Raw genomic sequence first — 57,671 nt, 5'->3', positions numbered from 1 at the left:
CATGAGAATAATACTAGGAAAAATTGGTATTGTTTTTACCTCGCCCTCAGCTATTTTCTTGCTGAGATTGGTGAGCTCGTTAACGACCTCAATCTTTGCACGCATCCAAATGTCGTAATAATATTTGTTGGGGAAAAAATAGAGTCCTGCAAAAATAACTACCATTGCCATCAATGTTTGCAATGCGTGATTGCATGCAATATAAAAATTGCTATCGGCATCAGTACCATAAATCAAAGAATACGAAGCCAAACTTAACATTAAAGGCACAATGGCCAGCATGCTTTTAATCGAATTAAGCACCAGAAAATAAAGAAACAAGGCGTAAAAGAAGGTAAAAAATAGAAATAATAGTTTGTAGACCGAAAGCACACCAAAAAGAAAAATGGACAGGGTGACTCCCAATAAAGCATAGAGCAAGAATAAGTACTTCTCTTGTAACGTTTTACCAGCAGACTCAACGGTAAAGCAGGTTAAAGGGACATAAAAAAAGTAAAAATAGGGGTTCACTAAATTGGAAAAGAGATTCAATAAAATCATTAAATACAAAATGTACACCGCTTTCAAACCATTGATTCGATGTATCTTGTATTTGTCGTAAGTCTCTAGCTTATTTCTTAGTTGAGATATAAACATACGCACTAGAACCAGGATTTAAGGGATACTTTGGGTCGGGATCCAAAATCTTAATTTGAATCGGAAATCGCTGCGGCAATAATAGCCATTCGTTTTGATTTGAAACTACTTGAATTTGACTTTTCGGAGCAGTAACTTGTCGTTCAGCTGCCCACAAGGAGTTAACCACTATCCCGTGAAATACTTTATCGAAATAGTACATACGTAAAATAATATAGGCCTTGTCTCCTGGTCGAACATAGCGCAAATCAGTCTCATTGAAGTTGGCCTGAATATAATAATTTGAGGTATCAATAAAGGAAAAAACGGGTTTATGTCTTTCTATGGGGGTATTGGGAGAAACATACATATTATCAATGACACCATCACCAGGCGCCCTTACAATGGTCAGATCAAGATTAACCTTGGCATTGTCTTGTTTCGCTTTTAAACTTGCAACGGTATGTTGTTGTTGATCGATTTGAGCTTGCAATACTTCTACTTCTCGCAACAACGAAGCTTTTCTATTGCTCAGAGCGGCAACGTCATAAGAAAGATTTTTTATTTCCAACACAGACACAGCTTCTGCAACACTTTTATTCCTTTTAAGCCTAAGTGCGTATTCTGCTTTTTCCAACTCAGCCTCAGTTGCCTTAATTAAGGCTCTAGTTCTATCTATTTGTTTCTCAAAGACGATGATTTTCTTTAGACCTTCTTGATACTCGGCTTTAGCTTGATCATAGGCGAGTTGATACGGCGCTTTGTAAACCTCAAAAATAGGGGAGTCCTTTTTAACCTGCTGCCCATTTTTTACGTAAATCTTGGTAATAAATCCAGAGACGTCAGCCGCTACTGGGGTTATATTGGTTACAACAAAGGCATTGTCTGTAAAAGGGATTAAATACGAGAAAAAATGAAAAAGACCAATTAGTAAAGCCAAGGAAACAACGATAATTGGCAAATTCAAATGACCTTTCCACTGTTTAAAAAAATGGGGGAGCGTTTTGGTAAAAAATGCGTTTAGTGTATTACCTAACAAATGGAGAGTCTTTTTATAATCCTCATTCACAATGACATGCCTTATTCTGTATCTACTGATTTATTTGAAACGGTCTAATTTCATTTTTCGAAATAATTTTGTTTGGTTATTTGGGGACTCGTACAAGCGGCTTTTTCCATCTGAAGGCAAAAAGCCCCATTTTGATTCCTCTGCCAGGATAGCCTGAGCATCCTTGTAACCATCTTTAATTCTTTTATTGATTATCACTTGACCAAAATTAAAATCCTTCGAAGCCGCTTTAACAATTCGCGAGCTGTAGACTAAATGGACTAAGGTACAATGGTGAGGACTGCCAATTTCTAAGTGCTCTGCATAAGCTTTTTGTTGCTTATCGGTCAACAGCTCTCGGATTTCCATGAATGCATTGCGCAGCTGTTGTCTCTGTAAATAATTGAAAATGGTTCTCTGCGCATGCGTACTGTATGTAATATCCTTCACTCTCTCTTCAATTTCATTCAAGGTTTTCGGAATGAAGGAGGAACCACCAAAACAATCGATCAAAAAGCACAATGTATTTTCAGGTGGGATTGCCTCCAAAATGACCTCGAGAGGAGTGTTGGAATGTACGCCACCATCCCAATAATACTCATCCTCTATTTGGATTGCTGGGAATCCAGGGGGTAATGCAGCACTTGCAAGCACGTGATCGACTTCAATGCGATAATTAATGTTATTAAAATAAATAAGATGTCCACTACTGATTTGCACCGACCCCAAGCTTAGCCTAATCGGACAAGAGTTGAGCAAATCAAAGTCGATGAGATCCAACAAGGTTTTTCTTAACGGGGCCGTATCATAAAAACTAAGGCTGTCTGGGTCACCAACTAAGGGGAGCACTCCTGAGTACCAACGAGGAGTGAAGAACTCTGGCTGACCATAAGTTAATGCCATTGCTGCACATATTTTGTTGTATAAGTCCAGCGTCATGTCCGACTCACCGAGATAATCAAACAAATTACTTGGTGCAACGAGTTCCCAAAACTGCTCTAGTTTTTCAATGCGTTTTTCTGGTAAATTTCCAACGATAATTGCAGCCTGAATTGCTCCAATGGAAGTTGCAGCAATCCAATCTGGTTCATAACCCGCCTCTAATAATCCTTTTACTACACCGAACTGATAGGCCCCAAGGGAGCCACCGCCTTGCATCACATAAGCCACTCTTGGAAATTTACCTTTTTGCTTGGAAGGTGGATTATTAAATCGATCTGCGAAAGGATTGTTTCCTCTAGGTTTGAGCTTTTTATCTGTAGTCATAAAAATCCCTTTTAACGTATTAAACGGACTTGCAGCTCTCCCATCCCCCTGCGACAAGCCCTAACTATAAATTTCCACTACGAAAATCACTCATGGCTTGCATGATTTCTTCTTGGGTATTCATTACAAATGGACCGTATCGGGCAATTGGTTCGTGAATTTTTTTCGCAGCAATTAAAAAGCACTGGCTATCCTCTATGCTTTGCCAAAGAACTTTTTCACCGTCAGTGAACGCTGCCAGATAGCCCTCCCTGATCGACTGTCCACCTAGATGAATTTGCCCCTTAACGACAAACAGGATTGCCTGGTAATCTTTTGGAATTGTTTGCTGGAAGGTTGTTGTTGCTGGTGCAATAACGTCCAAAAACAACGGTTTTGTTGCTATGCCCACAATCGGTGAGCTAACACCAGCATCCGAAGTACCTGCTATTACTTTAACCACAATACCTGACTCAAGAATGGTAACAGGCAGCTCTGCAGAAGTTTTCTCTTGGTAGCGTGGGTTAGTCATTTTATCGGCAGCCGGCAAATTAAGCCATAATTGAATTCCTTGGAGTGCATCTGCGTGAGCAGGCATTTCAGAATGCATTATTCCTTTTCCAGCAGTCATCCATTGCACGTCCCCGGCATGTATCACACCCTTATGTCCTTTATTGTCCTCATGGGTAATACTGCCTTGCAATAAATAGGTAATGGTTTCAAATCCGCGGTGTGGATGCGTAGGAAATCCTGCTATGAAATCGAGCTTCTCTTTGCTATTAAAATAGTCAAACAATAGAAAAGGCTCGAAGTCATTGGATCTATCGGCACCAATGTAACGATGGAGCTTAACACCAGCCCCCTCACGCACCAAGCTACCGTGCATTAATTGTTTGATCTCAACGAAACTCATTCTGATAACCTTTTATCCCGCACTCATTAGAGTATACCCAAGATACTTTAAAATGCCATTTTTTGTTTATTAAGAATGGATTAAATAGGCTAACCAATCCTATTGGAAGTCTGCAATAACAGCGCTATTATTAATATTGACTCTATGGACGGAGTAATTTATGGAAACGACTGAGCACACAGAACTTGGAAATGCACTGCCAATTGCTAACTTGAGCAACAATCCCTATCTTCGCATGGATGAATTAGGGATTATGCACATTCGCCTGCAAAGATTTGATGAAAACAAGCTTCCTATTCCGATGGGTCTTGAGTTATCTGTAGGAGAAATAATCGCCATGGCTGGTGATTTTTTTACAGATGCAAATTGGACGGTTGACTTAGAGCTGCCCAAATGTGGATTATTTCAAAATCCGACTAAGCTGGGCAAGCATCTAATTAATACGCCTATTCGCCCAAAGGAAGAGGATGCATTAATTAAAGCGTATAACAATCTAGCAGCTCCAGATGTGACAAGGAAAGAAATTGACCGTATTTATACCATTACCAATGCGGAGTATCTTCCATTTTCAGAAACCTTGAATTTTTATGCAAAGCAATTGATGTTTTACTTTCGTGTAAAAAACTACGGAGAAATGATAACCCGTAACCAAACTCATTTTACGCCCTGGTCAATTCGAGTCTATGTCCTTGGTCATACAATTGCTTTACGTTACGCTCACTTAGCTTACGAACTAAGACAAACAGCCGATAGTGCATTCTATCAATCAAAAAATCCCGATTTTCTTTCCATAAAGCAACTGCATAACGATAAAAACGAAGCGCTTACTTCAAGCAAATTAAGAGACTTAGCGGACCGTTATGAAGCACTGGCTTTCTGTATGGAGTTTTTCACCTTTCATTATTATTCTGATCACTTCGCTACTGGACATATGTCCATGATTGGCGACTTACGAGTTGTGTTGAAAGAGCGTTTTGGTATGTGGGGAAATATTTTAGCAAACAATCTTCATGATGAAGTCAATCGCGTTGGCGTATACACTATAAACCCCTATTCTGAGAATCAAAAGCCAACTCAGCCGCCTACTCGCTCAAGAGGCGATGGCAAAGTCGATTCTTGCCTCAACAAATTTAACCGCCTGGGCTGCTTAACTGGCATGACGGCTTCCCTTAATGATGTCCAATCTGTTTTAAAAGGCGGGGAGCTCCCACAACAAAAACACTATGCTGGTCTCAGTCACCTGCCAGATGTTGATTACAATTCAAGACAGCACCAACCTCTATTAGTGTTTAGCAAAGGGAAGGTCTATTACCGAAAAGAGTTAAGCAACATAAAGATAGTGTCTCCGGTGGAGTATGAGGCACTAAGAGATAATCCAAAGAGTCATGGTTATTCAGAATTAAAAAACTCTTGGGATGCCTTTGTTCTGGTCTGCAAGCTACGCCTACTCCCTTGTGTTTACACCGGGGCTATTAAACCCATTGATGATACAAGACTTAAAGAAATTTTAGCGGATGAGAAAACCAGAAATCCTGAGCGCGAACCAATTCAACCACCAGGATGTCCATTTGAAAATGAGGCAACTGTGTTTAGCTGGAAAAGCCCCCGTGCAGTCCGTCCTAATAAAGACCTGCTTGACTCAATGGATGGATTAAAAAAATTCAGTTTGTTAAAATCAAAAACTCACGCTGCATCTGGCGAAAACATGGAGAATGAAAACACAGTGAAGTTGGGTATTTAATTTTTTGCTGTTAAACTAGGGAATATTGACAATTAATGACTTAAAGAGCTCAGTATGAAAACAGTGAAACAACTTATTCTTTGTACAATGCTGTTGTTAATCACAACTCTTTGCCAGGCAGATGTTTTACTTAAAGACATTGAGGGTCAGGTTACCCCATTTTCAACACTGAAAGGAAAATGGGTACTCATTAACTATTGGGCCAGCTGGTGTGAAACATGTGTTCAAGAAATTCCTGAGCTCAATCGCTTTTATCATGCTCATAAAAAAGATCCTGTCGCATTGTTTGCTGTGAATTACGACGCGTTGTCTTCAGTTGAACAAAGAGCTCTTGCTGAGCAATTGAACATAGCCTACCCTAATTTATTAGAGAATCCAGCCAAAGCACTAAATCTTGGCGACATCACTGGAGTTCCAGTGACGTTTATCTTTAACCCCGATGGTCAATTGGTTAAAAAGCTCTATGGTGGCCAAACGGTCAAATCCTTAGACAAAATTGTTTCAAGAAAATAAGCATTATTTGCTAAGCCATGTAATGGTTTAGGTACCCATTCACCGTAATTAGCAAGAGCGTATCCGAGCCGCGACCGTCAGGGAGCGGAGCAGTTAGCAGGGTACACCAATACTACATAGATTATCAAAAGTTCCGCTCCCTGACCGCGTAGGAATCGACTCCTATTATAGTGCCCCAACTAATCTCATCTGTGATGGTCAGTAAGCGTAGGTCCGGCGCTTCTCTTAATGGCCCTGCCTTAAGCGGTTTCATTAGGTTCATCATCCGGCCAATATCGGTCCGCTTGCTGACGCGCGCGGCTCGGTTCACCCCCTGCTGTGACTAGGATTTGATTCAGACAGCAAAGAAGGAACCGAGCCGCGCGCGTCAGCAAGCGGATACGGAACTATCTGCTTTCACGAATGAAACCGCTTAAGGCGGCGCCATTAGGCGAAGCACCCGACCTGGGGTATAAAATACCCCATTTTAAAAATGAATCGATCCCTCAGCCATCACGGTTGCGGCTCGGACTGATATTGAGCAGTTTTATTATGGTTTTGTTTGGCGTGCAATTTCTTGATAAGCATTTTCAGTACTTTGGTCTCTTTTTCTTTGGTCTTTAAAAAATGTGGTCTTATAAGCAATCGCTTCTGTAGCAATCTTATTGATATCTTCCATTGCAGATACAGCTCGCGCAGGATCGTCCAAGCCCTCTTTTGCTTTCATGTATATCTTATGAATATGATTGGGAACCTCTTTCCCGTTAATTTTTGATTTACTTCCCCAGACTCCAGTTTTCCATTCTGTATTTTCAATTAATCGAGAGATGTCTTCTAGTGCATTCTTAGCAGACTCTTTTTTAACAGAATTCAAATTGGCTTTAATATACCGTTCTTTAAATCCCTCAAACTTCAACTGATAATCACTTGATTGATTAGAAAGTGCCATTGAAAATTGGGTAATTTCATCTTGTCGAGTGATTGCTTTTTGTTTAATTCTAGGATCCATACCCGTGTAATCCCGCATTTCACTCGCATTCACTGTATAATCCGGTTTTGGAACTTTGTTTTGCTGATTCCAAATCGATGTAAAATTAACAAATGATTCGGCTCTGCCCTCATACATAGTACTTACCTCGTGTTCTACGAACAGTTTATGCCACTCAAAATCAGTATATTTTTCAAGTTCTTTTTCTGCCTTTTTTATTTTTTTTTCATAGTTGACATAAATAGCGTTAATCTTTTGTTCAACAGTTTGTAGTGGATCCGTGGGCATCTTTAGACTATGTTTGGGAAGTGATGATTGAAAGTCAAAGAGATTCGAAGGTGTAAATTCATTTTGAACTAAATCAGCTGCAGTCCGAATACTCCCATAATTTATGTTTTCTAAATCGGAAATCGATTCAATGATAGATTTTACTTGGCTGAAAGCAGTAACAGGATTGGGCTTTTTAAGGATTTTATTGAGTAGCGTTAGTTGTGTCTGCAGTTCTTGGTTTTCTTGATTTAAACGAGCAAGCTCATTAATCCACTGTTTAAGATCTTCATATTTCATTTTATGACCTAAATTGAACAATCCACTTCTTAATATTGTAGCATAATTGATCTTAATGAGCATTTATTTGTGATTCGGTCCAAAAAAACCACTTTCAAGAAGAGTTATTTTTGTGAGCCAAGGGGAAATAAGCGTTGCTTTTGTTGCGCAGTGATTCGGATGCGCAAGTGCCAGTCGCCTGTATCTGTTATGGTTTCACTCAGTACAGCCCCTAATTGATAAAGTTGGGCTCTTAATTTGGCCTCTGTGGATTGAACCACGATGTCTTCAATCAGAATTTGACCATGCAGTTGAGCGGCTATTGCTTCTTTTAAAAGATCAAGCCCAAGTCCCTTAGAGGCAGATATCCAAACCTTACAAGAGTCCTCGGTATAATCCACTTTAGGCAGCCATCCTTCATGCCTATCAATTTTATTAAACACCTGAATGATAGGAATGTCATTAACCCCTAACTCATCAAGAACCTTCTGAACAGAAAATACGTTTTCACGCCAATTTGGATCAGACACATCGATCACATGCAGTAATAAATCCGCTTGTTGGGTTTCTTCTAAAGTAGCTCTAAATGCCTCTACTAAATGGTGAGGTAAATCGCGTATAAATCCTACAGTATCTGCTAGTATTACAGCAGCAGAGCCTGGTAACTCCAATTTTCTCATTGTTGGGTCAAGGGTTGCAAACAGTTGATCGGCTACAAAGGAATCATCACCGGTCAACACATTAAACAAGGTGGATTTTCCTGCGTTGGTATACCCTACCAATGAAACAGTCGCTAAAGCAGCCTTTTTTCTAGCCTGCCGGTTTTGATCACGACTACAGCGAACTTTTTCCAAGCGTTTATTGATGTAACGAATTCTGTCTCGAAGAAGTCTACGATCCGTTTCTAATTGCGTTTCCCCTGGACCTCTTAATCCAATACCCCCCTTTTGTCGCTCTAAGTGCGTCCATCCGCGAACTAATCGAGTGGATAAATGTTGTAACTGAGCCAGTTCAACCTGTAGCTTTCCTTCAAACGTGCGTGCCCTTTGTGCAAAAATATCCAATATGAGTCCGCTTCGATCAACGACACGGCATTCAAACAGCTTCTCTAAATTTCTTTCTTGTGAGGGAGATAATTCATGATTAACTAACACTAATTCTGCATTGAGTGACTTTACTAGAAGGGAAATATCCTCTGCCTTGCCTTTACCCACATAGTACTTTGCATCAGGGGTCGCTCGAGAACCTGTTACACAATCCAATACTTCTGCATTGGCTGATAATGCAAGCTCTTTAAACTCATCTAACGCTTTTCCAGCATCAACTCCAGGCAGAGCCAGCTGCACTAAAACAGCTCGCTCGCCGCCTTGTGGCCTTTCAAACACTCAACTACACCTCTAGTTAGAATACTGTCTAGTCTGCCACAGATCCTGCATCCTCACCAGCCTCATTTTCCAAAGGCACTTTAACCATCCGTGAAGGAACCACGGTAGATATTGCATGTTTATACACCATTTGGGTAATCGAGTTCTTTAGCATGACAACGTATTGATCAAATGAATCCACCACCCCGTGCAATTTTATTCCGTTGACCAGAAACACTGAAACCGGTACCTTTTCCTTGCGTAATTCATTTAGGAAAGGGTCTTGTAATAAATGATTTTTAGACATTGCCTACTCCTTGTTGTTATTGTAGTTTTCAAAGGCAAAAAGAGCGTTTCAATTACTTTTTCGACATCCTTTAAGAAAACTTTAGTATATTTTCATGACAACATGATTTGAATTCGCTAAGATACAGTTCTTCATTGTTTTTTGTGCTGTTCCATCCTCAGTAAAGCTGAGCTTATAAGGAGATTTTAATGACATACACCTGCGAAGAAATTCAAAAATTAGAACATCCATATCAAGAGTTAGGTAGTTCTGATTCGTTGGCTGAGCACCATACAGAACTGAATAAGCTAAACGAAGAGCAAAAAATTGCTGTGGCATCCAGAATGGTATTGGACTGCCCTAATGAAGAGATGAAAGGATTCCGTCATGTCATTGAGGCTGCAAACACAACCCATCGCAATGATCAAGATACATTCTACCCTTATTTATCTCAAGCTTACGAAGTTAAACAAAGGCTAGTCGCTTTAACAGACCTTAGAAATAAAGCCCCCCATTTATTGCTTCTGGATAAAGAATTTGACGATGAGCTCTTTACCAAATTCAATACATTAGCATTAAACGTGGTCAATAAGTGCGAACTCTCGATTGCTGTCCGCCTAGCTCAAAGCACTCCAGAAAAAAATCGCTCCCAAATAGCACGAAATCTAAACAATGTATTTCGTGAAACTGTTTTTGCAGGCAAAGTCTCTCAAGCTTTTGCAATTTCTCGAGATATCGAGCGATTACTATTAGGTGATAAGCCCTATGACTTTTTCAACAGCAGGGAATATAACCATGATGCTTGCGTTGAATTTTCTGAGCTGTTTAACTGCACCAAGGGCAAAGAATCATCCATTGCAGCAAAGTTAGCACTAAGTACTCCGACTGAAAAAAGAAGCGCCATTGCAGGATTAATAAAAACATTAAGCCCCGAGGGAGAGCTTACTTCACGTACCTCTGCAGCCTTTGAATTACAACGGAATATCGAGTTAACTCTGTTAGGTGATAACCCAGAACAATTTTTCACTAGCCCAGCCTTCGATGCGGATTTGTGTCTTGAATTTGCTGAACTATTTCCACCTCTGTTGAAGGGAAAAGAACAACTCATTGGTGAAAAATTATCTTGCCAGGAACAGCAAGTTATTGCCGAAATTGGCCGCAAACTGGAATGGATCAATCCAAATGCTGCAAATCAAGACAGTACTTTTAGACTAATCGCTAGTGCAATGACGAATAAAAAGGAATCGGCTTTAAAAGCCCCTTCCGTTAGGCTTCAGGAGCCAACCCCAACGCGTACTGATCAGACAACGAAGTCACCATCATCAAGGGTTGATACAGAAAAACCTGCGATGCAATTCCAACATTCATTGTTTGATAGGAAATCAAGTACGCCCTTATTAGCAACCATCAGAGAAGAAGATTCTGATGAGGAAGAAAACGAGGAGTCAAGCTGTAGTCATTTATGTGGATTTTGGTAGTTTAGTAACCAACATGCCCTTACTCACGTAAGGGCAACTTTACAGCATTTTTACCTCATCTTTACACAAAAGTAGATTACATTTCATGCTAAAATTTATCAAAATAACACTAGCAATATAAGTATATTTTTTGATAAAATAGACAACTTTTTGATCTCCAATAAGCCGTGGATAAGGAAAAGATAGGAGCTAAAACTCATTTAAAATCGATTGAGCTTTTTTGCTACATTAAAATACATCACTTTTAATCAGGAAAACGAATGAAAGAAAACAAACTTAAAGTCGCGCTTGTTCAAGAAAAATGGCACAAAAACAACCAAGAGCATCTTGATAAGCTTGCATCAGGAATCTATTCAGCGGCCAAACAAGGCGCTAGCTTAGTTTGTTTACAGGAACTGACTTTAAGTCCCTATTTTTGTACGCGTTCAGATGTTGATCCAACTCCTTATATGGAAGACATCCACACTGGCCCTACTGCACAGTTTGTTGGCCAAATGGCAAAAGCCAATCAAGTGAGCATTACTGCATCACTGTTTGAAAAGGCTGGTTACAATACCGCTGTCGCATTTAACCCACAAGGTGAACTCATTGCCATAACCCGCAAGCAACATATTCCCAGTGGTGAAAAATACCATGAAGACTATTATTTCAAACCCGGAGATTCCGATTACCCAGTTCACACCATTGCGGGACATCAATTCGGATTGCCTACATGCTACGATCAATGGTTTCCAGAGCTGTCTAGAATTTATGGCCTAAAAGGAGCTGAAATTCTTGTTTACCCAACTGCGATAGGTGGGGAGCCAACTGCACCTGGTTTTGATAGCCAACCGATGTGGCAAAAAGTGATGGTCGCTCAAGGAATTATGAGCAATACCTTCATCATAGCGGTTAATCGTATTGGCTGCGAAGATGATTTACAATTTTATGGAAGTAGTTTTATCAGTACACCTACCGGTGAAATAATTGCCCAAGCACCTCGAAATGAACCTGCTGTGTTGGTTGCAGAACTCGATTTTAATCATCGCGATTTATGGGGAAGGTTATTCCCATTCCCCAAACAAAGGGAGCCTGAGACGTACAAAGAGCTCATTAAGCCTCGTTAACCCTTTTGGAAAACTACAACAATGAATACTATAAAAGTCGATGAGAACCTCTACAACATTGAAAATTGGGGAGAGGGTTATTTCAGTATTAACACGAAGGGCAATATCGAAATCAGCAAAACGCCTGGTCAAAAGGGAGTTGAGCTGCAAGCAATAGTCGATGCTGCACATAGAGCGGGTCTACATCTCCCCTTGTTAATACGTTGCAGTGATATTCTTCAAGATCGTGTCCGTCAACTTTATGAGGCTTTCGTTCAAGCGAAGGAAGATACTGATTATGCTGGCACCTACCAGCTTGTCTATCCAATAAAAGTGAACCAAGAACAAAGTGTGGTTCGTGAACTATTGCGCTCACCCAATAACAAGATTGGGTTGGAAGCAGGAAGTAAACCGGAGTTGATGGCCGTTATTGGTATGTTAGGTGATGAGCAAAGCACTATCGTTTGCAACGGCTATAAGGACAGCAGCTATATCCGAACCGCTTTAATTGCCCAACAAATGGGTCATAAAGTATTTATAGTTATCGAGAAAATATCTGAACTTGATATCATCCTTCGAGAGTCAGCTCGGTTACAAATTAAACCAGCCCTAGGGGTACGTATTCGCTTAGTGAGTAAAAGCGCTGGCAAATGGGAAAATACGGGTGGTGTTAAATCGAAGTTTGGATTGAATGCTAAGCAAGTTCTAGAGCTTATACACCAACTAAAAGATCATGATATGTTGGATTGCTTGCAATTAATGCATTGCCATTTAGGATCCCAAATTGCCAATATTCATGACATTCGTCATTGCATGCAGGAAGTAGCCCGCTATTACATTGAGCTTAGAAACCTCAACGCTCCAATTACTACCATTGACGTTGGCGGTGGATTAAGCGTGGATTATGAGGGAACGCACTCCAATAAAGGTTGCTCAATGAATTACAGCCTTGTTGAATATGCTACACACGTCATGCTGGCATTAAAGCACTTGTGCCAAGACTCTGAAACGCCAGAACCCAATATCATTTCTGAGTCAGGAAGAGCACTCACTGCTCATCATGCGGTATTGATTTCCAACATTACGGACATAGAGAGCATCAAAGAAGCGCCTGTTCTACCTGATATTTCAGAGGATGACTCTCATGTGATTCGTGATATTTACGATACGTATCAAGCCATTACTGATAGCTCTCCTACCGAAATTTATAACTATGCTGCTCACTCATTGAATGAGGCACATTCCCTGTTTAAGCATGGTGTTATTAGCCTACAAGAGAAGGCAAAAGTGGAGGCATTCTATACAAACATTTGTATGGAAATAAAAGACAAATTGGATATTGATAATCCTAGCGAAGAGGCTCTACTCGTTCGAATTAATGAATGCATGGCGGCCAAAATCTTTTGCAATGTGTCGTTCTTCCAATCAATTCCTGATGCTTGGGCGATAGGTCAAATTTTTCCTGTCGCACCAATATCCCAACTTAATCAAGATGCAACTATGCATAGTATTTTACAGGATTTAACCTGTGATTCTGATGGAACGATTAAGCTTTATCCTGGTAAATATTCAGTGACTTCTACGTTAATTTTGCCTCCCTATGATATTCAAAATCCCTATAATATTGGATTTTTCCTAGTTGGAGCCTATCAAGAAATACTGGGTAACTTGCATAATCTTTTCGGTGATACAAACTCCCTTGATGTAAAACTTTCTGATACTGGAGAGTTTGAATTGCACGATCTAGTCAGTGGAGATACAGTAACAAATGTATTAAACTTTGCGCATTTTGACACCAAAAAACTGATTCAATCCTATGAAAAGCAGTTGATTCAATCGGAGTTACCAAAGGAAAAGAGTCTGTTGTATCTCAATGAATTACGTAGTATTTTTTCGCAGTTAACTTACCTTGATGGGAATATTGCACAGTGAATAATGATCTAACTCCTAAACAATGTGGTTTTTCTATGCCTGCTGAATGGCATCCTCACGAGAGATGTTGGATGGCCTGGCCTTGTCATCTTCAAACCTGGGCTAAGATAGGCTTAGATAAAGCAAGAATTGCTTATGCTAAAGTAGCCAATGCGATCGCTCAATATGAGCCAGTCATTATGCTCGTTAATCCTGGAGATGAACTATCAGCAAAAGCGCTTTGCGCGGAGAATATTACCCTGCGTACATTCCCATTGAATGATTCATGGACGAGAGATACAGGATCCACTTTTTTATTAAATGACAATAATCAGTTGGCTGGTGTTGACTGGATTCATAACGCATGGGGTGGAAACTATTCGGACTGTTCTTTGGATAATAAAATAGCTTCAGAACTCATTGCTTACACCCAGGCCAGGTATTTTAAAGCGCCTTTAGTCATGGAAGGAGGTTCCTTTCATGTTGATGGCGAGGGTACTGCATTGACTAGTAAAGAGTGTTTACTCAACAAAAATCGTAATCCTCATCTAACTCAGAAAGACATTGAGAACTACCTCTGTGATTATTTAGGCGTAACAAAGGTACTTTGGTTAAACAAAGGTATCATCGGTGATGAAACAGATGGGCATATTGATGAAATAGCCACTTTTATTGCCCCTGGTAAAGTACTCTGTCTGATTACCAGCGACAAGTCAGACCCTAATTACCACAATATGCAAGAAAACTTAGAAATCCTAAAGAATGCTACTGATGCTCGTGGCAGGAATCTTCAGGTATTCACTGTTGAACAACCACCTGCTACCTATATGGATCAAGAACGTTTGACCTTGTCTTATATTAATTTCTATTTAGCGAATAATGGAATTGTAATGCCTGCATTTGGTCATGAGGCTCATGATCGAGCAGCTTTAAGTCTATTTACCGATTTATTTCCAAATCATCGTATCAGCCAAATTGATGCAATTGATGTCTTTGCGGGTGGTGGAGGCATTCATTGTATTACCCAGCAACAGCCCATTTCCTCCAAATAGCTCTCCTACTTGTCTTTGGATAGCACTGTCCAGTATGGGAAAGGATTAGACATGGTATCCAAAGACTGCGCTAGCGAAGAGTTAGCCTACTCTTAATTGAGAAATCTCTTACATTATCATGAGCTTATAACGCCATGACAGCCTTATTGAAAGGGTTATACTGAGATCTAACAGGGATGACATGGATTAGTCTGACAGGAAGTCAAATTAAGGGACCAGCACAACGGATGTGCTTCGCTGCAAGGATGCAGCACTTTTCTGGCCCCTAATACCATGATTTATATATCAATATTTTCTGCATCTAAAGCGTGGGTTTCTATAAACTCTCTTCTAGGCTCTACATTATCCCCCATTAATGTTGTGAATATCTCATCTGCAGCCACAGCATCTTCTATACTTACTTGAAGCATACGTCGAATATCTGGATCCATAGTCGTTTCCCACAGTTGTTCAGGGTTCATCTCGCCTAAACCTTTATATCGCTGTATGGTTTGACCCTTTTTAGCTTCATCCATCAACCAGTTTAATGCTTGTTCAAAATGTTCGACAGACAGGGTTTTGTCTCCGCGCTTAATACATGCTCCTTCCTCGACCAAACTCGATAATTTCTGCCCTAATTCAACCATTTCCCGGTAATCTTTGGATAAGAAGAACTCAACTTGAAGAGGTATTTCTGTTTGAATCCCATGTTGAGAGATTATTATTTTTGGAATATGCTGATTTGTTTCATGAATGGTTTTAGTTTCAACCTTATAGGACTCCGTCTTGCTGTCAACCTGCTGAAGACTTAAATCGAGTTGCTTGCACCAGTTTTCAATTTTTGCTTGATTTGTCAGATCATCGTTATGGAGCACAGGCATATAAGAAATTCGTTTTAAAATAGCTACTGGATACCGACGCTTATATCGTTTAATGATTCGTTCAACTCTTCTAAAATGCTGTACAAGCTCTTCAAGTGCTTTAGCTGAAATGGCAGGAACCTCTTTAGCAGGATAGAACTCCGCGCCATCAAGAGCACATTGTGTAAGATAGTCAAACAATGCTTCATCGTCCTTGACGTATTGTTCTTGTTTTCCTCTTTTAACTTTATAAAGAGGAGGTTGTGCGATATAGATATAACCTCGTTCTAATAGCTCTGGAGTTTGTCTGTAAAAGAAAGTCAAAAGAAGGGTTCTAATGTGAGATCCATCAACGTCCGCATCAGTCATGATGATGATTCGATGATACCGAACTTTATCTGGATCGTACTCATCTGGTCCAATACCACAGCCTAGTGCGGTGATTAATGTTGCAACTTCCTGAGAAGAAAGCATTTTATCAAAACGTGCTTTTTCCACATTAAGAATTTTACCTTTAAGTGGCAATATAGCTTGGAACTTTCTATCTCTAGCCTGTTTAGCAGATCCACCTGCAGAGTCTCCCTCTACTAGATATAATTCGGATAATGCTGGATCCTTTTCTTGGCAATCAGCTAGTTTTCCAGGAAGTCCAGCGATATCCAAAGCGCCTTTTCTTCTTGTCATTTCTCGTGCACGACGTGCGGCTTCTCTTGCTCTAGCAGCATCAATTATTTTACCAACAATGGATTTAGCAGCTGCTGGATTCTCTAACAAAAAGTCGTTGAGTTTTTCTGCAACACACGATTCAACAGCTGGCTTTACTTCAGAAGAAACAAGTTTGTCTTTGGTTTGCGAAGAAAACTTAGGATCAGGAACTTTAACGGACAATACTGCAGTTAATCCCTCTCGAGAATCATCCCCAGTTGGTGATACCTTGGCCTTTTTAGCGTAGCCTTCATGTTCGATGTAGTTGTTTAAGGTACGAGTTAATGCAGCTCGAAATCCTGCCATGTGCGTACCACCATCCTTTTGTGGGATGTTGTTTGTGAAACAAAAAATTGTTTCCTGATAGGTATCATTCCATTGTAGAGCTAGCTCAATAACAATCCCATCCTTTTCGGCCGTCATCGCAAACACATTGGGATGAACTGCTGTTTTGTTTTTGTTTAGGTGTTCTACAAAGGCTTTGATACCTCCTTCATAGTGAAAAGTATCTTTTCTTTGAGAGCGTTCATCAAACAAGTGAATACAAACGCCGGAATTTAAATAGGATAATTCTCTCAGGCGCTTTGCAAGAATATCGTAGTGAAATTCAATGTTCGTAAAGGTTGAAGCACTTGGTTTAAACCAAACTTGCGTACCAGTGGAGTTCGCTGTTCCGGTCTCTGCTATAGGTGCGTCGGGGACTCCATGTCGATAATGCTGTTCGTGTACTTTTCCATGCCGACGAATCAACAAATGCAACTCTTCTGATAAAGCATTCACAACAGAAACACCCACTCCATGAAGCCCACCAGATACTTTGTAGGAGTTATCATCAAATTTACCGCCAGCATGGAGTACAGTCATAATGACTTCAGCAGCCGATTTCCCTTCCTCTTTATGAATATCAACAGGAATTCCACGTCCATCATCCTTAACGGTAATCGACTCATCGGCATGGATGGTAACGAATATTTCTTTGCAATGACCAGCTAATGCCTCATCGATTGAATTGTCTACAACTTCAAAAACCATGTGGTGAAGACCAGTTCCATCATCGGTATCGCCAATGTACATTCCTGGTCTTTTTCGAACTGCATCCAACCCTTTTAAGACTTTTATATTATTTGAATCATAACTGGCATCTACGCTCATCAGCTATCCTCATAGTACTACATTAGTAAATAGTAAATTATACCATTATTTCTACGTAGTTAATATGTCATGACGTTTTATAGATGTCTATTTGATTGACTTGTAAATCCGCCATTCACTTTTGAATGCAAAGAAGCGTTTTTAGATGAGTTAGGGTTACTTTACTTATACACCGATAAATCCACATCGTGTTCTTTGGTAATTTGCCCATGCTCTATATTGAACACACTGCAATCATTTATTCCAGTGAACTTTTTATCCACTAAACCCTGATCTACGCCTGTAATTACAAATTGACCGTCTTGTTTCAATAAATAGGTAATAATTCGTTTATAGTTCGTTTCATCAAGTTCGGAACTCAAATCATCAAACAAGTATAAGCAATTTTTATCCAACATTACCCCTTGGGCTAGCCTTAATGCAATTAAGATTAGTTTTTGCTGCCCACGAGAAAGAACTCCTTTGACCTTTCCTTGTTCGTTGCTAATTAGTACATCTGCTTGTTGCGCACCATATTGAGTGTATTGTTTATGCATATCACTTTCAAAACTTTCTTCTAGTATTTGCAGTAAACTTTTTCCCAGAGCTTTTTTATCCCACCCCTTGTAATAATTAATGTCACAATTAATGGTATTTGTTAGCTCATTCAACACTTTCTTAAACTGTTCCTTCCAAGTAATAAAGTATTCACTTCGTAATAAATCCAACTCGTGACCTAGCTCACCTAATTGCTTATCCCAGGGAATAAACTGCGCATAACTTTCTCGCAATCTCAATAATGCATTTCTTTGCTTTAAAACTCGTCTATATTCTTTCCATAACTTATGGTATTCATGTTTCACGTGAAACAATCCCCAATCCAAAACACTACGACGAACAGAAGGCCCCGCATCAATGATTTGAAAAAGATCGGAAAAAACAACCTGACAAGGAAGAAGAGTCGCTAGCTGACTTGTAGTAGTAATAGGCTGATTATTAAAACGAATAGTCGTCAATTCTGAAAGCGATTTTTGAATACTTAATGTGGACTCATCCGTAGTTTTAGCAAAAACAGTTAACTGATCTTTATTCTGTGAAACAAGAGAAATACTCTCACGAGTTCTAAAAGAGTGGCCACAGCTAATTAAGTAAAGTGATTCAAGAATGGAAGATTTTCCACTTCCATTAGGACCATAAATGAAATTAAATCGAGGGTGTAAATCAATGACTGAATAATGGATATTACGAACATAACTAATTTTAACTTGAGATAAAATCATATCTTCATGGGCATAATGATGTATTGATAGTCATTAATGTTTAATGATTCAATTAAAATACTACTGTCAGTATCAGACATGGAAATGCGAATTTGGCCTTCAGCAAAATGAGAAAGCACGTCCAAAAGATAAGTAGCATTCAAACCAATTTTTAACTCATCCCCTTGGGTATCCACAGATAAAGTTTCGATGGCTTCTTCAGATTCATTATTATTGGCTATCAACGTTAACTGACTCTGTTGCATATGCAATAGTACCGCTTTGGACTTTTCATGAGCTAAGATAACTATTCTAGAGAGAGCTCGCTTTAAGACGGCACAATCAACCATCAACTGTTTATCTTGATTCATTGGAATAGCTTTTGCATAGGGTGGAAAACGCGCTTCGATAAGTTTTGATAAAAAATTGTATTGCTTAGTCACCAACTTGAAATGAGATTTACTGGCAGATAAGAGTACGGTTTCATCCTCGATACTGGTTAGAATACGTAAAAGTTCTTGTACTCCCTTTTTAGGCAACAGCAATCGTGTCTGTGCTGCATTAGAGCAACTGTATCTACAGACTGCCATACGATGACCATCTGTAGCAACAGCAATGATTTTTCCTTGATCAAACTCAAGTAAAAGACCATTCAAAAATATCCTCACATCCTGCTGAGCCATAGCAAAATGAGTAGATTGAAGCAATTTCAATAAATCCAATCTAGGTAAATTCAGTTCTACTTCGTTACATTCATCGTCGCTTAACGGGTAACTTTCTGCCGGTAAGGTAGCCAATTTAAACAAACTTCGTTCGTGTTTTATGCTCACATAGCCGTTTTCAAAAGAGATAATAGGCATAGCAGTATCATTCAATGCACGAAGAATATCGATAAACTTTTTGGCTGGGACTGTAAATGATCCTGAAAGAGCATTCGATGCACATGCAACTTGTGCAGAGATCTCTATTTCTAAATCGGTTGCAGTAATGGTTAAGAGGCCATCAGCGTACTTAAGCAGAAAATTGGATAAAATCGCCAATGTCTGTTTTTTATCTACTGCACCAGCTACTGCTAGTAAAGGACTAATAAGATCTTCTTTTTTTATAGTTAAATCAAACAAAATAACTTCCTTATTAAGAAGAGAGAATTCTCATTAAATTTTTGTAATCCTCAGCAAAATCACTATCGTCCTGAATTAACTCTTTTACCTTGCGACAAGCATGTATTACTGTAGTGTGATCCTTACCACCAAAATGATCTCCAATTTCAGGTAAACTATGATTAGTTAATTCCTTACTTAAAGCCATCGCCATCTGTCTTGGTCGAGCTATAGAACGGCTTCGGCGTTTAGAAAGCAAATCTGCGACCTTCACTTTATAGTATTCAGCTACAGTCTTCTGAATATTTTCTATAGTGACTAATTTGTCTTGTAAAGCAATAAGATCACGTAAGGCTTCATGCACAAATTCAATCGTGATGAGTTTTCCAGTGAAATGTGCATTCGCTATGACTCTCCTTAATGCACCTTCTAATTCACGTACGTTAGAACGGATTCGCTTAGCAATGAAAAAAGCCACTTCATAAGGTAATTCAATATTCGATTGCTCTGCTTTACTGATTAGAATAGCAACTCGTGTTTCCAATTCAGGCGGCTCGACTGCCACCGTTAAACCCCAGCCAAAACGAGATTTGAGTCGTTCTTCCATGCCTTCTATTTCTTTAGGGTAGCGATCACTGGTTAAAATGATCTGTTGTTGCCCCTCAAGTAAGGCATTAAACGTATGAAAGAACTCCTCTTGAGATCTATCTTTTCCTGCAAAAAATTGAATATCATCAATGAGTAAGGCATTGAGAGAACGATAGAATCTCTTAAACTCATTGATAGAGTTTGTTTGTAAAGCTTTAACCATATCCGCTACAAAACGCTCTGAATGTAAATAAAGAACTTTAGCTTCTGGGTTGTTCTTAAGAATGGTATTACCAATAGCATGCATTAAATGCGTTTTACCAAGACCTACGCCACCATATATAAACAATGGATTATAAGCATCTCCTGGGCGCTCAGCGACCTGCATCGAAGCCGCTCTAGCTAACTGGTTAGAATTACCCTCTACAAAGCTGTCAAAAACAAACTTTTTATTCAGGTGACTGCTTTTATAGTCAACGGATTTTTTACTGACTGGTTTGGTGGAAACAGAGGTTGGAATTATTGATTCAGTTTTATTCAGTACTACTGTGGATGCTTCATCATTAGGTTTGCTACCCACTTCAATAGAAACTGCCTTAATATCATCACCACAAAATTGCTGAACCAATTCTTCAATACGAGAGAAAAAATTTTTTTTAACCCAATCCACAACAAATCGATTTGGAGCTAATAATATAAATCGTTGTTCTTCTGTATAAGCTTGCAGAGGTCTTAACCAAGTATTGAATTGTTGTACAGAAAACTCATCTTGTAATAGACCTAGACATTTTTGCCAAACAGTAGTTGACACGAAATAACTCCTCAAATGATGCGGGTGCTGGACTAAATGATAAACATAAACCCGCAGTTTTATATTGCCATTGAATAGGTTCTGACATCAAGAGAATCAATATAAAGATTAACCGAAGATATAAAACTATAAATAAACTGATATAAAACAGGATACACTCATTTTAGTATCTAGTTCAATAAATATAGTTCTATAGAGAACAAAAATACTATGTATAAATGGATACAAAACGTATGAATAAGTAGTCTATAAATTCGATAAAAACGCAATAAAGGAAAGAATCAACAAACTAATAACACGCTTAAACAAGGGTTATCTACAAGATAAAATCAATATTAACTAATTGTTTTTAAATATAAAAAAAGAGTTATCAACATAAAGTGTGTTTCTATATAATAAACAAAAATTTAGAAAATAAATAAATTATGTTATTAGTAACGTGTTAATAATTCGCTGCTTACAAAAAAGATAATGATGGAAAATGGTAGTCAATTGTCTTCTTCGATATTCCGGTGAAAAAAATAGCTCAGTAAAATTGACAGTTAAAAAAAAGTTCACTATCATAATCAACCTTATAAATTTAGAAACAGGTTTATCATGAAACGCACTTTTCAACCCAGTAATTTAAAGCGCAAACGCGATCATGGTTTTCGTCTTCGCATGTCTACACGTGGTGGTAGACTAGTCATAAACAGACGTCGTGCCAAAGGTCGTAAGCGTTTATCTGCCTAAGTGTTTTCTTTTACAAAAAAACATAGATTATTGAAAAAGAAAGAATATGATGAGGTGTTTAAACGATCACAAAAAATATCAACAAACCTCTTCATCGTTCTTTATAAAGAAAATAATTTGAGTTATCCTCGTTTAGGGTTAGCTTTGTCAAAAAAAATGATTTCAAAGGCGCATGATAGAAATCGAGTCAAGCGTCTTATAAGAGAAAGTTTTAGAATGGCGAAATTACCTCCAATGGATTTAGTGGTTTTAGCAAAGCCAGGGCTAGCTGTACAAAACAACCTTGGCATTAATGTAAAATTAAACACTACGTGGGAAAAGATAACTTCATGCTACAGCAAATAGTTTGCTTACCGATTAAAATGTATCAATATTTTATAAGCCCCATGATATCACCATGTTGTCGCTTCCATCCTAGTTGCTCCGACTATATGCAAGGAGCTATAAACCATTACGGTGTTTGTAAAGGATTATGGATGGGGAGCAAACGATTATTAAAATGTCACCCATGGGCTGAAGGTGGCTTCGATCCAATTATCCCTAAAGAAGAGAAATTTTAATGGATATTAAACGACTAGTTTTGTATATAGCTTTGGCTCTTATCAGTGTTTCACTTTGGAATGCATGGCAAATTGACTACCCTGCAAAACAACCTTTAGAAATCAAAGTACCTGAGCAAACAGTCAGTAATGGTCATATTCTGCCACAAGTAACTCCTACTGAATCAGATTCTTCAGAAATGACTATCAGCAATCCAATCAGTGAGACAAAAGCTAACAACACCAATCAATTAATTCAAGTTAAAACAGACGTTCTGGATGTCGCTATTGATTTGAGTCAAGGGGATGTGGTTTCAGGCTTATTGCTGGATTACCCTTTGAATGTTGAAGAAAAGAACAAGCCATTTCCATTGTTGCAAAATCAAGCAAAGGAAAAATACGTAGCAAACAGCAGTCTTTTTATTTCTGATGGACAATCCGTAAAAACCATGGATTTTAATTTTAAGTCAGATAAAAATGCCTATGTACTAGAATCTAACCAAAATGAATTAACTGTTGTCCTCGTAGGCAATGATGATGGTTTAGAGGTTAAAAAAGAGTTTGTATTTACTAAGGGTAGCTATGTAATTGAGGTTAAATACAGCATTGTAAACACTGGTCATGATCCCTGGAAAGGGTATCTAAATACCCAACTACTAAGAAGCTCACCCAAAGAAGATAAATCAAGCGTTTTCCATATAGGTTCGTACACTGGAGCATCCTTCTCCAATCCAGGAAAAGTTCGTTTTCAGAAAGTCAGCTTTACGGATATGGGCAAAACCAACTTAGATGTTGATGCAAAAGGCGGTTGGATTGCTATGCAACAACACTATTTCTTAAGTGCCTGGATTCCAAATTCAGAGAGTGAAAATAAATTTTATACTCGTGCAGTAAATGGTGATTACACGATTGGAGCAGTAAGTCAGGCCATTACTATTAATCCTAAAGACCAAAAAGTGATTCAAAGTAATCTGTATATTGGGCCTGAAATCACTAGTGTTTTAAAATCCATTTCACCTTCTTTAGATCTAACAGTAGACTATGGAATTTTGTGGTTCGTTTCGTCTTTATTATTCTCACTGATGAAAATAATATACAACTTTGTTGGTAACTGGGGATGGTCCATTGTTTTAGTAACAGTTCTCATCAAGTTAGCTTTCTATCGATTATCAGCAACAAGCTATAAATCCATGGCTGGTATGAGAAAATTACAACCTAAACTACAAGCATTGCGTGAAAGGTATGGCGATGATAAAGCGAAGATAAGCCAAGCAACTATGGAATTGTACAAGCAAGAAAAGGTAAATCCTTTAGGTGGTTGCTTACCTATTCTGATACAAATACCAGTCTTTATCGCTTTATACTGGGTGCTTCTTGAAAGCGTTGAGTTAAGACAAGCTCCGTTTATCCTTTGGATTAATGATTTAGCTGCAGCAGATCCTTTGCATATATTGCCCCTGATTATGGGTGGAACTATGTTGATACAACAAAAGTTAAATCCGGCTCCAGCTGATCCAACTCAAGCAAAAGTCATGATGTTTCTCCCTATTTTGTTTACAGGTTTATTCTGGAACTTCCCTTCAGGATTAGTTTTGTACTGGATCGTGAATAATACATTATCCATCCTGCAACAATGGTATATTACTCGTAAATATTCCGATGACAAACCTGTGAAAAAGCTTGTTGCAACAACGAAATAAATGACAACAGATACCATTGTAGCGATAGCTACCCCACCTGGTCGTGGTGGGGTAGGAATTGTACGAATTTCTGGCCCAAAAGCCTATTCCATAGCTTTAAATTTGAATGGAAATATTCCTTTAAAACCAAGGCTTGCGCATTTTTGTTCACTGTATAAATCCACAAACGAGTTAATAGATCAAGGATTAATGATCTATTTTAAAGCCCCAAACTCCTTCACCGGTGAAGAGGTGGTCGAGATTCATGCTCATGGTTCACCAATTGTTCTAGATATACTGATTCGTGAAAGTACAAAACTAGGAGCACGAATAGCCAGACCTGGAGAATACTCAGAAAGAGCCTTCTTAAACGATAAAATTGATTTGACTCAAGCAGAGGCAATAGCAGACTTAATACAAGCCAGTTCAGAAACAGCAGCTGCTATGGCTCTGAGATCACTAAAAGGAGAGTTTTCTCAAAAAATTAATGATCTCAACGCAGACATTATCTACTTAAGAATGTTTGTGGAAGCCGCCATTGATTTTCCAGAGGAAGAAATTGATTTCCTGAATGATGGAAAAGTTTCAAATTTGCTCCTATCCATCATGAGCAAATTGGAACATATACTCTCACAAGCCAATCAAGGCGTACTGATGCGAGAGGGGATGTCTATTGTAATCGCAGGCAGACCTAATGCAGGTAAATCCACTTTAATTAATCGTTTAGCAGGCAGAGAAGTAGCCATAGTCACCGATATTGCTGGCACTACACGCGATGTAATGCGAGAGCACATACTATTGGATGAAATTCCTCTACACATTATTGATACTGCAGGACTGCGAGATAGTCACGATTTCGTTGAAAAGGAAGGGATCAAAAGAGCCTGGAAAGAAATAAAAACAGCAGATTGTATTCTGCTACTGTTTGATGCTAACTATCCAGAACATCAAATAGAGCTCCTGCAAGAATTTAAACAACATTTAGATAAGAACATACCAATTATTTCAGTAGCCAATAAAATCGATTTAACTCACTCTTCACCTAAACAGGAAAAGCAGACAGTCTATATTTCGGCTAAAACAGGATCAGGAATAACTGAACTGAAGTCGTTACTAAAAAAAACAGTTGGATTCCAACCAGCAGAAGGTCATTTTATAGCCCGTAGGCGCCATCTAGAAGCATTGAATTTAGCGATGAAATTCTTAAAGGCAGGAGAAAATCAACTAACAAGTCAAAAAGCCGGGGAATTATTGGCCGAAGATTTAAGGCTAGCACATCAGTCACTATGCGAGATAACGGGAGAGTTTACGTCCGACGATTTACTAGGAAGTATCTTTTCAAGCTTTTGCATAGGCAAATAATCGTAAACTTTAGACATAGAATGTAAAAAAATAATACAAAAAAGCTTGTCAAAGTACACGCCAAATGGTAATTTATTAGTAAAAAAACAGTCTGTATCTTTTTTGAGAGTATATATTATGGCGTACACTAAGCAAAATGCTGCGTTTCAAAGAGACAAACAACAATTTTTTCAACAACTTCCTGAAAATAAGAAAATTGATGATCAATTTGATTGGGTAGATGCACGTTCTGAAACGATAGGGTATTCATTTTTGCTTAGGAATCACACTGCACTTATCGAAGAGTTCACGCAGATGTGGAATGTATTACAAGGTGAGTCGATTGAAGATAGAGAAGCATTTTGGTTTTACAGCTACTATTGTGCCTCATTACTAGAGTCTTTTTACCTAGCCTATGGCCAACAGGGGAATGCAACTCGATATGCCAAAATCAAACAAGATATAAAAAATAAATTGAATGGCTTAGAACCAGAAGATGTCCCAGAGCCACAATTTATCGAATCCATGTACAATGCGTTTATAGAGGGTTTCAGCAGTTTAGTCAAAGCCCCATTTCATATTTCACAGATACGAGATTACGTAGCCTATTCGAATTTATGCCGTATTTACTGGGCTTTTTGTCGATTAACGCTAACGAGCGGCTTACGATTAGCCAACAGTATTGGTCTTATCAGTAAACTGGATGCTGTCTTAGGTACACATACGGATGTGGAAAAAATTATCGGTGTATTTGAAGCACCTATTGGCGTGATCAACTATTTTAGTGTTGGATTTTTCCTCATACGTTTTGCAATTGATGCTGGATTGTTGATAAAACATACGTTTTTCCCAAATGAGTTGGAGAAAGGAGCCGCTAGCGGATGTGATATTTCAAAATTAGAAAATCTTCCAGGAGCCGCCACAATAGAACAGTATAGAAACAACTATATATTGGTTCAGAGTGAACATGATGACGATCCTGTGCTCTTTTATATTCCAAAGGTTGGACAAGCTCAGCGATTAACTCTAAAAGATGCTGCGAAATTTAAACGAGCAATGAATGAAAAGATGCAGAACGATCTTTCCATTAGGCTAACTGCAAAGGAAGTTAAAGATCTTATAACCCAAGAAACTGATGAGAATCACAGTCCAGAAGTAACCACTCGCTGGGAGCGCTTTAAGCATGAACTCTATAAACGTCATTGCAATTTTGCAAATGATTTGGTTTGGGCTACGGTTAATTTTTTAACGAATTTCAATACACTAGTAGGAATTTCAGGGCCAGCGGCTATTGCTATTACTTCCGTGTTTCTGTGTTTTGACGTGGCTATGGCTTTCTACAAATGCCATTTAGCCAAGAAAGAGTATTTAACAAAACGATCGCAGTATGAGCAGGAAATTGCAGATTATATGAAACCTGATAACTACAATCATTTATCAGAAAAGCAGCGATTAATACATATTGATATGTTACGTAAACAGTTGGTTGAACTCGAGATAAGTTATAAAATTAAAGAATCAACCAGCTATTATTCAGCAGCAGCTGCGGCTTTGTTAATGATCGGATTTACTGCCGCAATGATATTTAATCCTGGGTTAATTGCTGTAGCTGCCTTTTTTGTATGTACTATAGCTGTGGGAATGTATTTATCCACAGGGGCTTACTCTAAATATGCAGAAATGGGTTTACGTTTAGAGCAAGCTGAAATGACAGGAAAAAATCTTGCATTGACTCGTAAAGAGTACGAAACAGCACGCAATGAATTTATCTTTGCCATGGTGAAAAACACGGTTGTTCCAATGGTGCTAATTGCTACTTTTGCAATTTGCTGGCCTGCTGCCGTCGTACTAACGGCATTGTATGTAGGCTATGAAGTTTACCGTGCGTTCAGTAAACACCCTGGACAACAAGAAGCTGAACAAATAGCCCTTGCTGCTCCAGAGGAAGAAGTTGATTTGCAGAATCACGAAAAAGCGCCAGATTGGTGCTTCGTGTAAGCTTGTGGGTACATGGCTTTAATGGCAGCGATGTCTTTCTCACTGAGGTGATTTCGCTGTCCTATTTCAACACCATCAACCAAAGGAATTAGGGTAGCCTGACCATTTTTGGAGAAGGCAAATTGCCCATAATGCATGATTGAACCATAATCATACTCTCCAAAATCTTTCCCATCAGTAAGCTGTTGCTCAAAGTTATGGCGATGTTCTTCTTCAATGTTTTCCCAGACAATTCGAATATAAGAGCTTCTATCAGCTCGAGATTGTTCATGCCATAATCCCATTGCATGACCTATTTCATGAACAGTATTCATGGTATTACATCGAGGTGCTAGATTAATTTCCTGCTTTCCACCTTGTCTTCCAACGTATGAAGAGCAAGTAGTGCCTCCCGCTGGTATGAAAGAAATATAATCTTTGTAGTCATAACGGTTTTTACTGGTCAGCTCAACAAATTCAAGATTTGTATTCTTCTTCCAATGATCAATCGCTTGATAGACAGCCAATTTATTCATGAAGGGTAAATCCTCGGAGATTTCAAAAGGTACAATCCCATTTGGCCATCTAAACCCACCAACTTTATTGGTAATCACCGCGCCTTGGTGCTGTAATTGATCTACTTTGCCGATGAGAATATCTCCTTCAACGACAGCAAAATCATTGATTTGCTCATACACGATGCTTCTTGATCCCATCAGTGGATCAGCAACAGTCACCTGGCCAAAGGGTGCGGCATAAGAGCTGGAAAAAAGTAACGTAGAAATGACAAGTTGAGCAGTCAATGTTCTGATTTTCATAATTATCCTTAAATCTAAAAAAACCACAGACAGTGTATTTAAAGAATATAAAAATAGCTACAGGACTTACAAAAAACTGCAAGTACGAGCCAAAAAGTGTTTCTAATGAAGAGTTTGGGGGTTTTTCGTAATTTCTGTATACGAAAAAATCACAATAGTGCTGATTGGGTTTGAAACTTATACCTCTGATGCGGGATTTGTAAAATCAATTGAACAAACTTCCTTAGCAATTCGTTCTGCACGGTAGTTTAATACACGTTTATCCATGACATAACGCCAAAGAGGCGGAATAAAAGCAAGAATAATCATACCAAGATATCCAGATGGTAATTGAGGGCTATCTTCCATGTGTCTCAAGATTTGATAGGGTCTACCGCCATAAGTATGGTGATCAGAATGTCTTTGAAGATGAAGCAAAATGATGTTTGAGAACCAATGATTAGCATTCCAAGAATGATATGGACTTACTTTTTCATAATACTGGTTATTCAATTTACGACGCTCAAGACCATAATGCTCAATGTAATTAACGGTTTCTAGTAATAAAATGGCAACCATTGATTGCAGAATATAGAATGCCAAAATGGAAAACCCGCCGTAAATAAAGAAGAGGGTGGCAATCATTATTGGGCAAAGAATAATCCACCAAAAATGATTATGAAGGCTATAAACAGAGTGGTTTTTTCTATGTAAGCGTTGAGATTCCAATTGCAGTGCAGACTTAAAGGATCCAACGATTGATTTTGGTAAAAACTGATAAAGACTTTGACCTAGTCGTGCTGTAGCTGGGTCTTCAGGAGTGGCTACCCTAACATGATGCCCTTTCACATGCTCTATGAAAAAATGGCCATAACAAACACAAACGAGTATTACTTTACTAAAAAAATGTTGGAGCTTGCTGTTCTTATGCATGAGTTCATGAGCAAACGTTAAGCCAATTCCACCTGTAAGCAACCCTATTGATAAAGTGAAACCAATCCACTCAATCCAAGTGAAACTATAGTAAGACAATAAGTAAGCTGAGAGAATAAGAATTCCTACGTGTACTGGCACATAAAGATAAGTGAGATACTTAAAAAAAGGGTCCTTGCTTAACCACTTTTCTTCGTCTTTATTAGGGTTTGAGGAATCACGAATGAAATAATCAACCCCAGGAACTAAAGCAAAAAGCACTAGATAAGACAAAAAGCTTAACCACCCACCTAAATACAGTGAAATAAATGGCAGTAAGATGAGTAGGAATATCAATAAAAAACTGTATTTTTTGAATGCGTTCATGATGCAACTCTTAGTTACAATGTTGTCAGGATTTATGCAATACCCCAGGGCTACGTTCTAGTCCCTCCACCAATGTTGGAGAAGGCTAAGGGGGTGGACAGATAATTGGATACCCAACACCCAGGTAGGTCGAGAGAGCAAAAGCGAAGCCCAAGCGTATTGCATAAATGCTGACCTTATCTATAGATTAGTTCAAGTCAGGCGGTTATGCATGGTGATAGAGGACAGTTTGTAGTTAACAAAGGACAAAATGAGGCAGGACTTACGCAAATCCTGCGAGAGTTTATCGATCTTTTAAGGCAAGAGCGGTTTGATAAATTTCATTTTTATTTCCATTAGAGATTTTACAAGCGATTGATACAGCTTGCTTTAGGGGTAGTTCGTTTAACAAAATAGTTAACAAGTTTGTCATTGATTGATCTTCTTTCTGTTCAATTCTAGGAGGAATAATCAAAACAAACTCACCTTTGACACGATCTGGGTCGTTTATAAGCCAATCTTTTACCTGTTCAACTGTTCCTGATTGAAACTGCTCAAACGTTTTTGTAAGTTCTTTTACTAACACTAAAGGACAATTGACGCCAAAAATAGAGCCGATGTCTTCTATTGATTCTAAAATTCGGTGGGTTGACTCATAAAATATAAGCGTGTGGTAAACGGGGAGCAATGAGCTCAGCTTTTCTCTTCTAGCGTGTTGTTTAGCTGGTAAAAATCCACAAAAGGTAAACACATCACTTGGCACTCCTGCGCCACTTAGCGCTGCTATCAATGCGCACGGACCAGGGATGGGCGAAACGGGTATGGCATGTTGGTGGGCTAATTTAACAAGGGGATATCCAGGGTCACTGATTAAGGGGGTTCCTGCGTCGCTGATTAAGGCTATTCTTTTACCGTTTAATAGGTTCTGAATTATTTCATCGCTTTTATTGTTTTCATTATGGGCGTGCAAAGAACTCAACTTATTTTTTATTCCTAAAGCATTGAGTAATTGGAGAGAATGTCTAGTGTCTTCAGCAATAATCAGATCCACGGTTTTTAAAACATGAATTGCTCTCAGAGAGATATCCTCCCGATTTCCAATGGGAGTAGCGACTATATAGAGATGACCTATATCTGTTGCTAGTGCGTTTCTCATGGTTTATCCTTTTCAAAATCCCGTCATTGGCAAATAAATATGGTAATAAAAAAAGTCAACGTTCGTGTGCTTGTGGCATTAATAACCCTCATGTTTCTATGCCAGTGTACAAAGGTTGTCAATTCAACCGAACCCACTTTAGACGTGCAGAGTCCAAAACATCAAGTCCCCTACCCTCTGCCCGTGGCAACCTATCTATCAAGGGCTATGGGCCAAGAAGGCACTGAGAAACAAAATTCATTAATCGCAGCCGCAGGGCGTTTAATCTTTGAAGGTCAACTCCACAAAGGCGCTACAATATTATCACAACTGAGTGATTTAACGGATGTTCAACAGAATGAAAAAAACCTGCTTTTGGCAAAAGTGGACTTAATTCGGGATAAACCCAAAGAAGCCTTAGCTAAATTATCGAAAATTACAAATAAAGATCAGTTATCCCCCGTTCATTTAATTGAATATCACGAATTATTGGCTAAGGCTTTCCGAACGGTTGGAAATTATAGAGAATCCATTGATCAACGAATTCAATTAGAAACATTAATTCCAGATCAAGAGGGGCAAATAAATAATCGCGGAATTTTATGGCTGACTCTAGCTAATTTACCACAGGCGGATTTAGAGACGATGTCTTCAGAATCAGTTGGCCAAACAGAGTTTAAAGGATGGGTGCAGTTGGCTTTAATATCGCGCAAATACAGGCAAAATTCAAAATCACTATTAGCTGCGCTTGACCAATGGCAATCTCAGAATAGTAATCATCCAGGAAATCATATTTTACCAAATCCTCTAGATAGTATCTCTGATAAATTGGTCACTACACCAAAGCAAATCGCTTTAATTTTACCCTTAAGTGGACCACTAGCTGGACCCGGTCAAGCAATAAAAGATGGGTTTATGGCTTCATACAAAGCAAACAAAGGGGAAGAGCTAACGCTTATAAAATTATATGATTCCAATAAGGGGAATGTAGAGGATATCTATCAAAAAGCTGTTGCAGAAGGGGCAGAGTATGTAGTAGGACCATTAACAAAAGATCATGTGAATAAAATTGCAGCCATAAACCATCCTGTTCCAACTTTATTATTAAATGAGACGGCAGTAGGGGAACAGCAGAATTCCTATTCATTAAGTCTCTCACCCATTGACGAAGCAACTCAAGTTGCAATCAAAGCCGGAGCAAAGGGATTGAAGAGAGCATTGATTATTGCGCCCAATAATTCATGGGGGGATGAAATTGTTTCTGCATTTTCAAAGCAATGGAAAGAGCATGGAGGCTTAATTATTGATTCATTTCGATACACTGGGAAAGATGACTTAAATAAAGGCATCCGCAACGTATTACAAATTCCAGACAGTGAGGGTAGAGAGAAAAAAATAAAACAATTGCTTGGATACAATCTGCAAACCAACAATACTCGCAGACAAGATGTGGATATGATCTTTTTACTGGCGTATCCCTCTAAAGCAAGACAAATTATGCCATTACTCAAATATTATTTTGCGGGAAATCTTCCCATTTATGCAACCTCTAGTGCCTATAGTGGAACTGCCAATGCTTTAAAGGATAAGGATTTAGACGGTTTAATTTTTTGTGACATTCCATGGGTGTTTTCCCATCAGATGGCTGCTAAAAACTGGCCAGAACAATTTAATAGCTATAATAGGCTCTATGCGTTAGGTATGGATAGTTACTCATTGGCAACCCAAATGAATCAACTGATACTATTTCCAGCAGATGGCTCAACCAATACATCAGGTATTTTATTCCTAAAGCCTACCCAACGAGTGGCAAGAGTTTTAGAATGGGGACAATTTAAAGAAGGTATGCCGCACTCCTTGGGGGATACGGTGTAAAAATTGGGATGGTTTAGGAATTTTTCATGCTTGAGCTCGGAAAGCAGGCAGAACATAAAGCCCTCGTTTTCTTGGAAGAAAAGGGGCTTGCCTTGATTTTACAGAATTATCGATGCCGAATGGGCGAGATTGATTTAATCATGCGCGATGGGCAGTATTTGGTTTTTATTGAAGTTCGTTCCCGTAAGCGAAATGAGTATGGTGGGGGTATTGAGAGTATCACTTATTCTAAACAGAAAAAAATAATGACTGCCACACAGCATTATCTTACTCAATTCCGTTTAGCTGAAAAACACCCTATTCGTTTTGATGTTATCAGTATAGACGGACGTTCAGGAAATGTGACATGGCTAAAGGATGCATTTAGAGACGATTTTTAGTAACTATTCACCTGAATTGCTCAATATCAATCCGAGCGGCGAACCCTAAGGAAGCGGAACTTTTGAGAGTACACGTAGTATGGGTGTTCACCGCTGACTGCTCCACTCCCTAACGGGAACGGCTCGGATTTGTACTTGCTAAATTAGAATGAATGGTTGCGATTTTAAATACAAAAATGAGTATTACTATGACGCAAATGGTAGAGAGAATTAGACATCTTTTTGGACTGAACATAGAGGCTAAAATTGCTGCAGCTGACGCATTATCGGAACTAATTGCCAAGGCAGGCAAACTATTGGTGAACTGCTTATTGAATGATGGAAAGCTATTTATTTGTGGAAACGGTGGATCTAGTGCAAATTGCATGCATTTTGCAAGCAGTATGTTGAATCGTTTTGAGGTTGAGAGACCTCCTCTACCTTTAATTAATCTGAGTGGTGATTCAGCATGTCTTAGTTCATTTGCTAATGAACATCATTATGGACAAGTATTTGCTCGACAAATTCAAGCACTAGGGCATGAACAAGATGTGTTGATTTTATTAACAACCACTGGCAACTCAGACAGTATGCTGTCAGCATTACACGCCGCGAATGAAAGAGGGATAGACACTATCGCTTTGAGTGGTAGAGACGGTGGGGTATTAGCGAATCATTTAGGTCCGGAGGATATTGAAATCAGAGTAGCTTCAGATAATTCAGCGTTAATTAGAGAGTTACATCTGTTCATATTGAACGGATTTTGTGATTTAATCGATCAGTCCTTGTTTGGCCAGTTATTAGGATAAAAAATGAAGACAAATTTAAAAGTTAAGTCAATTGCAATCGCGTTTATGGGTGCGTTACTAACAGGTTGTGTAGCCGCTGTTGTTGCTGGAGCTGCTGCTGGATTAGTCTATGATAAAAGAAGTGTTAGTAGCATGGAGGCAGATGCTCGGTTGTTTCATGTCATCCATAAGTCGATTGTTAGAAACCCCCAGTTTGCAGACTCTAGAATTCTAGTAACCAGTTTTAATCGCATTATTCTGCTTGTTGGTCAAACGCCAACTGCATCAACGAGAGTTCTTGCAGAACGTATTGCACATAATACTCCTGAAGTGAAAAGAGTATATGATGAAGTCACAATTGGTAACCCCATTCCATTGACTCAAAGAACGAAGGACAGTGTAATTACAAGCCAAGTTAGAAGCAGTATGCTGGCCAAAAAAGGTCTAGAGTCTGGATCAATCCGAATAGTCACAGAAAATGGTGTGGTTTACCTCATGGGTATTGTTTCAGATGAACAGGCTTCTTTAGCAGTGGATGTCGCAAGACGAATTAGTGGGGTCAGAAAAGTTGTAAAAATTTTCCAGTACATTCGATAACATGTTAAAACAGGGATGTTTAATTTTTGCAGTAATCATTCTATCGACATGCTTGACAGGCTGTGTTGGTGCTGTTTGGACCGGTGCCAACTTGGTTTATGATCGTCACAACGTCTATAAAAAATTAGACGACTATCACTTACTTGTTGAACTAAATAATGCACTGGCTGAAAAGCAGACCTTCAAAAACTCAGCATGTGCACTGGATTATGCGGTCTTTAATAAGGATCTACTAATAGCTGGGCATGTTCCAGATCAAGAGTACTTCGACGAACTGCTTTCCAGATTAAGTAAACTTAAAGGGTATAGGCATTTATACAATAAAGTTCGTATCGCGCAAATGGGCTCGAACTCAGCACAGGACACATGGATCACCACTAAGATCAGAAGTAAAATTTTTGCAGATGATTCAATCGATCCTAACGCGTTTAAAGTAGTCACTTCCGATAACGTTGTTTATTTGATGGGCGATGTTAGACCCGAAGAAGCAAAAAAAGTTGTCTACATTGCAAGAAACACGAATGGTGTCGTTAAAGTCGTAAAGTTAATGAACTACTTTACCTATCAGCCTAAATCGAACATGGCCTGATTAAAATCAGGCCAATGGCTGCACGTCCAATCCAGGAAGTGGCTAACCTGGTAGGATACTTATACTCTATCAATGGATGCGACCTTTATCCAGTCGTTTACGCAATTTTCTTAAGTTAAATTCTCTAAGTGAACCTGTTGAGCCATTAACAAGGTCTTCATCGTTCTTATTATTCACTAATTGGCAAGGGTGCGATCTAAAGTGTTTTCTAAAGGAGAGGTGATTTTTGTTGTGTTTGTGATGTAATCCATCGTTGTATCGGTTATTCATTCTTTCTTGCAGTCTAGCTGCGGTATGTTGTAATTTTTCAGACATGTTTAAATCCTTACTCGCGGTTTGAAAGACACTGGTTTAATAGAGGTGATCAAAATTAAACCATTCCTTACTAATTATAGCCCTTAAATAAGTGGTCGCAGGGATTGCATGATAAAAATCTTATTCTCAGGACTTATTAAAGAGCTGGCTATATCCAGGATCTTCGAACGAGGTTGTAAACCAGGACCCATAAGTCCTGACAGGAAAAATTGTGAATAACTTCACCCAAAAAGAGTAACAAACTAGCATTAAGGGTGAAATGTCAGTAATGCGTTGCTAAATATTATTGTTTAATTTATAATTCGCGCGTTGAATTGTAGGTGAATATGTGAACAAACAGCTAAACAGAACTAGGATAATTCGGTTATGGCTGGTGCAGCTGGGAGTAACGGCTACAGTTGCTATGATTTGTGCAGTGTTTTATAACTGGAGCACCGCCAAATCAGCAATTTTAGGTGGTCTAGTCAACATAATTCCTAATGCGTACTTTGCAAATAAATTATTTAGATACCAAGGCGCACGTGCTGCAAGACAAATTGTAAATGGTTTTTACAAAGGTGAAGCACTAAAGATAGTTTTATCAATACTATTATTTTCATTAGTGTTTGTGTTTATAAAGGTGAATCCGATAGCGTTCTTTTTAACGTATATAGGTATTGGAATGACGCACTGGTTATCGCCTTGGATAATTAACAATAAACAGAGTAGGCCAGAAAGTGATTGAAATGGTATCAAGTACAGATTACATCAAGCATCATTTAACGTATCTAACTTACAACCTAAGCGATATGAAGTTTGGTTCAAGCGGCGGATTTTGGACATTGAACCTCGACACTTTGTTCTTTTCTGTGGTTTTGGGTTTGACCGTTCTATTTTTAATGTATTTCGGGGCTCGAAAGGTAACCACTGGAGTACCTGGTAAATTGCAAAATTTTGCTGAACTGATGTTGGAATTTGCGGACAACCAAGTTAAAGATTGCTTCCATGGAAAAAACAACCTAATTGGACCTATGGCCCTAACCATATTCCTCTGGGTCTTTTTGATGAACTTCATGGACATCGTTCCAGTCGATGTGCTGCCCCTAATTGCACAATCTGGTGGCTTACATTATTTGAAAGTTGTTCCTACGAATGACTTAAACTTAACCTTCGGATTATCACTAACGGTATTTGCTTTAATCCTGTTTTATAGTATTAAAATAAAAGGAGCTAAGGGCTTTCTCAAGGAACTAACCTTACAACCTTTTAATCACCCACTGTTTATACCATTTAACTTATTACTAGAAGTCGTTGGCTTAATCGCTAAACCTATCTCACTGGCCTTGCGACTTTTTGGTAACTTATACGCGGGCGAATTAATTTTTATATTAATAGCCTTGCTAACCTTAAATGCTACAGCGTCATCACTATTCAGTACAATGACACTAGGCACAGCCCAATTCATCTTGGCGTTGGCCTGGTCGATATTTCACATTCTAGTGATAACATTGCAAGCGTTTATATTCATGGTATTGACTATTGTCTACCTTAGTCTTGCCCATGAAGATCATTAACCATTTAATTATCATCATCCATAGTAAAGGGGATAAATATGCAAGCTGCTGAGTTAATAGCACAAATACAAGGTATGACCGTTATAGCGGTTGCGTTGTTAATCGGTCTAGGTGCTTTAGGCACTGCAATTGGATTTGGATTGTTGGGCGGTAAATTCCTTGAGGGTTCAGCTCGTCAACCTGAAATGGTTCCAATGCTTCAAGTTAAGATGTTCATCGTCGCTGGTCTTCTTGATGCGGTAACAATGATCGGTGTGGGTATTGCGTTATTCTTTACCTTTGCAAACCCTTTCTTAAGCAACTTGGGTTCTTGATAAGAGATAAATTGGGCGCTGTGCGCCCTAATTGTTGCAGGAGAAGAAACTTTGGAAATTAATCTTACTTTAGTAGTGCAAATGTTAGTTTTTGCTGCATTTGTGCTATTTACAATGAAATTAGTTTGGCCTCCATTGGCTAAAGCGCTGGAAGAAAGACAAGATAAAATCGCTGATGGTTTAGCTGCAGCAGAAAAAGGACGCAAAGAGCTTGAACTAGCCCAGCATCGAGTTAAAGATGAACTAAAACAAGCTAAAGCACAATCAGCTGATATAATCGATAAAGCCAATAAACGAGCTGCACAGATTATCGAAGAAGCCAAAGAAGCAGCAAAGCGTGAGGCTCAAATTCAAGCGAAAATTGCTCAGGAACAAATTGCCCAGCAGGTCAATCATGCACGTGAAGAGCTACGCAAACAAGTTGCAAAATTAGCAATTACTGGTGCTGAGAAAATTCTCATGAGAGAAGTAGACGCAAAAGCAAACAGTGCTTTATTAGATAACTTGATTGAAGAGATTTGATATGTCAGATAGCACAACCATTGCAAGACCCTATGCAAAGGCAATATTTGAATACGCACTCAGTGAAAATAAACTGAGTGAATGGTCAAAATATCTTACTTTGCTAGCTATAACAGTTTTAACCCAAGAAGCTTCTAGTTTCATTGAAAACCCTGCTTCTACCGAAGAGCAACAAATTGAGCTCTTGCAATCGGTGGCTGAGGCCAATTTTAAAAAGCAAGAAGCGCTAAATAATTTGATTCAACTTCTTACTCATAATAAAAGATTGTTATTATTGCCTGAAATTAAGGCCTTGTATGAAATCTATAAATCAGAACAAGAGAAAATTCTAGAAGTCGATGTAATCAGTTTTTCAGAACTCAGTTCATCCCAGCAACAAAAGCTGTGTGACACATTAAGTAATAAGTTGAAACGAAAAGTTTCGTTACAAATAAGTATTGATCACTCTCTGCTAGGTGGTGCATTAATCCGAGCAGGAGATTTAGTTATCGATGGTACAGTGCGTGGTAAGCTTAATATGCTTAGCACCAACTTAGCCGCTTAATTTTAGAGGATAGTATCCATGTCAGAACAAGTAGCCTTAAACCCTTCTGAAATCAGTGAATTAATCAGAAAGAAAATCGATAAGTTCAGTGTGGTTTCTGAAGCAAGAAATGAAGGTACCATTGTTAGTTTAAAAGACGGTATCGTACGTTTGCATGGTCTTGCCGATGTGATGGCAGGTGAAATGATTGAGTTCCCAGGTGGTGTGTATGGCCTAGCTCTTAACTTAGAAAGAGATTCAGTTGGTGCTGTAATTCTTGGGGATTCTTCAACTCTAGCTGAAGGGCAGAAAGGTAAATGTACCGGTCGCATACTGGAAGTACCTGTTGGTCATGGGTTACTTGGTCGTGTTGTTGACGCTCTTGGTAATCCTATCGACGGTAAAGGACCAATTCAATCCTCTGGAATGTCTCCAATCGAGAAAGTTGCGCCTGGTGTTATCTCCCGTAAATCAGTTGATCAACCTGTACAAACAGGATTAAAGGCCATTGACGCTATGATTCCGGTTGGTCGCGGGCAACGTGAGCTGATCATTGGTGATAGACAGACGGGTAAAACTGCTATTGCAATTGATGCGATTATTAATCAAAAAGGTACTGGTGTTAAATGTATCTACGTAGCAATCGGTCAAAAAGCATCGTCTGTTGCGTCTATCGTTAGAAAATTAGAAGAGCATGGTGCTTTAGAGCATACCATTGTGGTTGTTGCAGGTGCTTCTGATTCTGCTGCACTTCAATTTATTGCCCCCTACTCTGGTTGCTCAATGGGTGAATATTTCATGGAGCGTGGTGAAGATGCGCTGATTGTTTATGATGATTTAACGAAACAAGCCTGGGCATACCGTCAAATTTCTCTTCTATTAAGAAGGCCCCCAGGTCGTGAAGCTTACCCTGGAGATATTTTCTATTTGCATTCACGGTTACTGGAAAGAGCAGCAAGAATTAATGCGGAAGAAGTTGAAAAACTCACTAAGGGTGAAGTTAAAGGAAAAACTGGATCATTGACCGCGTTACCAGTGATTGAAACTCAAGCAGGTGACGTATCGGCATTCGTACCAACCAACGTAATTTCGATTACTGACGGCCAGATTTTCCTTGATGTTGATTTATTTAACTCAGGCGTTCGACCTGCAATTAACTCAGGTTTATCGGTATCAAGGGTTGGTGGTGCTGCACAAACAAAGATCATGAAGAAGCTTGGTGGTGGAACACGTCTTGCACTTGCGCAATTCCGCGAATTGGAAGCGTTCTCGCAATTTGCATCAGACTTAGATGATGCAACAAGAAAACAGTTAGAGCGCGGTCAACGTATTACAGAGTTGATGAAGCAAAAGCAATACGCACCATTGACCGTTGCAGAAATGGGTGTGAGCTTATTTGTCGTTGAGAAAGGGTATTTAGATGATGTTCCAGTCAATGAAATTGGATCATTTGAAGCCTCTCTTCATGATTACATGAGAAGTACGCATGCTGCATTATTACAAGATATCAATGAAGCTGGTGGCTATGACAGTGACATTGAAGCAAAATTGAAGAAAGCGGTTGAAGAATTTAAAAGCACAGGCAGTTGGTAGTTATTACATTAAGCCTGAACTTGATACATAAGCTAGAAATGGCCGTGACCTGCAAAAGTTGCGGCCTATAAAATAGATAAGGCAAAGAGAAATGGCTGGAGCAAAAGAAATCCGAACCAAAATTTCGAGCATCAATAAAACTCGAAAGATTACTCGTGCGATGGAGATGGTGGCAGCAAGTAAGATGCGTAAAACACAAGAAAGAATGCGTGCATCAAAGCCTTACGCGAGCAAAATTTATGAAGTAATCAAACATATTGCGCGATCAAATTCTGAGTACCGCCATCCTTTTATGAATGAGCGAGAAATCAAGCGAATAGGAATTATTGTAGTTTCCACCGATAGGGGTCTTTGTGGCGGACTCAATTCAAATTTATTTCGAGAAACGCTACGTACAATCCGTGGTTGGCAAGAGCAAGGAAAGGCTGTAGATATCGCTCTCATTGGAAAAAAAGGCCAGGCGTTTTTTCGAAGAATAGGCGGCAACGTAGTGGGCTCAGTCGATCATTTAGGCGATACACCAAGCATTAATGATCTAATTGGGATAGTAAAAATCATGCTTGATTCTTACTATGGTGGAAACTTGGATTCTTTACATATTGTTTATAACGAATTCATAAACACAATGACCCAGAAACCTACAGTAAAACAACTATTGCCATTGCCAAAATCAGAGGAAGATGTAAAAACAATGGGACATCATTGGGACTATATCTACGAACCTGAAGCAAAGGATCTGCTGGATGAGATCCTAGAACGATACATTGAGTTGCAGGTGTATCAAGCAGTTGTTGAAAACATTGCTTGCGAACAAGCAGCAAAAATGATTGCTATGAAGAGCGCAACGGATAATGCTGGAGAGTTAATTAAAGAATTTCAATTGGCTTATAACAAAGCCCGACAAGCTGCAATTACTCAAGAGTTAGCAGAAATTGTCGGTGGCGCAGCCGCTTTATAAGAGGGTATAGAATGAGCTTAGGAACTGTAGTAGAAGTAATTGGTGCGGTAGTAGACGTCGAATTCCCGCGTGACAACGTGCCTAAAGTAAACGATGCACTAAAGTTGGCAGACAGTGACTTAGTGTTTGAAGTTCAGCAACAGCTTGGAGATGGTGTCGTCCGCACAATTGCTATGGGTACCACAGACGGTTTAAAGCGTGGTCTTAAAGCACATAATACTGGCCATCCTATACAAGTCCCTGTTGGTAAAAAGACGCTTGGCCGTATCATGGACGTACTTGGACGTCCGGTTGATGATGCTGGTCCAATTGAAGCCGAAGAAGAGTGGGCCATTCATAGAAAGGCACCAAGCTATGAAGAACAAGCAGGTAGTCAGGAGTTATTAGAAACTGGTATTAAGGTTATTGACTTACTTTGTCCTTTCGCAAAGGGTGGAAAGGTTGGCTTGTTCGGTGGTGCAGGAGTGGGTAAAACTGTAAACATGATGGAGCTCATCCGCAACATTGCTATCGAACACAGTGGATACTCTGTATTTGCTGGAGTAGGAGAGAGAACAAGGGAAGGTAATGACTTCTATCACGAAATGAAAGAATCTAATGTACTTGATAAAGTATCATTGGTTTATGGACAAATGAATGAGCCACCAGGAAACCGATTAAGAGTTGCTCTAACTGGACTAACAATGGCTGAAAAATTCCGTGATGAAGGCCGTGATGTTTTGTTGTTTATCGATAATATTTATCGCTACACTTTAGCAGGGGTTGAAGTATCTGCATTATTAGGACGTATGCCTTCAGCAGTGGGTTATCAACCAACATTAGCTGAAGAAATGGGGATGTTGCAAGAGCGTATTACATCAACAAAGACTGGTTCGATCACCTCAATTCAAGCTGTGTATGTTCCAGCAGATGACTTGACTGACCCCTCACCCGCAACAACGTTTGCTCACTTGGATGCGACAGTCGTTCTGTCTCGTCAAATCGCTGAATTAGGTATTTATCCAGCTGTGGACCCACTCGATTCAACATCTCGTCAGCTTGATCCTTTAGTCGTTGGACAAGAGCACTATGACACAGCTCGTCGAGTACAACAGACACTACAACGATATAAAGAGTTGAAAGACATTATCGCAATTCTAGGTATGGACGAATTGTCAGAAGAAGACAAACGAGTTGTAACAAGAGCTCGTAAAATCCAACGCTTCTTATCACAACCTTTCTTCGTTGCAGAAGTATTTACCGGCTCTCCAGGAAAATACGTGTCATTAAAAGACACTATTAAAGGATTCCAAGGAATTCTTGCTGGTGAATACGACGATTTGCCTGAGCAAGCATTTTATATGGTTGGCAGCATAGAGGAAGCAATTGCAAAAGCGAAAACTTTATGAGGCAAGATGACATGACTATTACAACGCACTTGGACATCGTCAGTGCTGAAAGAGAAATTTTCTCTGGTTTAGTAGAGATGGTGGTTGCTACTGGGGAGCTTGGTGAAGTCGGTATAGTACCTGGTCATGCACCATTACTAACTGTTTTGAGACCTGGTGAGATCAGATTGACCTTGCAAGGTGGTGCTGAAGAAGTGTATTACGTACAAGGTGGAATGTTAGAGGTTCAACCCCATTGCGTTACGGTTCTTGCTGATGTTGTTGAAAGGGCTGATCATCTAGATGAAGCTGCAGCACTAAGCGCAAAAGCTAAAGCCGAAGCCGCTATAGCGAACAAGAGCGGAGAAATTGATTACTCTTTAGCTGCAGCAGAGCTTGCTCGTGCTGTCGCTCAAATTAGAGCAATTCAAAAAGTGAGAAAGAAGATAAAGTAGTACCCCTAAAAGCCCAAGTATGAATTTATACTGGGCTTAACTCATTAAAATACATACACTTACATCACTCTATCAAGATCTAATTCACAAAGTTATCCACAGATAATAAATTCTAATTGTAAAGCAGAACGCTAAAAACATAATATTTTCAATAAGTTAAAATATAAAACCATGAGGCGCTTGTATGTAATTAAAAGTTATGCACAGGCAACATTATGGGTAGATTTCTATCATGATGAGTATTCTGGTAAAATACCTTTGCATTGTTCAATCGTATTCACTACGATGAACATATTATAAAACTAACCCAATATTAGGTTATGACTGAAGTGATAGAAAAAAAGCCTCTAACTGAGTTTACTGAGAAAGCCTACTTAGATTATTCCATGTATGTCATTCTTGACAGAGCGTTACCACACATTGCCGATGGATTAAAACCTGTTCAAAGACGAATCGTGTATGCGATGTCTGAATTAGGATTAAAGGCAACTGCTAAACATAAAAAATCTGCACGTACAGTTGGAGATGTGCTTGGAAAATTTCATCCACACGGTGACAGTGCATGTTATGAAGCAATGGTATTGATGGCGCAGCCATTTTCTTATCGATATCCATTTGTTGATGGCCAAGGAAATTGGGGATCGCCGGATGACCCAAAATCATTTGCCGCAATGCGCTATACCGAGGCGAGGCTATCAAAATACGCTGAGGTCTTACTGGAAGAGCTTCAACAAGGCACCGTTGATTGGGTCGATAATTTTGACGGAACTCTTCTAGAGCCATCTCTACTCCCTGCCCGTCTACCCAATATTTTGCTGAATGGAGCAACAGGAATAGCCGTTGGAATGGCATCAGATATTTTGCCTCATAACCTGACTGAGATAGCTAATGCGTGCATCCATTTACTGGATAACCCGCGGGCAGATCTGCAATCTATCTGCGACTATGTGAAAGGGCCAGATTTTCCTACAGAAGCGGAAATAATTACATCACAAGAGACAATCCAAGCGGTGTATGAATCAGGGAATGGCTCCATAAAAATGAGAGCCATATATATTCAAGAAGATCAAAACATCGTAATTACCTCATTACCCTATCAAGTGTCTGGAGCAAAAATTATTGAGCAAATTGCACAGCAAATGCAGCAAAAGAAATTGCCAATGGTTGAGGACCTTCGTGACGAGTCTGACCATGAGCACCCTACTCGGCTTGTTATTATTCCTCGATCAAATCGAGTTGACATTGATGGTTTAATGTCTCATTTATTTGCGACTACAGATCTTGAAAAAAGCTATCGCATTAATTTTAATATGATAGGTCTAGACGGTAAGCCAAAGGTAAAAGGTTTGCTTTGCATACTGAATGAGTGGCTTAGCTATCGATTAATAACAGTAAGAAAGCGTCTTGAGTTTAGATTAGCTAAGGTATTAGAACGTATTCATATTCTTGAAGGATTAATCACTGCCTATTTAAATATTGATGAGGTCATCGCGATTATTCGAGAAGAGGAGCATCCTAAGCAAAGTTTGATGTCTAGATTTAATTTATCAGAGCGTCAGGCTGAGGCAATTCTAGATATGAAATTGCGTCATTTAGCAAAACTAGAAGAAATAAAACTAAGAGGCGAGTTGGATGAGCTTAGCGCAGAAAGGGATGGTTTACAAAAAACATTAGCAAGCGACCTACTCTTACGCAAATTAGTAAAAGAAGAGATAGCTAGAGATAGAGACGCGTTTGGTGATCCTAGACGTTCACCGATAATAGTCAGGGAAGAGGCTCAAGCACTAAAAGAAGAGGATATTCTCCCCAATGAACCAATCACTGTCGTGTTGTCAAAAAATGGCTGGATTCGTGCTGGGAAAGGACATGATATAGAGGGTAGAGAATTAAGTTACAAGGCTGGTGACGAGTTCAAGGCACAAGCATTTGCACGAACCAACCAGCAAATCTTATTCTTTGATGAGGAAGGCAAAGTATATTCTTTACCAGGTCACTCGCTGCCTTCGGCACGTGGACAAGGTGAACCATTAACAGGCAAATTAAATCCTGCTGAAGGAGTATTATTTCAAGCGATCTCTGGAGGAGAGCCCGAGCAAAAACTACTGTTAGCAAGCGATGCAGGATATGGATTTGTTGCAAAAATTTCTGATCTGTATGTAAAAAATCGCAATGGAAAAGCATGCATCAAGCTTTTGAAAAATAGCAATGTTTTGCCGCCACGATTATTAACTAAGGACAGTGATTTATTGGTTGCTTGCGCGACAAACGTTGGTCGTTTATTGATATTTCCTATTCACGAATTGCCTGAACTAGCAAGAGGCAAAGGAAATAAACTGATAAGTATCCCTGCCAGTAAAGCATCTACACGAGAAGAGTACGTAGTGGCTATTCAAGTTTTGTCCATAGACGACTCACTAACTGTCCATGCTGGTAAACGACATTTTACGTTAAAGGGTGATGATCTACTGCATTATAAGGGTGACAGAGGCCGACGGGGGAATCGCTTACCTAGAGGGTTGCAGAATGTCACTGAGTTAGAGGTTACAGCCCCTGTGGAAAAATAGTTTATCCGCTCCCTGACTGACGGTTACGAATCAGCTTGCACTGAGCAAATACGAGCCGCGACCGTCATGACTCAGGAATCGACTCATTTTTTAAAATGGGGTATTTATACCAAAGGTCGGGTGCTTCGCCTAATGGCCTGGCCTTAAGCGGTGTCATTAGGTCCATCTATCTGGCCTGCATCGGCCCGCTTGCTGACGCGCGCGGCTCGTTTCACTCCCTGCTGTGACTAGGATTTGATTCAGACAGCAAAGAAGAAACCGAGCCGCGCGCGTCAGCAAGCGGATACGGAACTATCCGCTTTCACGAATGACGCTAGTTAAGGCAGCGCCATTGGGCGAAGGGCAGAACCTATGCCTACTGACAATCAGAGAAGAGAGGAGTTGAGGCACTATAATAGGAGTCGATTCCTCAGCCGTCAGGGAGCGGATAAACTATTTTTCGTAAACTACACTTGATAATGCATTAATAATTGACTCTTTTTGACCATCGGACAGAGTGGTCATCGGTAATGTAGCCATCGACATGGTTCTATAGAGTTTCTGTATTTCATTGTTATTTATACAGTGTAAGTGCTTAGAAATGGTGTGAAGATCTCCTCTCACTAGAGGACCTGTAAGTGCCTCCTTTACAAGCTGTTTCTGTTGCAAATTCGAGAGGCTACTTTGCATTAACTGCACAACCATGGACTTCGAATCATTTTCTTCAATACCAGCCTCTAGCAATAATTGTTGACTGTAATAAGCCAATGTGACTAAATAATTGGAGGCAACTACAGCTGCAGCATGGTAGATGGGTTTTTCGTTGGGTTCAATCGTCAGAAGCCGCGCACCTAATTGGTTGAAGGTGGAGTTAAGCCATTGGCGAACCTCATCGTCTCCTTCTATAACACCGAGTACTTGATTAAATGCTTTGTCATCAAGTATTTCAGCTTGAAATGCTTTAGGAGGATGAAAGCTTCCAATTAAACAGCCTTGGTTTCGCAATGGTTCAAGAACAGATGAGCTAAGCACGCCGCTACAATGAATGACGTAACTTCCACTTTTTAATTGTTGGTTTTCAGACAGTGCTGAAACAACGCTTGAAATTGAATCGTCATTACATACTACCCAAGTGATTTTAGCCTCAGGAAGGTCTTTAATAGATTGTACGGGTGTACCAACGCCCAATTTTTGACAACTGCGAACAGAGCTAGAAAACGAAGTGTTACAAATTGACTCAATAGACACCAAGTTTGATTTGGATAAGGAATAGGCCAAGTTCATTCCTAAGCGACCGGCTCCAATGATGTTGCATTTCATGCGTGTATTAAACCTGCAAGTATTTTCAGCGTATTATAATCAAAAAATACGCAAAGCGATAATAAAGGTGGAGTTTACTTCTGAAGGTGTATAAATCAATCTTTATTTTTGAGCTATACCTGGTTATAATATCAACATTTTGTGCTCAATAAGAAATTAAATCGGCCTAATTCAATGTTTATAATGGTTCAATCAAGTCAGCACAACTTACTGTTTATAACAAGACTGCAGCAAATGGGGGAATTCATTCAGTGAAGAGCTCAATTCAGCAATTGATAAATGAATTGCAACTGAGAGTAAGTCCTTCCATGTTGGCGGATTTAAACTCCGACAATAGTCAGTTGCAACAAGAAATTGAGGCTCTTCCCAAAGAGAGCAATATCGCGCTTTACAAAGCAAAACTCCAGATGCTTATTGTGTGGTATGAGGCCAAATCCCTCGATAAGAACCGAGCAATACTTGCCGATAACAAGATTGTGTGGAAACTAAGTGGACTAATATGGGATGATTTACAAATTAAAATCATTCCCTATTTATTTGAACAACAATTTCACTTCGACGACATACAGGCGATCCTTTTTGATGAAGCATTTTATAAATCGATCAATACCCTTCTTGAGTTAAAATTTACAAAAGCGTTCCCTAAATTAATTTCTAATCCTGAAAAAAGAGAGTTACTGAAGTTAATTAACTCCATCTATAACGAAAGCGCAAGAAAATTGTGCTTGGTGTTTTGGGTAAAAGATCCAGGGCTTAATCCTGAGAAGTTAAAGCGGATTGTAGATGAACTTAATGCTTATCCATTATTAGCAGAAACTCTGATTGCTTTAGATTCTACGGGCAACATTCACATTAACGATTTATTGAGGTTGATGCTTGAGCCCAAACGCCAGTTAGTAGAGTCTATACTCCATCATTATCAAGAAGAATTTAGAAACTATAGTCTGAAAAAAACGAAGCTTTCTCGCTTAAGTGAACAGGAGCTAAATTCGTTGGTCAACTCCTTTAAGGTATTAAAAGAGAATCAGTGCAAGACAAAACAGGTTTATCAGTTTCTGATTGAAGATGGTGTAGAGGCGAGAATACTTCGACAATTTTTACCAGGAATTGCTGAGATTCCTAATCCTGAATACCGAAAGAAATTGATCCAACTATTGCATATCGGGGTTACAAATGGGTTTGTTGTTCAAGGGGCAGAAATTGCTAAAATTACTGATCCTAATCTATTGGCCCTAGCTAAAGAGTTAAGTGAGCGCTTTATTTGCTTTAAGCAATTGCATACTTTGAATCTTAAATCTGAAATGGTTGAGTTTGCTGGAAAACACAATGATCCCAATGCCCATCGTTTCAGACAAGTGATTATGAAAGTAGAAGAAGAATGTAAGATTGCTCTCAACCGACTCAGTCAGTCACCTAAAGATAACTCCGTTTGTTCAGGTTGGCAAAAAATTGAAACCAACTATCGATTAACTTTATACAGTATTGCCTATGATGCAATAGTTAAAGGCACATCGGATGCTCTAAAGGCTCGGTTAAAGGTTGCTGAAATGGAAACGTTAAATATAGTTGATCCAGAGATCAGACAGCCCTTAGAACTGCTATTAATTGTTCTAGCAAATATACTCATTACTGCTTTCACTGGTGGATATGCCAATCAAATTAAGGAAAAAAACACAGGAAATTATTGGTTTTTTACTCAAACCAAAACGGGGGAGGAAATTAGAGCATTGCATAAAGATATTTCTAGCATCATTGAAGAAGCAGCTCCAACACTAACTTCCTAAGTTATGGAAAATAAGCATTAAACTGCGCTTATTTTCCTCCAGTCGCTGAAAACTCGCCCTTTAAGCCCATTCTGCTCACATAAAGACGCGCTTTACAACAAATAAGTTGGATGAATTGATATTTTGTATGAAAAATACACTTGAACTTCTTGAAAATTTCTGCTTAATATGAGGCATAAGATGGAAAGAGATGACTCAAAGGATTTCATATGGGTTTGCCTAAGAAGGCTTTAAGAGAAAGTCAGCTGGAGTTTCTAACTGCAGGTACTGCGCTAAGTGATGGTTCTCATCAAACTTACAAAGTGATGTTTACGGATAACAGCATCCCGAAGCTTTCTTTTTATAAAAAAATTGATCCAAAGAGTAGTTATCCGGCATTACTCGCAAAAATTAGTGTTGCAGTTTCGTTATTTAAGAGAATTTTTCAAGGCAAACGCTCTGCTGAAGAACGCCTGGTTTTTGATGATGAAGATCAACTTGTAGGTACTTTATCGATTGGAGTGGAGGGATTTAAGCCATTTAATTTCGCAAATGAGCCAATTCCTCTTGATACCTATACTCGTGAACAAGTTATTCCAAGCACCAAAACCTTGATTGAAAAGAACATCATGGAGATTCTTTTCGGTAGGTGGTTTTTGGATGACGATGATGGTCATGCTCACAACATGAGTCTTGTTGGTGATATTGACTTCGATATGTTTATCTATTGGCTTACAATCCACATAAAAAAGCCTCGAGCTGTTATTGGTGTTCCAAAAACCAGAGTGGCTTTAACCGTTCAAGACTGGGAGCGGTTTCCGAATGTTAAAGATGCAAAGCCTTATCATTGGCCGCCATACGAGCACCCCGGGCAGGAGACATTACCCACACTTTTTCCCGTTCAGGAAAAAGTCGCCAAACTCGTTCTACCTAAAACATATGCAGATCCAACGCAATTTGAAAGACTAGCGCACGAGCCTATCGCACATGAGCAAAAATTCGCAGCAGCACTTAAGGCTTTGCTGACTTACCAACCAGAGATGATGAGAAAACGCTTAACGGATCTTTTTGGTGACTTGACATTAAACTACACTTCTTTGGATGAAATTGATGTTCAGCTAAGAGACATCTATGAAAAAGAGCATGGAACTCTATTCAATGACAAAACAAACGTAAAGTCCTTTGTAGACTTTATGATGAACATCTATCAAATGCACTACGATAATTTGTATCGAGTGGTCGTTTTTTATATGGGCTGTGAGAACAACGGATTTGGGGTGCGATTAGACTCTACTTGTTCAACATTGTATTCAAAGCCCTCCTTTTACAAGAACATCGTGGAGTGGGTTGAAACTCAAAACCGTACTCTATATGCCAATGACGATTCCGGCTCTAAATTTAACCTTAAAGAATTGCAGAAACGCTATCACCAAGTTTGGAGAGACTCTCATGCTCCTATATTTGTAGATTTACTGCATAGCACATTAAGATTGACCAATGATTTGTTGAATAAGATGTCAACTGAAAAGATTGAATTAAGACAAATTGAAGGCAAAAAAATAGATGATGACAGCTTAACCAGTGTATGGGATTTGTTTGGCACCATGCCTGAATTATCTGCTGAGGAAATGGCGCCTTACATCCAGGTTGATGAAGAGAGTAAGCTACGTCCAGCCCTAGCTTTACTCACAGACTTCTTTAATAAGTTTCATGCAATAACAAAGAAATATTATAAAAAAGACAGAGGTGAATTGACTGAGGAGGACAATGTAGAGTTTTCTAAGCAATTGAGCCAATTGTATTTGGACTATAATGTCAAAATTAGACAAAACTTAGCACACACAAGTACCCTAGCAAATGAGTTTAATTTAATTAGTGCCCGATTGAAGCAGTTAACAGAACAAATTAATTTTGAGCTTCACTTAACTACAACGGATGAGCATATTAAGGAAGCTCACTCAGTGGTCAGCGTTAAAACGGATCTTCCACATACCCATGAAGACGTTGTGAGTCGTTTTAATGACGCTTTATTCCTTTGGGCAAAAAGTCTTAAGCCAGAGGATTTAGGCAAGCGCATCAATGAAATTATCGATAAACATTATGCGCCAACCTTCAAAAGTCTCTCTAAACGTCATAGAGCAGAGCCAGTTAGAAAATATTTGGAGTCAAGTGAACATGAAAGAGGTGATCACCGACTCGCTTATATTCTAACTTCCGGCATAGAAGATACTGGGGCATTAAATACATTACTTATAGAGCATTTTACACCGCTGGTTTTACAAACCTATCCTATAAACAGCATACAAACGGCCGTTAAAAGCGGTGTTTTTAAAACGGATATAGCAGTATTTACTAAATCTGCCGTTGATTTTGCTCGACACGATAAGAGATTTATACACCTTTATAGTGATGAAGGAGTGAAATTATTCTATCAAACGATGTATGAGTGGCTTGATAAGTTAGAAAAACCTAAATTTAAAGGATTGATAAATTCTTCCTTAAAAGAATATGAAGCTCACCTGTGGTCATATAACTCAAGAAGAAGCGAAATAGAGGGCTATTGTAAAAACTTTACACCATCAAAAGCAGTAGCAATGGCGTTTATTAAAGGTAAAACAAGTTCTACATTGAACCCCATTTTGTTTGATAAAATTGTTGAAGCCATTCAAAAAGATGTACTTAAACAGGAAGACTTGCAAAAACGACCTGAATATCGTTTATTCATGCAATATAATCCTGAGATGCACAAAGCAAAATATTTAGAAGATTTAAACAAAAATTCCGTTGAAGTCACACATCGCCAGACTTCCGGGGAAAGAGCTAAGACAGTTCTGAATGTGTAAGACTGGTGTGACAATACAAAGCCGTTTGAGTTATCATGGTTTTTTTATTTATTGAGCAACAAGGCATGTCTTCAGATTTTATAAAAACATTTCCTCAATATTTACTTCCAAAACAGCTGTTAACGATGATCGCTGGTTGTCTGGCCAAGGTAAAACAAGAAAAATTTAAAAATTACATCATTGAACAATTCATAAATACCTATGGTGTAAACATGAAAGAGGCATTGATTGAAAATCCCAAAGAGTTTGCCTGTTTTAATGATTTTTTTATAAGGCATTTAAAACCAGAATCTAGACCTTTAGCTGATGCAGATATTGTTTGCCCAGTGGATGGTTGTGTAAGCGAAATCGGAAGCATTCAGGAAGGCCAGTTGATGCAAGCCAAAGGAAAGTATTACTCCGTAAAAGAGCTTTTGGTGTGTGACGAAAGCACTGCAAAACAATTTGTTAATGGCAAATTTGCTACGTTGTATTTATCCCCCAAAGACTACCATCGTGTTCATATGCCCGTTGATGCAGAGCTCCTTTCAATGAGCTATGTTCCAGGAGCATTGTTTTCTGTCCAGCCCAGTACAGCGCGTGTAATACCTAAGTTATTTGCTAGAAATGAACGCTTAGTCATTCATTTTCAGACGCATCTTGGACCCATGGTCATGGTTATGGTTGGAGCAACTATTGTAGGTGCAATTGGTACTAGTTGGGGCGGAGATGTCAATCGTAGTCATCAATCAAAACAAGTGGTTTATCCCAAGGACTTCAAACATCGCCTGTTGTCCCAGGGAGAAGAAATGGGGTACTTCAAACTAGGCTCTACAGTCGTGTTGCTATTTGCAGAGGGTGATAATGTACAATGGAGTGCTGATTTTATAGCCGGTAGAAGCATTCGCATGGGAGAAAACATGGGCGTTTCAATGGGTCTAAATGGTACCGAGAAGAGGACTCGAACCTCCACGGAGTTGCCCCCACTAGCACCTGAAGCTAGCGTGTCTACCAATTCCACCACCTCGGCATAAAGCGTTAAGGTACGCAAATTATAAGTGGCTGTCAATCACTATTTAGCTGGAGTATGGCATTCCAGCTTTTAAAATTCGCTCTCTAACCCCTTGCCATTCGCTTGTTTCTGGTGGAAGTTCTATTGCAATGCATATTGCATCGGATGCATCGGCTTCTCGCAATTGAAAATACAATTCATAAGCGGCTTTTTCAGGACTATTAGCAAGCAAATGAAAATGCTTTGGTTCTACTTCTGGAGGCTCTTGGCTGGCGATGACGTACACATCACGCCCTCTGTTCAGACAAAATTCTGCAAGTGCTTCATAATGCTCAAAATAATATAAATTCTTTTCAGGTTGGTAATGGTTTTCAAGTTTACCGGGTACACGAATCGAGTTGTCTCTGTTTATAAATTGGGTAGACACCACTTTTGCAATCGCATTTTCATCGATCATCCCATGTCGTAAAATTTGATAGGTGTTGGGGTCTGTGGCATCGATGATAGTAGACTCGATTCCTACGTTGCAGCGACCACCATTAAGAATAGTGAGCGCCTCCTCTGGAAATGACTCTTGCACATGTTGAGCCGTAGTGGGACTTACTTTTCCAAAAGGGTTTGCAGATGGCGCGACTACAGGAGTCTTCAGCTTGCTTAGCAGCTTTTGCGTAAGAGAGTGGTCAGGGCACCTTATCGCTACAGTGGATTGGCCGCCCGTAATCAAGGGATTTATTTTGCCTTTTTTTGCTTGAAATACAAAGGTAAGCGGCCCTGGCCAAAATTTTGTAATCAGTTGTTGAGCATATTCAGGCACTTCTTCCACTAGCTCATCTAAGTTTAGATTCTCAGCAATATGGATAATTAAAGGGTGATTGAGTGGGCGGTGTTTCATTTCAAACACGGCTTTAATGGCATCTTCATTGGTAATAATAGCAGCCAAGCCGTACACGGTTTCCGTTGGAATGGCTACGAGCTTGCCTGCTTGTAAATCAAGAATAGCTTGATTTAAATCGTTGGTAATTGTGGACATATCAATTCAATCACATCAATAAAACAATCAATAAGGCTAATAATAATAGTATAAAAAATCAACATTAATTTTCATAAATCGGAAATTTAAACGGCTTTAGCTGTTCAACCCTGCTCCTAATGCCCACTCCTTCTTGGCTGAGGAATCAACTCGTTTTTTAAATGGGGCATTTATACCAAAGCTTGGGTGCTTCGCCTAATGGTGCTGTCTTAAGCGGTGTCTTTAGGTTCTTCTATACGGCCCGCAACGGTTCGCTCGCTGACGCGCGCGGCTCGGTTCCTTCTTCGCTATCTGAATCAAATCCTAGTCACAGTAAGGAGTGAACCGAGCCGCGCGCGTCAGCAAGCGGATATGAGTAGGATTAAACCTGATTCCTTACTTCAGATAGTCATCATACTTAGGATCCCACATGGTTTTACTGATGGCTGATTCGATATCGGTTTCCGTCATTGGAGCAATATGACCTTCTTTTATCCCTTGGAGGATGACCGCTTTAGCAATGTGTTTACTCACTTCTCGTATAAAGGGTAGTTCTGGTAATAACCGGCCCTCGCCAGTTGCAACTGCTGGAGCTAATTCACTCAAGGCGACGGCTGCTGCCATCATCATTAAATCAGTGACTCGCTTGGATTTTCCAGCCACTACCCCGAGACCTACCCCTGGGAAGATGTATGAATTATTGCATTGAGCGATCTCAATGTGATGACCATTAATAGTAACAGGGTCAAAGGGACTGCCTGTAGCAATCAAGGCTTTACCCTTTGTCCAATTCAAAAGATCTTTTGGAGTGGCTTCAGCTCTCGATGTCGGATTGGATAAGGGGAAAATAATGGGGCGATCGCAATAGCTAGCCATCACTTTTATCATGTCTTCGGAAAACTGATTGGGTTGACCAGAAACACCTAACAGAATTGTTGGGTGTGCATTTTGAATAACGTCATATAAGTTGATTTCGCCCTGCTTTTGCAACTTCCAGTTTTCTACAGCAGCGAGTGAGCGTGCAAATGGTTTTTGAAAGGGTAATAAATTCTCGGTCTTCTCAGTGAGCAACCCATAGCGATCTACCAGGTAAAAGCGAGATCGTGCTTCTGATTCTTTAAGTCCTTGATTCATCATTGCTCTAACCAATTGTTCACTGATTCCACATCCCGCTGAGCCTGCACCTAACAATGCAATCTTTTGGTCCTTTAGCGGTGATTTTGCAACACGAGTCGCTGCTAAAATTGCCGAAACAGCAACAGCCGCAGTGCCTTGAATATCATCATTAAACGTACACAGTTGATCTTTATATCGTTCAAGCAATGGATACGCATGCTGCTGTGCAAAATCTTCAAATTGCAATAAAACATGGGGCATGTGTTTTTTTATGCTTTGAACAAACAAATCGACAAAGTCATCGTATTCTTGACCAGTAACCCTTGGGTGTCGCCATCCAATGTACTCAGGATCATTAAGTCGTTCTTGATTATTAGTTCCAACATCCAAAATGATGGGTAAAGTCTGGGCTGGATGTATTCCCCCACAGCTGGTGTAGAGCGACAATTTTCCAATGGGAATCCCTAAACCCCCTGCCCCTTGATCACCTAAGCCAAGAATACGTTCTCCATCTGTGACTACGATGACGCTAATCGATCTTGCTGAGGCGACTCTTTTGATGATGCTATCAAGTTTCTCTTTCTCTGGATAACTGAGAAATAGCCCTCTTGGTTGTCTGTAAATATGCGAAAATTGTTCACAAGCTAGACCAACCACAGGGGTATATATAATGGGTAATATCTCAACCAAATTATCAATGATGAAACGATAAAATAAAACTTCGTTTCGATCCTGTAATGCACGCAAATAAATGTGTTTTTCTAAGGGGGATTCTTTCGCCTTATAAGCATCTAGGCAGCGTGACAGCTGTTGCTTCAATGTTTCAACAGATGCAGGTATTAGTCCATGTAAGGAAAATTGGTCACGCTCTTCTGGAGTAAATGCAGTTCCTTTATTGAGTAATGAATCCCGTAAAAGATCCCTTCCCTTTTTTTCGATTTTTATTGCCATAGACAAAACTCCTTGTATTGATTTTCACGGATGGATTTTTTAATCTTTTACAGGACTTATGAAAAACTCCCAATCACTTTGTTAAAAAGTATTTTTAATTCGGTCATTTAGTTTAAACTCCCGCATTAAAAACACGTTTTGCTTCGACCCTGGGGTTTTTCGTAAGTCCTGTTTTAGTCAATGCTTACGAATGATTGTTGTATTTTAATAGTTTAGACGATCTTTAAAGGAACAGTAACTTCTTGTGATTATAAAAATATTAGAAAAATCAATAGATTATTATTTCTCGATGGTTCCCCGATCATATCCATCAAGGGAAAACATAAATAATGCACTTTTAATCGCTCATCGGGGAGCACATTGCAATAGAAAAGGAATTCTTGAAAACACCATGGCAGCTTTTGAGCAAGCTGAAAAAGCAGGTTGTTGGGGGATAGAGTTTGATGTGCATCAAACAAAAGATAAGGTTTTTGTTGTAAATCATGATCCAACTTTGCATCGTTTGTGGAATAAACCAGTAGACATTCGAGAGTTAACTTTTGAGGAGTTAAGGCAAATAGCTCCCGGAGTTCCAACATTACCCGAAGTGATTCGTCGATTTTCTAATTCAATGCACTTACTCATTGAGCTAAAGCATACGGTTCATGATGAGGCTCTTCTTCAGGATGTTTTGCAGCCTATAGTCCCTTGCAAGGATTTTCATTTCTTGGCTTTGGATCCGGTAATTTATCAATCCATCAGTTCATTCCCAAAACGTTCACAGCTGTTAGTTGCTGTTCACAATAATATGAGCAACTATTGTAAAATAAGTCTTGATGAAGGTTTTGGCGGAGTGCTGGGAAATTATGTTTTATTAACAAACAGTCGAATCAAACAACTCAAGGAGGCTGATCAACTTTATGGGGTTGGTTTTGTTGAAACTAAAAATGGGTTGTTCAGAGAGTTAAATCGAGGAATTGCTTGGCTGTTTACAAATAACGCGGAAAAAATAGGGCGATTTTTACGTGATTTGCAAAGAGAATAAAATAGTTCTGATTTTGACAATTTTACTGTCATAACATAGTCTTAAAGTAAGACAGAATTCTTTTTTTTTGTTTTTGGTTGCTGATTTGGGATTGTTCGTAATCTGGTATCCTACCATCTGACAGTTGCGTCTAGTTAAGGATATTTAGATTGGCCAGGAGGGGCAATGACGCTAAAAATAGTGTTTTTAGGATCAGGATCGGCATTTGGCTTGGGGCCTGATAATTATCATTCAAACATCCTTTTTCAAATTGATGAAGACACTTTATTGGTGGATGCTGGTACTGATATAAAATACTCCCTAAGAGATCAGAAGCTTTGTTATAAAGACATAAAAAATATATACATCAGTCACTTGCACAATGACCATGCTGGAGGAGTTGAGTGGTTTGCTTTAACAACCTATTTTGATCCAGAGTATTCTCACAAACCAACGATTTTTGCTTCAGAAAAAATAATCGATGATCTTTGGTCAAAATGTTTAGCGGGTGGTTTAAGCACGATAACTCAAACCCGAGCATCACTAAGTACGTATTTTGACGTTCATCCAATTAAGCAATACGAAGGCTTTGAGTGGCACTCCATTCAATTCAAGTTAGTACAGACTATTCATTTTTATAGCGATCACGAGTTGATGCCAAGCTTTGGTTTTATGTTTGACTACAATAATAAAAGGATATTTTTTACTGCCGATACACAGAATGCTCCGTCTCAGCTTAAGGTATTTTATGAGGAGGCTGATATTATATTCCATGATTGCGAAACCAGCCCGCATAAAAGTGGTGTGCATGCACATTACTCTGATTTAATGAAATTGCCCACCCATATTAAGAAAAAGATGTGGTTATATCATTATAATCCTGGGAAGTTACCCAATGCCAAAAAGGACGGGTTTCATGGGTTTATAAAAAAGGGACAGGTCTTTTTATTCTAGTTTTTGATATCCAGGTATTTTATTCACTTGAATAGTATCCACAAGCTTTGGATTCAAATAATCTTTGGCATAGGTTTCGTAAACCTTTTCTTCTATGAACACATCGAACAAATCAGGGTCAATATGGCCATCTACTTTCATTTGCCCCATGATCTTGAGAGCTCGGGACAAAGTCATCGCTTTTTTGTAGGGTCTATCGCTGGCCGTTAAGGCTTCGAAAACATCAGCGATGGCAATCATCCGCGCAGGAATGGACATTTGCTCTTTGGTTAATCCTCGAGGATAGCCAGAGCCATCCATTTTTTCATGGTGACTTCCTGCTAACTCTGGAACCCTTTTAAGATGTTTAGGATAGGGCAATGATTCAAGCATTTTTATAGTAACAGTGACGTGATTATTAATTATTTCACGTTCATTCACGGTAAGTGTTCCTCTGTTTATTTCAAGCATTTGGATTTCTTTTTTTGATAGAAAAGGTGCTACTTTGCCCTCTGAGCTCACTAAATTATGCTTAGATATGTTTTTTATTGCAGCCAACTCCTCTGGATGAATATGCTCTTTTCCAAGATTGCATTTTCTAATCATTGCTCTTTCCTTATAAAAGGCTTGAATTTTCTCTTGGAGAGATTGCTCTTCATGAAGGTTAATCGGATTACCCGTTAGCTTTTGGATTTTATCTTGCAGACATTCTATCA

At 39.2% G+C, this 57,671-nt stretch carries 50 protein-coding genes, 1 tRNA gene and 1 pseudogene (2 of these 52 only partly in view); 32 read left to right on the top strand and 20 right to left on the bottom strand.

Annotation, left to right across the window (positions count from 1 at the left end; all coding sequences use genetic code 11):
* The 4 genes from Lwal_RS11085 to Lwal_RS11070 form a co-directional block, all read right to left on the bottom strand.
* Positions 1-636, bottom strand: partial view of a hypothetical protein gene (locus Lwal_RS11085; RefSeq protein ID WP_058480857.1) — the 5' portion only. The gene continues 297 nt to the left of window position 1, outside the view; only the first 636 of its 933 coding nucleotides appear in the window; the start codon lies at positions 634-636; the stop codon falls past the left edge of the window.
* Positions 611-1,654 carry an HlyD family secretion protein gene (locus Lwal_RS11080; protein WP_058481007.1) on the bottom strand — a complete coding sequence of 348 codons (1,044 nt, stop codon included), beginning with the start codon at positions 1,652-1,654 and terminating at the stop codon, positions 611-613. The genes Lwal_RS11085 and Lwal_RS11080 overlap by 26 nt, the downstream gene beginning before the upstream one ends.
* Positions 1,655-1,714: 60 nt before the next feature.
* Positions 1,715-2,929, bottom strand: a complete 1,215-nt coding sequence (locus Lwal_RS11075; protein ID WP_058480856.1) for a patatin-like phospholipase family protein — start codon at positions 2,927-2,929, stop codon at positions 1,715-1,717.
* Positions 2,930-2,993: 64 nt separating this feature from the next.
* Positions 2,994-3,821: a pirin family protein gene (locus tag Lwal_RS11070; RefSeq protein ID WP_058480855.1), complete on the bottom strand. Its 828-nt coding sequence runs from the start codon at positions 3,819-3,821 to the stop codon at positions 2,994-2,996.
* Between the two features lie 160 nt (positions 3,822-3,981).
* Between Lwal_RS11070 and Lwal_RS11065 the strand changes: the two genes are divergently transcribed.
* Positions 3,982-5,562 (top strand): hypothetical protein, encoded by a 1,581-nt coding sequence (locus Lwal_RS11065; RefSeq protein ID WP_058480854.1) that lies wholly within the window; start codon positions 3,982-3,984, stop codon positions 5,560-5,562.
* Between the two features lie 63 nt (positions 5,563-5,625).
* Positions 5,626-6,075 (top strand): TlpA disulfide reductase family protein, encoded by a 450-nt coding sequence (locus tag Lwal_RS11060; protein ID WP_408607326.1) that lies wholly within the window; start codon positions 5,626-5,628, stop codon positions 6,073-6,075.
* A gap of 529 nt (positions 6,076-6,604) precedes the next feature.
* Here the strand turns inward: Lwal_RS11060 and Lwal_RS11055 are convergent.
* The 3 genes from Lwal_RS11055 to hfq form a co-directional block, all read right to left on the bottom strand.
* A complete protein-coding gene (locus tag Lwal_RS11055) occupies positions 6,605-7,609 on the bottom strand; it encodes a hypothetical protein (RefSeq protein ID WP_133141209.1) in 1,005 nt (334 codons plus the stop codon).
* Positions 7,610-7,713: 104 nt separating this feature from the next.
* On the bottom strand, positions 7,714-8,973 hold the full coding sequence (gene hflX / locus Lwal_RS11050; protein ID WP_058480851.1) for a ribosome rescue GTPase HflX: 1,260 nt from the start codon (positions 8,971-8,973) through the stop codon (positions 7,714-7,716).
* Between the two features lie 28 nt (positions 8,974-9,001).
* On the bottom strand, positions 9,002-9,259 hold the full coding sequence (gene hfq, locus Lwal_RS11045; RefSeq protein ID WP_058480850.1) for an RNA chaperone Hfq: 258 nt from the start codon (positions 9,257-9,259) through the stop codon (positions 9,002-9,004).
* 188 nt (positions 9,260-9,447) lie between these two features.
* On the opposite strand from hfq, the gene Lwal_RS11040 reads away from it, so the two are divergent.
* The 4 genes from Lwal_RS11040 (at position 9,448) to Lwal_RS11025 (ending at position 14,764) form a co-directional block, all read left to right on the top strand.
* Entirely contained in the window at positions 9,448-10,716 is a 1,269-nt protein-coding gene (locus Lwal_RS11040; protein WP_058480849.1) for a hypothetical protein, read from the top strand.
* Between the two features lie 260 nt (positions 10,717-10,976).
* Complete coding sequence (locus Lwal_RS11035) at positions 10,977-11,822, top strand: carbon-nitrogen hydrolase (RefSeq protein WP_058480848.1); 846 nt, start codon at positions 10,977-10,979, stop codon at positions 11,820-11,822.
* A gap of 21 nt (positions 11,823-11,843) precedes the next feature.
* Positions 11,844-13,733 carry a biosynthetic arginine decarboxylase gene (speA, locus tag Lwal_RS11030; protein ID WP_058480847.1) on the top strand — a complete coding sequence of 630 codons (1,890 nt, stop codon included), beginning with the start codon at positions 11,844-11,846 and terminating at the stop codon, positions 13,731-13,733.
* Positions 13,730-14,764 carry an agmatine deiminase family protein gene (locus Lwal_RS11025; RefSeq protein WP_193787231.1) on the top strand — a complete coding sequence of 345 codons (1,035 nt, stop codon included), beginning with the start codon at positions 13,730-13,732 and terminating at the stop codon, positions 14,762-14,764. Before speA ends, Lwal_RS11025 begins: the two co-directional genes overlap by 4 nt.
* A gap of 278 nt (positions 14,765-15,042) precedes the next feature.
* Here the strand turns inward: Lwal_RS11025 and gyrB are convergent, their stop codons facing one another.
* The 4 genes from gyrB to dnaA form a co-directional block, all read right to left on the bottom strand.
* Complete coding sequence (gyrB, locus tag Lwal_RS11020) at positions 15,043-17,460, bottom strand: DNA topoisomerase (ATP-hydrolyzing) subunit B (protein WP_058480845.1); 2,418 nt, start codon at positions 17,458-17,460, stop codon at positions 15,043-15,045.
* A 161-nt stretch (positions 17,461-17,621) separates the two neighbouring features.
* Complete coding sequence (gene recF, locus Lwal_RS11015; RefSeq protein ID WP_058480844.1) at positions 17,622-18,719, bottom strand: DNA replication/repair protein RecF; 1,098 nt, start codon at positions 18,717-18,719, stop codon at positions 17,622-17,624.
* On the bottom strand, positions 18,716-19,819 hold the full coding sequence (gene dnaN, locus Lwal_RS11010) for a DNA polymerase III subunit beta (RefSeq protein ID WP_058480843.1): 1,104 nt from the start codon (positions 19,817-19,819) through the stop codon (positions 18,716-18,718). The genes recF and dnaN overlap by 4 nt, the downstream gene beginning before the upstream one ends.
* Positions 19,820-19,832: 13 nt before the next feature.
* Entirely contained in the window at positions 19,833-21,197 is a 1,365-nt protein-coding gene (gene dnaA / locus Lwal_RS11005) for a chromosomal replication initiator protein DnaA (protein ID WP_058480842.1), read from the bottom strand.
* 597 nt (positions 21,198-21,794) lie between these two features.
* On the opposite strand from dnaA, the gene rpmH reads away from it, so the two are divergent.
* From rpmH to Lwal_RS10980, 6 genes are all read left to right on the top strand, one after another.
* Entirely contained in the window at positions 21,795-21,929 is a 135-nt protein-coding gene (rpmH, locus tag Lwal_RS17100) for a 50S ribosomal protein L34 (protein ID WP_083500085.1), read from the top strand.
* A gap of 30 nt (positions 21,930-21,959) precedes the next feature.
* On the top strand, positions 21,960-22,274 hold the full coding sequence (rnpA, locus tag Lwal_RS11000) for a ribonuclease P protein component (protein WP_231950987.1): 315 nt from the start codon (positions 21,960-21,962) through the stop codon (positions 22,272-22,274).
* Entirely contained in the window at positions 22,241-22,489 is a 249-nt protein-coding gene (gene yidD, locus Lwal_RS10995; protein WP_095197628.1) for a membrane protein insertion efficiency factor YidD, read from the top strand. Before rnpA ends, yidD begins: the two co-directional genes overlap by 34 nt.
* Complete coding sequence (gene yidC / locus Lwal_RS10990; protein ID WP_058480839.1) at positions 22,489-24,168, top strand: membrane protein insertase YidC; 1,680 nt, start codon at positions 22,489-22,491, stop codon at positions 24,166-24,168. Before yidD ends, yidC begins: the two co-directional genes overlap by 1 nt.
* Entirely contained in the window at positions 24,169-25,509 is a 1,341-nt protein-coding gene (gene mnmE / locus Lwal_RS10985) for a tRNA uridine-5-carboxymethylaminomethyl(34) synthesis GTPase MnmE (protein WP_058480838.1), read from the top strand. It abuts the gene before it with no gap.
* Positions 25,510-25,626: 117 nt separating this feature from the next.
* Positions 25,627-27,486 carry a hypothetical protein gene (locus Lwal_RS10980; protein WP_058480837.1) on the top strand — a complete coding sequence of 620 codons (1,860 nt, stop codon included), beginning with the start codon at positions 25,627-25,629 and terminating at the stop codon, positions 27,484-27,486.
* Here the strand turns inward: Lwal_RS10980 and legP are convergent.
* The 3 genes from legP to rsmI all read right to left on the bottom strand — a co-directional run bounded on the left by legP (position 27,453) and on the right by rsmI (position 30,696).
* Positions 27,453-28,283 (bottom strand): Dot/Icm T4SS effector Zinc-dependent metalloprotease LegP, encoded by an 831-nt coding sequence (gene legP, locus Lwal_RS10975; protein WP_058480836.1) that lies wholly within the window; start codon positions 28,281-28,283, stop codon positions 27,453-27,455. The two genes, Lwal_RS10980 and legP, sit on opposite strands and share 34 nt — an antisense overlap.
* 177 nt (positions 28,284-28,460) lie before the next feature.
* Entirely contained in the window at positions 28,461-29,561 is a 1,101-nt protein-coding gene (locus tag Lwal_RS10970) for an alkane 1-monooxygenase (RefSeq protein WP_058480835.1), read from the bottom strand.
* A gap of 283 nt (positions 29,562-29,844) precedes the next feature.
* Positions 29,845-30,696 carry a 16S rRNA (cytidine(1402)-2'-O)-methyltransferase gene (gene rsmI / locus Lwal_RS10965; RefSeq protein ID WP_058480834.1) on the bottom strand — a complete coding sequence of 284 codons (852 nt, stop codon included), beginning with the start codon at positions 30,694-30,696 and terminating at the stop codon, positions 29,845-29,847.
* A gap of 39 nt (positions 30,697-30,735) precedes the next feature.
* Here rsmI and Lwal_RS10960 point away from each other — a divergent pair, with 39 nt between their 5' ends.
* From Lwal_RS10960 to Lwal_RS10940, 5 genes are all read left to right on the top strand, one after another.
* Entirely contained in the window at positions 30,736-32,550 is a 1,815-nt protein-coding gene (locus Lwal_RS10960; RefSeq protein WP_058480833.1) for a penicillin-binding protein activator, read from the top strand.
* Positions 32,551-32,576: 26 nt separating this feature from the next.
* Positions 32,577-32,930 (top strand): YraN family protein, encoded by a 354-nt coding sequence (locus Lwal_RS10955; RefSeq protein ID WP_058480832.1) that lies wholly within the window; start codon positions 32,577-32,579, stop codon positions 32,928-32,930.
* A 188-nt stretch (positions 32,931-33,118) separates the two neighbouring features.
* On the top strand, positions 33,119-33,718 hold the full coding sequence (locus Lwal_RS10950; RefSeq protein ID WP_058480831.1) for a D-sedoheptulose-7-phosphate isomerase: 600 nt from the start codon (positions 33,119-33,121) through the stop codon (positions 33,716-33,718).
* A gap of 3 nt (positions 33,719-33,721) precedes the next feature.
* Positions 33,722-34,294, top strand: coding sequence for a BON domain-containing protein (locus tag Lwal_RS10945; RefSeq protein ID WP_058480830.1), 573 nt, complete (start codon positions 33,722-33,724; stop codon positions 34,292-34,294).
* Between the two features lies 1 nt (position 34,295).
* Positions 34,296-34,883 carry a BON domain-containing protein gene (locus Lwal_RS10940; protein ID WP_058480829.1) on the top strand — a complete coding sequence of 196 codons (588 nt, stop codon included), beginning with the start codon at positions 34,296-34,298 and terminating at the stop codon, positions 34,881-34,883.
* Between the two features lie 69 nt (positions 34,884-34,952).
* Here Lwal_RS10940 and Lwal_RS10935 read toward each other — a convergent pair whose 3' ends face one another.
* Positions 34,953-35,198, bottom strand: coding sequence for a hypothetical protein (locus Lwal_RS10935; protein WP_058480828.1), 246 nt, complete (start codon positions 35,196-35,198; stop codon positions 34,953-34,955).
* 328 nt (positions 35,199-35,526) lie between these two features.
* Between Lwal_RS10935 and Lwal_RS10930 the strand changes: the two genes are divergently transcribed.
* From Lwal_RS10930 to parC, 10 genes are all read left to right on the top strand, one after another.
* Positions 35,527-35,922 (top strand): F0F1 ATP synthase subunit I, encoded by a 396-nt coding sequence (locus tag Lwal_RS10930; RefSeq protein WP_058480827.1) that lies wholly within the window; start codon positions 35,527-35,529, stop codon positions 35,920-35,922.
* 1 nt (position 35,923) lies between these two features.
* A complete protein-coding gene (gene atpB / locus Lwal_RS10925; RefSeq protein WP_083500084.1) occupies positions 35,924-36,751 on the top strand; it encodes a F0F1 ATP synthase subunit A in 828 nt (275 codons plus the stop codon).
* Between the two features lie 38 nt (positions 36,752-36,789).
* A complete protein-coding gene (atpE, locus tag Lwal_RS10920; protein WP_058480826.1) occupies positions 36,790-37,065 on the top strand; it encodes a F0F1 ATP synthase subunit C in 276 nt (91 codons plus the stop codon).
* Between the two features lie 51 nt (positions 37,066-37,116).
* Positions 37,117-37,587 carry a F0F1 ATP synthase subunit B gene (locus tag Lwal_RS10915; protein ID WP_058480825.1) on the top strand — a complete coding sequence of 157 codons (471 nt, stop codon included), beginning with the start codon at positions 37,117-37,119 and terminating at the stop codon, positions 37,585-37,587.
* Between the two features lies 1 nt (position 37,588).
* A complete protein-coding gene (locus Lwal_RS10910) occupies positions 37,589-38,131 on the top strand; it encodes a F0F1 ATP synthase subunit delta (protein ID WP_058480824.1) in 543 nt (180 codons plus the stop codon).
* A gap of 18 nt (positions 38,132-38,149) precedes the next feature.
* Positions 38,150-39,703 (top strand): F0F1 ATP synthase subunit alpha, encoded by a 1,554-nt coding sequence (gene atpA, locus Lwal_RS10905; protein ID WP_058480823.1) that lies wholly within the window; start codon positions 38,150-38,152, stop codon positions 39,701-39,703.
* A 91-nt stretch (positions 39,704-39,794) separates the two neighbouring features.
* The gene (gene atpG, locus Lwal_RS10900; RefSeq protein WP_058480822.1) at positions 39,795-40,661 is read left to right on the top strand and encodes a F0F1 ATP synthase subunit gamma; all 867 of its coding nucleotides are present in this window, start codon (positions 39,795-39,797) and stop codon (positions 40,659-40,661) included.
* Between the two features lie 11 nt (positions 40,662-40,672).
* Entirely contained in the window at positions 40,673-42,049 is a 1,377-nt protein-coding gene (gene atpD / locus Lwal_RS10895; protein WP_058480821.1) for a F0F1 ATP synthase subunit beta, read from the top strand.
* A gap of 11 nt (positions 42,050-42,060) precedes the next feature.
* The gene (locus Lwal_RS10890; protein WP_058481005.1) at positions 42,061-42,483 is read left to right on the top strand and encodes a F0F1 ATP synthase subunit epsilon; all 423 of its coding nucleotides are present in this window, start codon (positions 42,061-42,063) and stop codon (positions 42,481-42,483) included.
* Between the two features lie 320 nt (positions 42,484-42,803).
* On the top strand, positions 42,804-45,047 hold the full coding sequence (parC, locus tag Lwal_RS10885) for a DNA topoisomerase IV subunit A (protein ID WP_058480820.1): 2,244 nt from the start codon (positions 42,804-42,806) through the stop codon (positions 45,045-45,047).
* A 432-nt stretch (positions 45,048-45,479) separates the two neighbouring features.
* Here parC and Lwal_RS10880 read toward each other — a convergent pair whose 3' ends face one another.
* Entirely contained in the window at positions 45,480-46,346 is an 867-nt protein-coding gene (locus Lwal_RS10880) for a Rossmann-like and DUF2520 domain-containing protein (protein ID WP_058480819.1), read from the bottom strand.
* 251 nt (positions 46,347-46,597) lie between these two features.
* On the opposite strand from Lwal_RS10880, the gene Lwal_RS10875 reads away from it, so the two are divergent.
* The 3 genes and pseudogenes from Lwal_RS10875 to asd all read left to right on the top strand — a co-directional run.
* A complete protein-coding gene (locus tag Lwal_RS10875; protein WP_083500083.1) occupies positions 46,598-48,130 on the top strand; it encodes a hypothetical protein in 1,533 nt (510 codons plus the stop codon).
* Positions 48,131-48,339: 209 nt separating this feature from the next.
* Positions 48,340-50,952 carry a hypothetical protein gene (locus tag Lwal_RS10870; protein WP_058480818.1) on the top strand — a complete coding sequence of 871 codons (2,613 nt, stop codon included), beginning with the start codon at positions 48,340-48,342 and terminating at the stop codon, positions 50,950-50,952.
* A 65-nt stretch (positions 50,953-51,017) separates the two neighbouring features.
* A pseudogene (asd, locus tag Lwal_RS10865) lies at positions 51,018-51,860 on the top strand (archaetidylserine decarboxylase); the annotation flags it as partial.
* 14 nt (positions 51,861-51,874) lie between these two features.
* Here asd and Lwal_RS10860 read toward each other — a convergent pair.
* The 3 genes from Lwal_RS10860 to Lwal_RS10850 form a co-directional block, all read right to left on the bottom strand.
* Positions 51,875-51,961, bottom strand: a tRNA-Leu gene (locus tag Lwal_RS10860).
* Positions 51,962-52,007: 46 nt separating this feature from the next.
* Positions 52,008-52,973 (bottom strand): L-threonylcarbamoyladenylate synthase, encoded by a 966-nt coding sequence (locus Lwal_RS10855; protein WP_058480817.1) that lies wholly within the window; start codon positions 52,971-52,973, stop codon positions 52,008-52,010.
* 375 nt (positions 52,974-53,348) lie between these two features.
* Entirely contained in the window at positions 53,349-55,019 is a 1,671-nt protein-coding gene (locus Lwal_RS10850; RefSeq protein WP_058480816.1) for an NAD-dependent malic enzyme, read from the bottom strand.
* A 244-nt stretch (positions 55,020-55,263) separates the two neighbouring features.
* On the opposite strand from Lwal_RS10850, the gene Lwal_RS10845 reads away from it, so the two are divergent.
* Positions 55,264-56,043: a glycerophosphodiester phosphodiesterase gene (locus Lwal_RS10845; RefSeq protein ID WP_058480815.1), complete on the top strand. Its 780-nt coding sequence runs from the start codon at positions 55,264-55,266 to the stop codon at positions 56,041-56,043.
* Between the two features lie 165 nt (positions 56,044-56,208).
* Entirely contained in the window at positions 56,209-56,976 is a 768-nt protein-coding gene (locus Lwal_RS10840; protein ID WP_058480814.1) for an MBL fold metallo-hydrolase, read from the top strand.
* Here Lwal_RS10840 and Lwal_RS10835 read toward each other — a convergent pair.
* On the bottom strand, positions 56,968-57,671 hold the 3' end of the coding sequence (locus Lwal_RS10835) for an HD domain-containing phosphohydrolase (protein WP_058480813.1). The gene runs 925 nt beyond the window's last position; only the last 704 of its 1,629 coding nucleotides appear in the window; the start codon falls outside the window, past its right edge — the gene reads right to left on this strand; its stop codon occupies positions 56,968-56,970. The genes Lwal_RS10840 and Lwal_RS10835 overlap by 9 nt on opposite strands.

It is taken from the genome of Legionella waltersii (assembly GCF_001468085.1).
Lineage (GTDB): Bacteria > Pseudomonadota > Gammaproteobacteria > Legionellales > Legionellaceae > Legionella > Legionella waltersii.
The sequence above is the reverse complement of the archived record's forward strand: the minus strand, read 5'-3'. Positions and strand labels throughout refer to the sequence as shown.

Bases quoted from the DNA above. Each gene is read 5' to 3' on its own strand.
- Lwal_RS11075 (WP_058480856.1), bottom strand. From the start codon at position 2,929: ATGACTACAGATAAAAAGCTCAAACCTAGAGGAAACAATCCTTTCGCA.
- Lwal_RS11070 (WP_058480855.1), bottom strand. From the start codon at position 3,821: ATGAGTTTCGTTGAGATCAAACAATTAATGCACGGTAGCTTGGTGCGT.
- Lwal_RS11065 (WP_058480854.1), top strand. From the start codon at position 3,982: ATGGAAACGACTGAGCACACAGAACTTGGAAATGCACTGCCAATTGCT.
- Lwal_RS11055 (WP_133141209.1), bottom strand. From the start codon at position 7,609: ATGAAATATGAAGATCTTAAACAGTGGATTAATGAGCTTGCTCGTTTA.
- hfq (WP_058480850.1), bottom strand. From the start codon at position 9,259: ATGTCTAAAAATCATTTATTACAAGACCCTTTCCTAAATGAATTACGC.
- Lwal_RS11040 (WP_058480849.1), top strand. From the start codon at position 9,448: ATGACATACACCTGCGAAGAAATTCAAAAATTAGAACATCCATATCAA.
- Lwal_RS11035 (WP_058480848.1), top strand. From the start codon at position 10,977: ATGAAAGAAAACAAACTTAAAGTCGCGCTTGTTCAAGAAAAATGGCAC.
- speA (WP_058480847.1), top strand. From the start codon at position 11,844: ATGAATACTATAAAAGTCGATGAGAACCTCTACAACATTGAAAATTGG.
- gyrB (WP_058480845.1), bottom strand. From the start codon at position 17,460: ATGAGCGTAGATGCCAGTTATGATTCAAATAATATAAAAGTCTTAAAA.
- recF (WP_058480844.1), bottom strand. From the start codon at position 18,719: ATGATTTTATCTCAAGTTAAAATTAGTTATGTTCGTAATATCCATTAT.
- rpmH (WP_083500085.1), top strand. From the start codon at position 21,795: ATGAAACGCACTTTTCAACCCAGTAATTTAAAGCGCAAACGCGATCAT.
- yidC (WP_058480839.1), top strand. From the start codon at position 22,489: ATGGATATTAAACGACTAGTTTTGTATATAGCTTTGGCTCTTATCAGT.
- mnmE (WP_058480838.1), top strand. From the start codon at position 24,169: ATGACAACAGATACCATTGTAGCGATAGCTACCCCACCTGGTCGTGGT.
- Lwal_RS10980 (WP_058480837.1), top strand. From the start codon at position 25,627: ATGGCGTACACTAAGCAAAATGCTGCGTTTCAAAGAGACAAACAACAA.
- legP (WP_058480836.1), bottom strand. From the start codon at position 28,283: ATGAAAATCAGAACATTGACTGCTCAACTTGTCATTTCTACGTTACTT.
- Lwal_RS10970 (WP_058480835.1), bottom strand. From the start codon at position 29,561: ATGAACGCATTCAAAAAATACAGTTTTTTATTGATATTCCTACTCATC.
- rsmI (WP_058480834.1), bottom strand. From the start codon at position 30,696: ATGAGAAACGCACTAGCAACAGATATAGGTCATCTCTATATAGTCGCT.
- Lwal_RS10960 (WP_058480833.1), top strand. From the start codon at position 30,736: ATGGTAATAAAAAAAGTCAACGTTCGTGTGCTTGTGGCATTAATAACC.
- Lwal_RS10955 (WP_058480832.1), top strand. From the start codon at position 32,577: ATGCTTGAGCTCGGAAAGCAGGCAGAACATAAAGCCCTCGTTTTCTTG.
- Lwal_RS10950 (WP_058480831.1), top strand. From the start codon at position 33,119: ATGACGCAAATGGTAGAGAGAATTAGACATCTTTTTGGACTGAACATA.
- Lwal_RS10945 (WP_058480830.1), top strand. From the start codon at position 33,722: ATGAAGACAAATTTAAAAGTTAAGTCAATTGCAATCGCGTTTATGGGT.
- Lwal_RS10940 (WP_058480829.1), top strand. From the start codon at position 34,296: ATGTTAAAACAGGGATGTTTAATTTTTGCAGTAATCATTCTATCGACA.
- Lwal_RS10935 (WP_058480828.1), bottom strand. From the start codon at position 35,198: ATGTCTGAAAAATTACAACATACCGCAGCTAGACTGCAAGAAAGAATG.
- atpB (WP_083500084.1), top strand. From the start codon at position 35,924: ATGGTATCAAGTACAGATTACATCAAGCATCATTTAACGTATCTAACT.
- atpE (WP_058480826.1), top strand. From the start codon at position 36,790: ATGCAAGCTGCTGAGTTAATAGCACAAATACAAGGTATGACCGTTATA.
- Lwal_RS10910 (WP_058480824.1), top strand. From the start codon at position 37,589: ATGTCAGATAGCACAACCATTGCAAGACCCTATGCAAAGGCAATATTT.
- atpA (WP_058480823.1), top strand. From the start codon at position 38,150: ATGTCAGAACAAGTAGCCTTAAACCCTTCTGAAATCAGTGAATTAATC.
- atpG (WP_058480822.1), top strand. From the start codon at position 39,795: ATGGCTGGAGCAAAAGAAATCCGAACCAAAATTTCGAGCATCAATAAA.
- atpD (WP_058480821.1), top strand. From the start codon at position 40,673: ATGAGCTTAGGAACTGTAGTAGAAGTAATTGGTGCGGTAGTAGACGTC.
- Lwal_RS10890 (WP_058481005.1), top strand. From the start codon at position 42,061: ATGACTATTACAACGCACTTGGACATCGTCAGTGCTGAAAGAGAAATT.
- parC (WP_058480820.1), top strand. From the start codon at position 42,804: ATGACTGAAGTGATAGAAAAAAAGCCTCTAACTGAGTTTACTGAGAAA.
- Lwal_RS10880 (WP_058480819.1), bottom strand. From the start codon at position 46,346: ATGAAATGCAACATCATTGGAGCCGGTCGCTTAGGAATGAACTTGGCC.
- Lwal_RS10870 (WP_058480818.1), top strand. From the start codon at position 48,340: ATGGGTTTGCCTAAGAAGGCTTTAAGAGAAAGTCAGCTGGAGTTTCTA.
- Lwal_RS10855 (WP_058480817.1), bottom strand. From the start codon at position 52,973: ATGTCCACAATTACCAACGATTTAAATCAAGCTATTCTTGATTTACAA.
- Lwal_RS10850 (WP_058480816.1), bottom strand. From the start codon at position 55,019: ATGGCAATAAAAATCGAAAAAAAGGGAAGGGATCTTTTACGGGATTCA.
- Lwal_RS10840 (WP_058480814.1), top strand. From the start codon at position 56,209: ATGACGCTAAAAATAGTGTTTTTAGGATCAGGATCGGCATTTGGCTTG.